We start from the raw sequence: 53,574 nt of genomic DNA on the forward strand, positions 1-53,574 counted from the left end.
CAGCTTGGAAGGCTGAGGTAAAGTGTACAATGTACACCCGTACGGCACGATATGCACCAAATCTGAGTACACCAATTACACATTGTCACACTCTGTGCCGTGCTATAACCCCACTTTTTACCCCACCTGATATAGGACGTGACCCCACCCCCATGACAGTCACTATGGTTGGCCCCTACTTTGATGCGACACGCGGCCTGCACATCATCGAACTCACAGACGGCTACAAACCCAACGGGAAACCGAACCGCACGAAGGTCTCTTCCAGGTCGAAGAACGAGTGCATCCGCAAGAGTCAGGAACGTCTCAAGGAGATGGTTAATGGCGAATGGCGGCCAGGACGAAAGCCCACTGTCGCGCAGTGGATGGACGAGTGGCTTGAGGAGATTGCCCCTGAGAAGCGTAACCACCGGACGATGGCAAACTATCGGGGTTTCACTGCGAATCATATTGTCCCCAGCATTGGCGGGCGCAAGCTCAATGAGCTGACTCCTCGCGACATCCGAGGGATGCACACAGATATTAGGGAGAAGGGATTGTCTGGGCGAACAACCCAGCAGGTCCACGCCCTACTCTCCCGAGCCCTTAAGGATGCTGTCCGTGAGGGGATTATCGCCACTAATCCATGCGACCAGATGGACCGCCCCGTGGCGAAAATGCAGATCGCTAAATCATTGTCGGCGGTCGAAGCGAAAGCCGTGATTCAGCACGCGGCGAACAGTGACGATCCAATGGCCACCCGCTGGATCGCAGCACTTCTGACCGGCGCTCGCCAGGGCGAACTACTCGGGTTGACCTGGGATCGAGTGAACCTTATGGAGGGCACGATCCGCATCGACCGGCAGCTAGATGTCATGCCCTGCACTCATGGCTGCGGGCAGCGAAAGTACGACCGCTGGCCGTGTGGCCGCGTCGCAGCATCACACTGCCCTGACCTGATCATTGATTTCGATACCGGCCCGGATGACATTGTGCAGATCCAGCAGAACCGGGTGTGGCGATCCCCGAAAACCAGAGACAGCGTTCGAATCATCCCGATCCCGCACGCCCTGAAAGTCGCGTTGGTGTTTCACCACCGGGAAACATGGGTGGAAAACCCGGCAGGTCTAGTGTGGACAAACCCAGACGGCTCCCCCGTTGGCCGGCGCAGCGACACAAACCGGTGGAAGCAGCTCCTCAAAGATGCCGGTGTGGGGCACGTGAAACTCCACGGGGCACGTCACACGATGGTGTCCCTGATGCTGGACATGGGAGTTGACCCAGAGATCATTAGGCAGATCGTGGGGCACTCCACGATCACATCCACCCGTGGCTATATGCACGTCGATCAGGCTACGAAGCGGGCCGCTTTGGACACACTGTCACGGGAACTGGAATAGCGTTGTTCGCACGTCGCCACCTTGTTCGAAAACGATAAGGGCGGTGCGGGGTTTCGATGGGGGCACTCCTGGCCATTCCATCCAATCCCGCACCGCCTGTTTTCCATCCTCCATATCGAGGGATGGGTGGGGTTCAATGCTGCCCGATTGGGGGCTAATTACCAGATCAATCAGTTTTTTCTCCACGGGCACGGGCCTCTCGTATGGCTCTTACGAGCGCGGTTACTATCCAAACGTCATCATTGCTCAGGTCTGAGACATCGATAATACCCTGGCGTTCGATAATCGCAAGTGTGTTCGAATCGTATCCCGCCGCCGTGAGGACATCTTTCACATCCGCCCCAGACACGACCGCGATCTTTGCGAGGGTGCTTGCGGGGACTGCCCATGACACCTTTTCGCCGTCCTTGTATCGGGTGCCACTTTCGGCGTTGATCACTGTGGATCTGGATACTCCGGCTGTTTTGGCTACGTCGGCCTGCCGCATGCCGTTACGCTCGCGGGCTTCAACTAGTAGCTGTCCGGCTTTCCACTGAGGTTCCTTTTTCGTCATGATGTCGATGGTACCTTGCACAATTTGCACTTACCCAACCAGCTTGTCTTGTGCACTTTTGGTGTGTAACGTTGTACTTGCCGAACCGAAAGGATTACTAGTGACGAAGCCGCAACCTGCTTTGCCTGAGACTGCTGTTCCGAAGATCCTGTACGACCGGGAATCGGCGGCTTATGCCTTGTCGATTGGTACGACTGCGCTTGATGAGGAGCGGCGAGCTGGCAGGCTTGCTGCGGTGCGTTTTCGCCGCTCTGGTATCCGGTTTCGGCATGATGATTTAGTCAGGTGGGCCGAGACGCTACCTGAGGATTAAATAACGAATCCCCTGCACATTCCGCCAAGAATTTGCGTGCAGGGGCCGGCAATGGAGGGCACCCCAAGGGGTGCTGAAAGGAACAACCAAATGCAAGATATGAGTGTATCACCCGTGTTGGTGCCGGGTACACCTGAACATTTGCGGACGATGACTGCATCGAAGATTCCGGTGATTTTCGGCCTTTCAGATTGGGAGTCCCCTGCCCAGTTGTGGCTCCGTATGCGGGGTGATATTCCGCCGCAGGATGTCAATGATGCGATGCTCCGTGGCCACAATCAGGAACAGTCCATCTTGGAATGGTTCTTTGAGCGGATGCGCCCGGAGTTTGAATGGGTGTCCGGGGAAACCACTATCACCCGCCCGGATCTCCCATGGGCGGCAGCGAACCCAGACAGCGTGGCGAAGATCGACGGGAAACACATCTTGGTTGAAGCCAAGTCCGTGGCGCGCCCGAAACAGAAAGTCAAAGACGGAGAAATTGTCTCTGACCCCAACGACCCTCGCCTTTGGGGAAAGCCGGGAACGGATAACATCCCTTGGGTTTACACCGCCCAGGTTCAGTGGCAGCTTCACATGACGCAATATTTCGGAGGCCTCATGGCCCGCGAAGCGCGACTGGTGAAGCATGGACCATGGGTAGATCAGTGGGACGAATATGTCATCCACTACAACCCTGAGTTTGCAAAGATGCTTGAGCGGAAAGCTCACCAGTTCTGGCTATCCCTTGCGGATGGTGATGCATGCCCCGAGCCGTCTGCCACCCTCGGGGAAGCCGCCGCGTTCGCCAAGCTCCACCCGGAGATTGAACGCGAGTTGGAGTGGCAGGTCAGCCTTGATCGTGCGATTGCGTTCCATGATGCCCGTAACCGCGAGAACCAGGCGAAACTCGACGTGGAGCAGGCTAAGGCCATGATTCTCCGTGACATGGGGAATGCGCGTGTTGCGAAGGTGGGGGAACTTCTTGTTGCCCGCCGTCAGCCCACTAAGAAGGGTGTGTCGCTTTATCCTCCGCAGGGTGATTTGACCGCCGCAGACATCCACCAGGCAGCACAGAAAGACCAGGAGACAGCAGCATGAACACCAACCACAAAACGGAAACGACCATCAAGCTCCCTATGGGAGGTGGAGATTTCCGGCCATCCATCAGGGTTGTCTCTGACCTGACTTCCCCCACTGATGGAAGAGAAGTCGAGATGACCGTGAGCAGTGGTCACTTGGGAATTTATGGTGGAGGGCCATCAACTGTGAGCCTGAAAGCATCCGAAGCGCAGGATCTCCTCGAAGCGCTCTCCTATCACCTCAATGCTATTTCCCGCACTGAATTCTAGGATCACTCACCAGTAACTAGCGGCCACCGCCAAGGCCGATTGAGAGGAACAACCAATGTCTACCGAAATCGCACGCACCCAGGACTCACTCACTGAGATGGTCAACTGGTCACAGAACATGGCCATGGGTGACATGCTGCCGAAGCAGTACCGGGGCAAGCCCGCCAACCTGATGTTCGCCGCCGAATACGCGGACAGTCTGGGGATCAGCCGAATCCACGCCTTGACCTCCATCCACGTTATCGAGGGCAAGCCGTCCGCATCATCAGACCTTATGGCCGCGATGGTACGCAAAGCGGGGCATAAGCTCCGTGTCTGGGATGACGGCGACACCGCGCACGCCCACCTGATCCGCCATGACGATCCCGACTTCACCTTTGAAGCCACATTCAGCATGGCAGACGCGAAGGCTGCGAAGTTGGAGAACAAGGACAACTGGAAGAAGTACGGCCCGTCAATGCGACTCGCCCGCGCCATCTCCAAGGTGGTTCGCATGGGCGCACAGGATGTCATGGCCGGCAATATCTACACCCCTGAGGAACTGGGGGCCGATGTGGATGCGGAGGGGAATCCGCTGCCGCAGAAGATGACAGCCACTCGGCAGGATCAGCCCGCCCCGCCAGTGCCCAGCGTGCCGCAGCAGCCACAGGACCAGGCAAGCCGACTCATGGCCCACATCCAGCAGCAGCCACAGCAGGTCGCACAGCCCGCCCCGCAGGAGTCCCAGCAAGGGGACGCTGATCTTCGTGGCGACTTTGAAGCAGCCAAGGAAACCGGCGATATGGATCTGGCTCTCGCACTCATGAACCAGGCAATCACAGAAGGCCACCAGGAACTCGCCCAGGAAATCAACCAGTGGGGCATGGACATGCAGCAGCTCGCACAGCAGCAGACCAACACCACACAGCCTGAACCCCAGCCCTCCCCCGCCATGAGCCCAGACACCGTGCAGGAAGTCCTCAACGCGGAGATCGTCTCCTAACCCACCCGCCAACCACCCCGAGGGGCCACCATCACACCACTGGTGGCCCCTCTACTTTCCGCACCAAAAAGGGAAACCGTCATGGGAAGTCAACGTTGGGCGGGCACAGATCCCGTCACAGGAAAACGCAACTACTCCAGCCGATCCGCAGCGAGGAAAGCCATCCGCCAGATCGGCGGCACCCGGATGACCGCATACAGGAATCCAAACAACCCCACCTATTGGCACATCGGACATCTGCCTAGGGCAGTCCGCCAGGGTGTCACCACCCGCCACGAACACTACGAAAGGAACCAATCATGAGCTTTGAAGCAGTCGGCTGGGCACTCCGAAAAGCCCCCGCCAAAGGGAACGCAGCAATCATCCTCATCGCCCTCGCAGAGCGCGCAGGCGGCGAATACCCCGCGTTCGAAGCATCCTTCCCATCACACGCGACATTAGCCAAAGAAGCCCAGGTTTCCGTCGCCACCGTTAAACGGGTTCTGAGCGACCTTGAAAAGCGAGATGTCATTCGCCGTGGAAATCAGGGCATCCCCGAAGTTCTGGGATTCCGTAAAGATCGCCGCCCTGTTGTGTGGAACCTCAATGAGAAAGCTGTCCGAAAAGACCCAAATGAGGGTGATGAAGCCCCCACAAATGAACGACAGCTCAAAATGAGCGACCGCTCAAATAGCGATGAACGACAGCTCAAATATGAAGCCACGGTAGCTCACAGCTATGAGCTACAAACCTCCCTTGAACCTCCCTTGAACCTCCCATTGGAGAGAGGGGATTCCCCCGATGGATCTCACACACCTGATTCAAGGAAGAAGTCTGCACTTCCACTTCCCCAGGATTGGATGCCGTCTCAGGAAGTGATTCAGGCGATGGCAGAAGAGTGCCCGATGGTGGATCAGTCTTCTGAGCTTCTTTCCTTCCGGGATCACTGGTGGAGCAAGGATGAACGTCGCGCTAGTTGGGATGCCACTTATCGGAACTGGATTCGCCGCGCCGCCAAATGGTCCGCCCCCCGCAACGGGTCTCCGCAGTCTTCTTCTGTCCCTGCTGGTTTCAAGAAGGCGAATGCTTCGGAGCGCCGGATGTTGGAAACTCTCATGCTCCTCGAAAATCCTGACCCCAGGATCGTTGAAGCGCATCGAACGGGACTGGTGCCCATGAACTTCGGTTCCGCCCCGCAGGCGGGCGTACAGGCCCAGTTTCAGCCCACCCCACAGTCGATGATCGAAATGGAGATCCGCTAAATGATGACCCGAGAAGAAGTAACTCTCTTCCTTGCCCAGATCCAGGCTGTGGATAACCGCACCATCACTGCGGAGACGGTCACCGCTTGGCATGATGCCGCGACCCGCCAGAAGTGGACGATGGATTATGCGGTGGAGGGGATGCGCCGTCACTTCTCCGAGTCCACGGATTGGCTGATGCCAGGGCACATCACCCAGAGGATTCGCACGATTCGTCGTGATCAACAACCACCACTCAAGGCGTTGCCGGCTGCCCCGGAGTCTGCGTCGGATCGGGCGATGCGGGACAAGGTGATGGCTAGGTACCGGAATCGTGAAGTGCACACCAGTTAGACCTACCACCTGTGGTTTCGTGTCAATTGTGTACTTGCAGTTGACATTCTTATGGTGGTTCTGCCATACTTATTCCAGACCGCAAGGGGCCACCGCCAAGGCCTAGCGATTGAAAGGAACATGATGAATCTTCAAGAGAAGATCACCCAGATTGCCCGCAATATCTCCCCCGATTGGGATGGGAAGATCGCCAGCCGGAAGTCCGGTGATTGGGGGAAAGTTCACAGTGTGGACATCTACTCCTACCGCGATGGTGTGAAGTTTCTGATCACCCTTGCGGCGCAGGACAGTTACGAGGATCACGGTGTGAGCGTGAATGTGTACCGCACCGGCAACGATGGTTTGACTGGTCTGATGATGGCTTCGCATATTGCCCCTGATCTGGTTCCGGGGATCATTGCCCAGGTCATCGAGCATGACGTGAACGCTCTGACCCTCGCAGCCTGATCGGCTGGTTGGGGGCCGCGCATCCTGATACACGCGGCAGGACGGGCCTGATACAACCCGAATAGTCTGAATGGTTTCTCCCCGGTTCGATTCCGGGGGCAGGCGTTGGCCGACACAGCCCTAATCGTGAAGAACCTTATGTTGTTTGACAATCAAATCAGCCGCCCGGTGAAGATATGGCGAGCGCGATGACCATCGTGCCATGACCCAGACCCCCTATTGCAGGGGAGGGAAACGTGCCGGGATAGAACAAGGCGAACAAAGCCGCACTAGCTCACTGGTAGAGCATCCGTCTCATACGCGGAGGGCACCCGGATCGATACCGGGGTGCGGCACTGTGCATAGCCACATGCACTCGTATGAAAAGGAAATCTCATGACAAGTTTCACTCCGCACGCAGGGCGGCCAAACCTGCAACAACCAGGCACATCCACTGGGGTGTGGCCGCAACAATACCGTCTCCGCTGCCATGCGGATCTGCAACAACAATAGGTAGCCCGGACGGTCACAGCAGGGGTTCGACTCCCCTGCCGGGCACAACTTCCGCAATGGAAGTGACATGACAATATCCCCGCGCCAACGGGGACCATCTGAAAGGAACACCAATGCTTGACGCACTTATCTCCCTCATCGTCCACGGCGACTACATCTCCCAGTGGAACGCCTACGGGATTGCCGAGGATCACTGGTTCATCGACATGGTTCTCACCGCAACCGGACGATAGGACAACCACAATGAACAGCAACAACATCCAACAACAAGCAGCAGAGGTCCTAAATCAGGGTGTCTACCTCGATGACCACTGGGTGATCCGCCCGAACAGCAACGAAGCCGAAGCCGTGCTTGGCACTCTTGCCGCCGCCGGACTACTCGCCCCGGACCTGCCCCGTGACAACGTTCCCCCATTCGGCAGTGGGGAATGGTCCGCAGGATTCGAATACGTGATCCACAGCAACAAGGACATTTCGGAAATGGGGAACGCTCACTCCTATGCATGGGCACCTGGCCGTATCGGATTCAGCGCCCCTCGAATCATGGACACCGATCAGGCGGAGGGGCTAGCCCTCGCGATTCTCGCCGCAGTCAAAGCAGACCGCCGATACCACGCCAACCAGGAGAAGAATCAACAATGACTATCACCCCAACCCGTGATTTTGAGACCATCCAGCAGCAGGTCGGTGAAATCACCGGCAAGATCCCCGGGGCCTGGTGGGTCGGCACGGAAAAGACCTTGCCCATGCGCGACCAGTACCAAGAAAAGTGGTTCGTCCAGAAGGAAGCAATAAAAGCCCTGGCAATCGAGCTGGATTGTGACCCCACCAAAGTTTGGATGAACGGTGGATGGGGGGCCTTCTGGTACGCCGGCTTCACCCCGAACGACCTAGACAATCCCGACAAGGCTTTGCGCCGAAAGTCAGGACACCCATCAGCTGAGTGTTTCGTCCCGAATCGGCGCACCAAGGCAGGGAAAGCCCTTGAACTCAGGATGGAAGAGATCAATAAGTCACCGGAAGCACCGCACCTGCACCGTGACTTCACCGGATACCGGGGAACGATCATCCGCCCTGCCGGCGACGGCAGTATGTGGCACAGCGAACTGGTCTGCACGACGAAGGAAGGGTTCTACCCGTTCTTGTCGGTCTCTGAAAACCCGGACGATAACCCGTATGCGGAGAATTTCGAGGTTGACCCTGAGCTGTGGGAGCGGATCCCCGCGTCCTGGCTCGCACGAATCATCGAGGAGAGCAAGTGAGTGACTGGTATTTAGTCAGCGTTCCTAGTTGTGATGACGTGACGAAAGTTCTCATGAGATTCACCACCGAAGAGCTGACTACAGCTAAGCGCATCGCGGAGGAAATCACCGCCAATGGTGGCGGATGCCGCCCGACGATGAAAGTCATGGCCGTGGAACCATCCCCGGACCAGGCAAGCGAGTGGGATTACGACTTTGAAGACCCGGACACCGGAGTCAAATACAACACCAAGGAGAACATCTAATGGCTTACACGACCATCACCGGCAACATCGGCAAGGCACCCGAACTCAAGCAAACCAACGACGGCAAGGCCCGCACCTTTTTCAGTGTCGCATGGTCTGAGCGCTACAAGGACAAGACCGGCGAATACATCGACGGCCCGACCGTCTGGGTTTCAGTCACCGCGTTTGGCAAGAAGGCCGAGAACATTGTCAACAGTCTCGGCAAGGGCCAGCAGGTCAATGTGACTGGCAACCTGATTCCGAAGATCTGGGCAAAGGACACCGGTGAGGAGATCTCGTTCGACATGATTGCGGATGAGGTTGGTCCGTCACTGAACTTCCAGGTGGCTCAGGTGTCTAAGCCGGGTCAGCAGTCTCAGCCGCAGCAGGGTGGTTTCGGCCAGCAGCCGCAGGGCCAGCAGGGGGGCTATAACCCGCAGCAGGCAGCGCAGCAGCAGGGCGGCTTCGGCAACCAGCAGCAGGGCTTCGGCCAGCCCGCCCCACAGCAGGGGTTTGGTCAGCAGCCGCAGATGGGCTTCGGAAACCAGCCCACCGGATTCGGGCAGATGTGAAAAGGGAAACCATGAGCCACAACGATCCCGAAGATGGAATTGAAGTCCTGCCGTTCCTAGACGAATTCGGAGATGTTCTCGCTCCACTCGTAGACGAAAACGGCAAGATGCACACCCCAAAGCTTGCCGACATTGTATGGGAAGCCTTTAACGGACCCATCCCGGATGGTCAGCATGTCACTCATATTGACGGGGACAAGAATAATAACCGGCTAATAAACCTGAAACTTACTGACACTAAGTAATCAGGAAACAGTTTCATAGGGGGTGCGCATCTTACACGCACACACATTCTTTGCCCGACCGCCAACGGGCATCCATTTGAAAGGGACAACCAATGTTTCAGCAACAACAACAGGGCCACCACACATGGCCCCTCACCACATACTGCGACGACTGCGGACAAACAACCACAATCCTCCCGCAAGACACTTGGGCACTCTGCAAAGACTGCCACACAACTGAATCCAAGCAGGTGACAGCATGAGCACCCTGTTTGACCTACAACTAAAAGCTTGCGACCTCAAACCCGGCATCAAGGTCAAAGCACCCGAACACCGTGGCGCGGTCCGCACCATCAGCCGAGTGCAGACACTCGGCAGCATGACCATCATCGAATACGCCGAAACCATGGGCGGTCGCACCTACGACCACAACGACATGGTGGAGGTTGTGTCATGACCGCCGATCAGGATCTGCACCACTCCATGGATGAGACGATCATCGCGGAGTTTCAACAACCCCTGACCCCCGGCCAGTGTGCGTATGTGGGGTGCGAAGAGTCCCGAAATGATGACTCTCGCCTATTCATGTGTGGGCACCATCAAGACATGGCAGACGGAATCAAGCACAACCGGCGGCCATACCGATGCCATGAATGCCAGCAATATATCGGCAGTGAATCCGCCACAGGGCTATGCCTTCCATGCGGTGCGCGGTACGCATCTAAGCAAAAGAGTCCGGTGTTTGTATGACTGACATTGCGGAAACCATCGGCGTATACACCCCAACCATGGAGACGGACACCCCGTGGCGTGACCTCGGGGCAGCCCTCATCGCAGCACTGGGCATCTACACCATCATCGTCTTTGCAGGGGTCTCGCTATGAGCATGAAACTCACCACCCCAGACATCATGCGACTATTCGCCACACCCCTGGAAGACCATGAGTGCGCCCGGATCGGCTGCGAACAACCACGAGACGATAACTCCGAACTCTCGATGTGCCGAGACCACCAGGCGAAAGCAGCCAAGACGAAAGCCCGCCGCCCCACCCGCTGCTACAACTGCCAAGGCTACATCTCGCTCTACAACAAAACGGGCGTGTGCCAGAAATGCGGAAACTTCACCAAAGGTAACGTCCAGAAACTCGCATACGTCTAAAAGCCGCACGCCAATGCGGCCCAAGGAGGAACAACCAATGCTCAGCGAAGATAATCTCATCAAAGAATTCGCACACCAGTGCGAACACATAATTGCCGTGGAAATCACCGAACCCGGCGGCAACTGGACCATCACATGGATGGAACACACAGAAGTCACCACCGGGCATGCCAATGATCGTTGGGGCATGATCACCCGTGAAGTCATGCAGGACATTAATGATTGGGCGGACGGGGAAACCCTCGACAACCTCCGCAAAAAGCTCACATCATTGCAGGATCGCGGGGCGTGGGATGTCATCATCGACATCCCCGAAGACATGGCCCACCACGCAATCGGAGTGATGGCATGACCGCGCCCCAACAAAGCATGAACATCTCAGATGCTATCGCCAAGTGGCTAGACCATGCCGAGCTTGTTCGAGGATGGTCGCCTGCAACAGTCCGGGGCTATGGCTCAGACATGGGCAGACTGTCGGCAACCATCTCCGACGTGGAGCAGTTCACCCTGAACCATGTGCGTGGCGCTCTCGCTGAGGCTCAGCATCTCGCGCCCGCAACCCGCGCCCGGATGGTCAGTGCCGCGCAGTCGTTCGCGCAGCATGCCCGAGATCAGGGCTGGTCTGATGGCGGGGACATGCACCGGCTGATGCTGCCGAAACTCCCGAAGAAAGTGGCTGAGCATTTCTCCGAGAAGGAGACCGCCCAGCTTTTCGACAGTCTCAAGAAGACCGCCATCCCGGATGAGATCGCGGTCCGAGATTGGGCACTTTTCGAACTGGTCTATGGTGCCGGGTTGCGGGTGGCTGAGGCGTGCTCGATGGACCTAGATGACGTGGACGCGGTGACTATGAAGATCAAGGTCACCGGGAAGGGAAACAAGCAGCGGGTGCTACCGATTGGCCCGAATCAACTGTTTCCCTTGGTGATGATGATGGGCCTGCGTAACCCCGCCGTCCCAGATGAGACGGCCTTGTTCCTTGGGGCGAAGGGCGAGCGGATGGGTGCTCGCGCTGCCGGTCGCGCCCTGGCTGAGGCATGCGATAAGGCTGGGCTGAGGGCACTTAGCCCGCATGCGCTTCGGCATTCGTGCGCAACCCACATGGTCGATGGCGGCGCAGACATCACAGTGGTGAGGGAATTTTTGGGTCATGAGTCCCTCGCGACCACTGAGCAGTATGTGCATGTCGCGATGAAGAAAATGGTGTCCATCTACCAATCAGCCCACCCCAGGGCAGTGATGAGTGATGTCAAGAACGCGGCGTAACCCCGGCTGGGTGACCTCGGGTGCGGTGTCGGATTTCCTGCCCGCCGAGATCGAGGTGGAAGAACATGAAGATGAGTATTGGGACGGCACGCTAGAGCACCTGCACACTATGGGGAAGATCGCAGCCTCACGGGCCTTCTATCAGGGGACCTCGGAGCCTGACCGCAGGGACACCGCCACATCAGCAATCAGCATGGCCCTGGCCGAGAACCCTGACACCACCGTGTGGGAGTTGCTCCGATTGGGGCAGACCGCGATCAGTAGGGAGCACCAGGACCGTCTTGGGCAGAACGGTGCCCGAAAGTCTAGTGGTGGCACCGGGGCGCGTTTCGCCGCCTACTGGGAACCCCATAGGCCAGCGTTCGCAAACTTCGGGCTGGACCGGATTGCCGTACACCAGGTGTTCGACGCGCTAGGCGACCGGCATCAGGAAGACCTCCTCGGGGCAGCGTCATTTGAGTCCCTCACGGAGCATGCCGAAGCAGTCGGCAGAACTCTCGCCACCATGTCCGCCAGGGTGAAAGAAGCCCGCCAAGCAGCCCTCGCGGCGTGGTTCGACTGGGAAACCCCACCACCAGTCTCCCGCCGATCACGACGGCATGAGCAAGTGAAGGAATGCCCACAAGGACATGCCCAGAACATTCACCGGAAGTGGAAAAGCAACGGGGCGCAAGGACGGAAAGCCTACTGCTCCCAGTGCCACCGAGAAAGGAACCGAAAAACAGCATGACACAACAAGAGTCAGTAGATCAGATCAACGAAATGATGAAGGACCACAAGGCCACCAGCAAGCTCATCAAAGAGGAGCGCAAGATCATCGCTACGGAGGCTGAGAGCTTCGGGCAGCAGATCCTTGATGCACGCCGGGAGCTGGGGATACCCGACCCGGATGGTAAAGAGTGGGGTCAGAGGATGGTGCAGTTCCAGATCGGACTGCGTGCCCTGGCTATGGGGATGCAGGAGCCGGATTTCACTATCGACGGAGTCCCCGACAGTCTCCGCTTGTGGTTAACCAATCCCATGACAGATACTCCCGCCAGCAATGAAGACCTCGGAATGTATATCGAGATGCTCGCGGAGCATGAAATGAAGGCGGCGGCATGACTGCACCATCGAAGATTGAATGGCTGACAGCAGATGAAGTAATCGCCCGGTGGGGAATCCACCGCAGCACCCTCACCGGATGGTCACACAAAAGGAAAGTCAACCGCCAACGAGACGGCAAAAGATACATCTACCGTGCTGATGAAATCGCCAAAGCATACTACGCATCACGCCCCACCCCAGGGCGGGAAGCAATCCTAGAAGAAGTGGAATTCTTCCTCGGATTCGGCAGCTCACTCAGCACGGTGGTGGAACACCTGGCGAACTCCTACCGGGTGCGGCCCGAAACGATCCGGGATCATCTCAAGGAGTGACAAAACCATGGCAGACCTGCCGCATGATGAGGTAGCCGAGCAATCAGTCCTCGGGGCGATGATCCTCAAAACATCGGCAATCATTGACGCAGTAAACATCGTCAAGACGGGTGACTTCTACGCCCCGAAACACCAAGCAATCTTCCAAGCCATCATGGACATGTTTAGTGATGGCACGGAGATTGATGCGGTACTCCTCGCAACCCGGCTCACCAAAACCGGCGACATCGGCATGGTCGGCGGGGCCGGGTACCTGCTAGACCTCATCAGCATGGTGCCCACCGCGTCGAACGCGGCACGCTACGCAGAGATCGTCGTGGAAAAAGCCACCCTCCGCAAAGCCCTCGAAGCCGGAGTGCGCATCCAACAAGCAGCCACCTCGCACGACATGGGCGCAGCAGAGGTTGTCGAAATGGCGCAATCAGCCACAAGCAGCCTCACCCGCACCGAACAATCAGACATGGAATCCATCACGGATCTCCTCGGGCCGACGCTCAATGAAATAGATGACATCGCATCAGGGGAAGACGGGGCAGGAATCCCCACCGGGTTTCATGACCTCGATGAATACACCAACGGGCTAAAGGGCGGTCAGATGATTATCGTGGCCGCCCGCCCCGGTGTGGGAAAGTCCACCATTGCGCTGGACTTTATGCGGAATGCAAGCGTCAAGCACGGAAAAACATCCGTGGTGTTCTCGTTGGAAATGTCCAAATCAGAGATCGTGAAACGCCTACTCTCCGCAGAAACCAGCATCAAACTAGGCGACATCTCATCCGGGAAACTCCGAGACGAAGACTGGGCAAAACTCGGGGCCAAAGCCAAACAACTAGAGTCCGCACCCATCTTCATTGATGACTCATCCAACCTCACAATGATCACCATCAGGGCAAAAGCACGGCAACTCAAACAACGATCCGGGCTAGACATGATCGTGGTGGACTACCTACAGCTCATGTCATCCGGGCAGCGTGTCGAATCCCGACAACAAGAAGTGTCTGACTTCTCACGACAACTCAAGTTGATGGCGAAAGAACTAGACGTGCCCGTGATTGCCATCAGCCAGCTCAACCGAGGGCCAGAATCTCGGGAGGATAAGCGCCCCCAACTGGCCGACCTTCGCGAGTCAGGCAGCTTGGAGCAGGATGCCGACATAGTCATGCTTATACACCGGCCAGACAGTCAAGACCGGGACCATCCCCGTGCCGGCGAAGCTGACATCATCCTGGCGAAGCACCGTGGCGGGCCCATCGGGGATGTGAAGATCGCCCACCAGCTGCACTATTCGAGGTTCGCAAACATGGCACGCTAGGCGTAACAGTGTACTTTCAAAGTACACAACCGCAGGTGATAGAGTGTAACCCGATGGTAAAAGCACCCTGCCGCCACACTGACTGGCATATAAACCCCACACCTGAAACAACCCCTCAGGCGATCTCAATGTGCCACGGCTGCCCCATCATCAAGCAATGCGCAGCCGATGCCCTCACCGCCGGAACATCATTAGACGGCTCATGGGTATGGCCCGCATCCGGTGTCATCCAAGCCGGGGTGGTCTGCGAAGGTGACGAACTCACCGGAGTGGCCCTCTCCCTCATTGCGGGCATTCCGATCCCTGAATATCGGGACATGAAACCCCGATACCAGCCACCCGAGACATGTGCCGGGTGTGCCGAGCCGATGGCAAGAAGAAGCCGGGACGGTTCCCCCATCCCCGATGGGGTTGTGATTCACACCGCGAGGGGCCTATGCACCCTCTGCTACAAGAGACACCAAGTAGGTGGTGAAGAATGGCAAACCGAAACAAACAAAAAGGCGACCGAGCCGAACGTAGCGTAAGGGACCATGTCCAAAAGGCGTGGCCCGAATCTTTCAGAACCCGCGCAGGTTTTAATGACGATCTCGGAGATGTGATCGCTGAAACACCCGCCGGGCGAATCGTCCTCCAAGTCAAAGACGTTGCCACACCCGTATGGAAAACATGGTGGGCACAACTCGCATCACAAGTCACCAACTGCCGCCGGGAGTCCGCCAAGCAAGTCCTTGGTGGGGCCATTGTTCACAAGGCACGAGGCCAAGGAAACCCCGGCGACTGGCGAGTGGTCATGACCCTCGACCAGATGATTGATCTCGTTCAAACACTCACAGAAAAGGAACAACCATAATGTTAACCCCGAAGCAATTTAAGCAACGTGTTCAACTTGCTTTCGCAAACTCATGGGCACTCTGCGCCGGATACATCATTGTCGGCACCGCCATCAGCGTGGTTGGGAAGCGCGCAGATCGACGCGAGCAGGCGGAACTCATTGCCGAAGCCCTCGCACCACACTTTGAAAACACCAATCAGGATATCCACCCCGTGTACGCCGGTGAAGAGCTGGACCCCTATGTTGGCAACGATGACCACGGGGAAGCCACTGACCCCTTGAAAGACATGGTGGCCTTCACCGACACGAATGGAACCGACTGGTTCAAGAACGCTGCCGGCAAGTGGGTGAACCTCGATGCTTAGCGCGATTGTGTACACCCGGCCCGGATGCTCGAAGTGCCGCGTCACTGCGAGGAAGCTCGAATCTGGTGGCGTTGCTGTGGAACAGCGGCAGATTGATGACCATGATGATGTTCGGTCACTCATGGAATCCGAAGGACGCAGGGCGCTCCCCTACGTCGAAGTCTGGCGAGAAGGCGAAGACGAACCCGCATACCGGTGGAGTGATCTCCGTGTAGGAGACATCCAGAACGCCATTGAAATGGTGAGCGCCAAATGATTCAGCGTATCCGTGAATGGATCTACAACATTGCCATTGACGCGGCCCTCGACATGGAGGGCGCTCCCGTCAAATTCACCACCATTGACCGTGGCTACGCCCCCACCCGCGCCACCGACGGATCATCCGCATGGGACCTCCGCGCCAACTATGACGTGATCCTCGACCCCGGGCAGCGGCACGCAGTGCGAACCGGAGTTGCCGTGGAACTCCCCCAGGACACGCACGCCACACTCCTATCCCGCAGCGGATGGGGCAAGAAGTACGGCATCACCCTCGCAAACAGTGTCGGGCTGATTGACACGGACTATCGCGGGGAAATCATCGCAGTCCTCATCAACCACGGCGACACCCCGATCAACATCGAACGCGGCGACCGAATCGCACAACTCCTCATACAGCGCTCCCTCGAAGTCTCATTCACCGAAGTAGACGCACTCACCACCACAGACCGTGGCACCGGAGGATTCGGCCACACCGGCACCAAATAGCCACCGCCAAGGCTACGAAAGGAACAACACCTTGCAACCCGTGCAAGACATGCCAGACAACACCTGGATCAAACCCCGCATCGCCGCCGCCGCCTACAACATCCCCCCCACCACATGGAACAAATGGCGCGAACGCGGACACATCCGCCGCCGAGGAGTATCCAGCGCATCAGAATGGCACCTCGGAGACTTCCGAACACAAGTCAAACGCTACCGAGATAAACAAAACTTTCTCATGCGCCCCGACCGGCCAACACGATCACCACGCATCGAAGCGGCCATCCTCCGAAAGTTCTCCGCACCACTCTCCCCCGGTGAATGCGCCCACATGGGATGCGAAACACCCCGAGACCCGGACTCGCACATGTACATGTGCCCCGAGCACCACAGTCGGGCAATCCGCCCAGTGCCCAGCATCCCCGCACGATGCTGGGGATGCCAGTACCCCGTAGCGGAAGATAACGCTTTGCACCGTCGTGGACTCTGCGATATGTGCTCGCAACGAATCCCATCAGGGGTGGCGGCATGAGCTGGATTGATCAACCCCTGTTCGAGTTCGAAGACATCGGCATCCACCCCGCCGAAGCTGCCTACTATGCGAGTATCGCGGCGCAGCACACCTGGCACACCGCTGCCGAGGAAGCCATGAAACACCTCGCCAAGAGTGGTGATGTGTTCAGTGCAGACGATCTGCGTGAACTCCTCGACGGGGCAGGTGAACCACCCACCCCCAACGCCTACGGCGGATTATTCATCTCCTGGTCCCGCCAAGGACTCATCCAACGAGTCGGCGGCGGCACATCACGCGGTGCCAAGCGCAACGGAGGACACCGCCACACCTGGCAAGGCACACGGCACCAACAATCAGAAGGAACCACATGCAACACGCAGTAACCCCCGCCAAATACCAAGACGGCGACATCGTAGATTCCATCAACTGGAACGAAATCCCCGACCAGATGGACATCGACATCTGGAACCGCCTCATCTCCAACTTCTGGGTGCCCGAAAAAGTACCCGTATCCAACGACATGCCAGGATGGGCGCAGATGAGCGAAGCTGAACAGACCGCCACCATGCGCGTGTTCACAGGGCTGACCATGCTTGACACCATGCAGGGCACAGTCGGGGCAGTCGGCATGATCAAAGACTCACTCACACCCCATGAAGAAGCCGTCTACACCAACATCGCCTTCATGGAAGCTTTCGCAGCTGGAACGGAACTCCTCACCCAAGACGGATGGAAGACCATCGAAACCGTCACTGACGGCGACCTTGTAGCGCAATTCGATCCCGACACCAACACCACATCATTTTCACGCCCAAGAATTGTCCCCCCACACTTCTCAGACGAAGTATACGAAATTGTCAGCAACAACGGGAACGCCCGACAGATCGTTTCAGGCGGCCATCGCGTTTACCTTGAAGAAAAGATCAAGAAGAACAACGCCTGCCAGGAATGGGCACCAGCCGTCTACGAAGCCCGGGACCTCGTAAACGTCAACCTCAACAGTCAGCACCGCCGATTCCGCTCCGCAGCCCCCGCCGCCGAAGGTGACGGCATGAGTGACATCGACCGAATGCTGGTCTGCATCAACGCCGACGGCAGCTTCTCAGGAGAGCGATACACCGGGGAAAAGGTTGGCACCATCCCCGCTCGATTTGGATTCTCAAAGCCCCGGAAGATCGAGAGGTTCCTAAACCTCGCCAATTCCATCGGGTGGAGAGTCCGCGAAACCACCATGCAAGGCAGTCAGAGATCTTTCTACCTTGACGTGCCGCTCGATTACATTCAGGATGGCCGAACCAAGCGGATGGACAATTGGTGGAACCTCACCTATAAGTCATCCACCTGGTGCCGTGACTTCGTTCGCGAGATCGGCGTGTGGGATGGGCACACCCTCAAGGGTGACAATGGAGTCACGTTCTACACCACCAGCCACGAAGATAGTGACTTCGTTGTCGCCGCCACTGCCCTCGCTGGATATCGGAGTCGCACAACCGTGCGCCACGATGACCGTTCAGAGACGTTCATGGATTCCTACGTCACCAACATCACATGGAACAAAGACACCGTTAACGCCCAGTCAATGAGCGTGACTCAAGTAGAACCACAGATGGTGTACTGCGTCCAGGTTCCCACGACATTTCTCGTCACCCGAAATGGTGAGTCCCCCGTCATTTCCGGTAACTGCGTCCACGCGAAGTCCTATTCCAACATTTTCATGACCCTCGCATCCACAGATCAGATCAACGAGGCATTCCGATGGTCGCGGGAAAATGAACACATCCAGTACAAGGCCCGACGAATCATGGAGTTCTACCGGGGGGACGATCCCCTTCGCCACAAGATCGCTTCCGTGGCCCTAGAATCCTTCCTTTTCTACAGTGGATTTTACCTCGCTTTAAGGTTTGCTTCACATTCCAAGCTGACCAACACCGCTGACATCATCCGCCTGATCATCCGAGACGAAGCGGTCCACGGATACTACATCGGCTACAAGTACCAGCGCGGCATCGAAAACCTCCCCCAGGAGGAGCGAGACCAGCTCCACGAAGACACCGTGGACCTCCTCATGGATCTCTACGAGAACGAAGCCCAGTACACCGAACATGTATACGACGATATTGGGTGGACCGAGGATGTGAAAGCATTCCTCCGCTACAACGCAAACAAGGCGCTCATGAACCTCGGCTATGAAGGCTTGTTCCCCGTCGATGACTGCCGTTTCAACAATGGTGTGATGACTAGTCTCGACCCGTCTTCAAATGAGAATCACGATTTCTTTTCCGGGTCTGGCAGCTCCTATGTTATCGGCACTGCCGAAGCTACCGAGGATGGTGATTGGGCGTGGTGAGGATGCGTGGCACTTGGCGGCGAATGACCACCCCGCTAGGCAGAATTGATAAAGCATTCCTGGTTGGATTTGCCGTACTCCTCGTGGCATCCATCGTGATGTGGACTGTTGACACCACATGGGCGAATGCTTGGGAGATTGTCGTAAGCACGGCCACTCTCGTGGTTATCTGGCGATGGTTCTGGTTAGAAGGCGAAAGGGAGATGTCCCGAGTGTTCACAAATATGGGCACCAGCATTACCCACGATCTCCACACCTACGGGGAAGTTTTAGTCACCAAGCGTGGCAACCGGTACGAAATCACCCCGTTGACCACATCGCGGGACACCTAAAACCCCCATAGCGGGCAGGGCAAAAGCACAATCGTTGGACATGCAAAGTGCAACCATGCTAGATTGTGAGTACACAAGCAGGGATTCACCGCCAAGAATCCCTGTGTAGTGAAAGGAACAATCACATGAGTCAACAACCCTGCCCGCACATTGCGGGGCCATGACTTTACGAGTGGGGCGCGCACACTCAGATAACGCGCACACCAATCCGCCAATTGGACCCGAAGGAACAACCAATGCAACAACAATCGAATCACATCCCGACTGCTACGCCGCCCGCGTCGATGCGATTCAAACTCTGCTTTGCCGGCATCCTCCTCGCTTTGATTGCTGTGGTGGCGCTGTGACCCACATCGACGGCACCAGCACCCCATGGGACTGCTGCCAAGCCTGGGAATGCGTCTGCGGACTACCCGACGAAGCCTTCGACATCAGCCCCATCAACCACAAGGAGAACCGGAAATGAGCACCGACCCGAAGATGCACAAGGTTCATGAATGGGCCAAGAGAACAATCACCAGAGACATTTTCGCCACCGGCAACGAACTTGCAGCAGCCCGCTACATCATGGACCTCCCCGCGCACATCATCGACGCAGACAAAGTACGGGAGGTGATCGACGAGCTATGGCGCGAAGCGAATCGCCGGAACAACCTTCTGCCCAATATCGCCAGCAATATTGACCACAACATAGGTTTCGTGGACGCCCTGCACTGGGGCGCGGCAAGGCTGGAAGCCCTCCTGCCTGCCCCTAGGCCGCGCACCTTGGCAGACATGACCCCCGAAGAGCGGGCCGAGACCCAGTGGATGCAGGCGGATCATGTTGAGCACGGCAGGGTCATCATCACCCATCCCGGCAGCACGTACATTTACTACATGAAGCCGAGTGGGCTTTCTGGTGGTGTTTCATCTTCCGGAAGCGACCGCATCACCCCGTTGCCTGATTTGCCCCGCATGGTGTGGCCCGCACCGGAGTCTGACGTGTCGATTATTGCCCCGAAAATCGACACATCCACCGAACATGACGATCCAGTAAACATGTCGAAAGACCCGCTCCCCGGTGAAGCGTGGCTGATTGAGGTGCTCGGCGAACAGTACCGAGCGGTGCGCAACTTCTCCGAAGCAGGCTGCGAATGGTCAGCCGACAACGATGACTGTGGCTTCTTGTTTGACGCCGCTGAAGTTACCCTCATTCGTCGCCTGGTGCCCGAGCAGCCGAAACGAGTGCTCACCACCGAAGAGGACTACCGGGAAGCAGCAATCGAGACCGTGTCTCACTGGGGAAACACGGTGATCGAGAAGAAGGGGCCTGAAAGCTGGTTCTCAACCTCCGGCATCTACAACGAAACCAGTGCATACCTGGCAAACCTTGGGGAAGCCACCGTCATCTGGGAGCCAGAAGCATGAGCCACCCGCAGATCATCCGCACCATCACGGAACTGGAAGCACTCGATCCCGACACGCTAATCACCAGCTCCGAGGCATCCTTCTCCGGCCCGGCGGTCATGCAGCGGGCCGACTGGGTCAACGATTACCAGATTGACCCCACCGGGATTTTCCCCCTCGCAGTTATCGCCACCGGGGATGCCGTCAGGGAAGCCCGGAAAGCACTGGAGGAAGCATGAAGATATTCCGAGGGGTATTCGATCCCGCGCAAGAGCACATCGACATGCAGGTAAACAAGCTCACTGGCAGTGAGATCGAGATGTACGAAAAGCACAGCACAATCGATGGGCCACATGAGCTTCTGCAAGACGTGGACCGAGAGACGCTGGAAGGCCGCTATGCGTACATCTGGAATCGGGAATTAGAGCAGCGGGTCATGAAACTGGCTTGGCGGTCCCAGAACGTCGAAGAGGTCCGTGAGGCATATATGCAGGGAAAGTCAGCTGCCGCCGGTGCCATGCGAGTACTGGACCAAGTTCTCTACCTCCATGACCAGGGGAGAAAGAGTGTGAAGCTCTCGGACCTCATTGATGCGTTCAACACAACGGAGGAGGAAGCATGACCGCAGGACGATGGAGAGTAGAGCAACTAACGGAAGATACGTGGGGTAATAAGATGTTCACCCCAGAGTGGATTGTGCGGTCCCCTTCTGGTGACAGCGCCAAGATCTTCCCCACCCTCCCTGAGGCTCACACCTTTGCGATGAGACAGTCCCGCACAATCACCGTGGAACTGCCGAAGGTGGAAGACGTGGCCTTTATCGAGGGGAAGTACGGCACCCTCATAAGCCGACACCCCAGCGGGAATGTCTGGCTGGACAGTGACTACGTCCAATTCAATATTCTCCCGGAGGAGCTGGAACCCATCGCCCGCACGCTCCTCGCCATGCACTACCGAAAGGCACAACAATGAGCCGCACCACCGAGCAGTGGGAAGCACTCCTGGAAGGCGCTACCGAAGGCCCATGGAAGTGGGACAGCCACCGTGTCCCCACCCTGTACGGAACCATCCCCAGCTCTACTGGCGATTATGAGTTCCAGGTGGATGTTCTCGACGCGGATCATGACGGCGGGTGTGGGTGCCGACAGGCCTGCGAATTGGAACTCCATGTGAGTGACGCGGACAAGGCACTGCTCGCCGCCGCCCCGGAATCAGTGGCCGAGGTGGTCAGGCTGCGGAGGGAGCTGGAAGAAGTCCGGCACGACATGCAACTGCTTGCTGAACAAAGTAACAGTGACCCCGCATCGAATGCGTATGCGGAAGCGGAGAACCGACTCACCACCATTCTCAACCCGAAGGACAAAAAATGACCGAGAAGCTAATCACCGCCGAACAAGCGCAGGAGCGACTGTCCGAACTGGAGGCCATGAGTGACTGGACGGGTGAGGATCGTATCGCCGCTGAATATGCCCAAACCGTGGTTTCTCAGGGTGTCGTGATTAATGCTTTCCGCCTGACGATTGAGCAGCAGGCCGAGCAGATCCAGCGGTTGCAGCAGGTCGCCGTTGAAGCCGAGGTCATCTTCTGGGAAGCGACCGGGCATGACCTGACACAACAGCTCGAACGCAGGGGCGCAAAGCTCGAAAGAAACGACCTGGAGGACATGAAGCCATGAGTGATCGTAAGGCTATTTGGAAGTACACATTCCAGGTCAGCGACGTTGTGACCCTGCAGATGCCCGGCCCCGTGAAGTTTCTGAGCATGGTGGAATCCGAAGAGTACGGGCACCTCACCCTGTGGGCAGAGGTCTACCCCGACAGTCCCATGGAAGACCAGGTTTTGCGGGTGTTCGGAACGGGGCATGGCTTGCCGCATATCCCGATGGACTACATCGGCAGCACCAGGGCAGGCGCTCTGGTATGGCACGTCTACCACGACTACACCAAGAGGAGCCTACGATGACTAGCTCAATGACCCCGGAGGAAGCGCAGCAATGGGCAGACATGGCAGACGATGTGCCCGGATACCACGACCAGCCAGCATCACGGGCCTACCGCACCATCGCCGGGATGAAGGCGGAATGGGGCGTGGAAGTTGAAGATTATGGACTCATCATTCATGGCCTGAAATGGCACAAGAGCCTTGAGCATGCGCGAGAAAGCTGCCATGAGATAAACGAAAGAGCCACCAGAGATGACGGGAAGCCCGTAGCCCGCCTGGTTCGTCGGCACGTCACCGGAGTGATCACAGATGCCACATGAAGCGATGATCGGAATCCTCGCCGGCGGAGGAATCGGAGTCACCCTGACCGGACTTTTCGTAGCGATTGCAGTCAGTCTTGAGCGAAGGCCCACAAGATGGTTGGCATTCCTCTCCGTCTGCATGCTCATCATCGGGCCCTCCATGATCGGAGCCGCAATCGGATGGGGGAACCATGAGTGAGCAGCGTATGAGCTTGTCCCGTGCCCGTGAGCTGGTCCATCCGGGTGCGTTGCATGATCAGTGGGAACCCTACGAAGCCGCCCGCACAATTGCGGCGACAGGAGATGTTCTCGACAAGATCAAAGCTGAGCGAGAGTCACTAGAAGATGACTGCGCGATGATGCGCAACTGCGAAGACCTCGAAGAAGGAATCATGGACGGACTTGAACAAGCAGCACGCATGCTCGCAGAGGTGCTAGGAGAAGAACCATGACTGAGTGGGAGTCGGCCGGGGTCAGCGGGGCATGCATCATGCTACTCATCGCCTACCTCACGATTATCGGATAGCGAAGCCCCTACCCTTTTGGGTGGGGGTTTTCTTGTTTCTGCCAACCCCAATGGGGTGCACACTACTTGGCATGATGACTCCTATTGCACAGTTGAAGTTTTATCCCGGGAACGCTAGGCGGGGTGATGTTGACCTCATCGCAGAATCCCTGAAAGTGAATGGTCAGTACAAGCCAATCGTGGCGGCCAACGGTGGCAAAGCCCCGGAGATGGCCGGTGTGGTAATCGCGGGCAATCACACACTCATGGCTGCGCAGCGTCTTGGGTGGGCTGAGATTGATGTGCATTGGGTGGATGTGGACCCCGATGAAGCCCGCCGCATCGTGTTGGTGGACAACCGGTCTAATGATGCTTCTACGTATGACACGGAGGAATTGCTCAAGCTACTCACGGATTGGCCGGATTTGGATGGTACTGGTTTCACCCGCGATGAAGTGGATGCTTTGTTGGATGCCATGGATTCCATTGGGGAAGAACCGGAGCCGGAACCGGAGCCTGTGACATCTTTCGGACTGCTCATCGAACTCGAATCCAAAGCAGATATGACCCGACTCAAAACCGAACTAATCGGACGCGGATACACAGTCGGAGAAGCCTAGGTAATCCCATATAGGACAGTCCCAAATATCCTGCCAACTGCATAAATTCATACGCTGACACCCTGAAAGTTCGCAACCCAGGAGGTTAGTAAATGGCATGGGGAAACGGCCCAATCGGCAGGGGCGAAGAAGTCGAATACCGGGAGAAGATGCAAAAAGCATTGAAGCTCCGCAAAAGTGGAATGACATACCCGGAGATCGCCAAGCACCTCGGATACGCGGATCATTCGGGGGCGCGAGACCTGGTGAAGAAGGGTCTAGAGGAGCTGACTCGGGAGCCTGCCGAAGAGTTGCGTGATCTGGAACTGTCTCGTCTCGATGATGTGATTCGTGGCCTTTACCCAAAGGTCATGCGGGGGGATCACAATGCCAGTAACTCAGTGATGCGGGCAGTTGATCTGCGCTCAAGGCTCAATGGTCTCTTTGATGTTCAGGTGGATAATGGGCAGGCCGATGCGGTGAAGATCCTGGGTGACTTCCTCGCAAAGACCATCGAGTCCGCCGGTGATGGCATTGACGAAAGCGACTAGGGGCGGATTCTCCCCCACCCAACGGGTTGCACTGGCATCCTCTGATAGGCGTGTCACCTTGTGGGATGGGGCTGTTCGTTCGGGGAAAACCTTTGCGTGGATCTTCCTCATGCTGGGGAAAGTTGCCGACCATCACGGTGTTGGCGGCATCATCATCGTGGGAAAGAACCGCGACTCGATCTATCGGAATGTGTTTGAGCCGATTGAGCAGAATGATGAGTTCACGCTTCTCCGATCCCATGTGCATTATCGGCAGGGCGCTGCGCATGCCACGATCTTCGGGAAGCGTGTTCACGTTATCGGGGCGAATGATGCTGGGTCTGAATCAAGAATCAGAGGAATGACCCTCGCAATCGGATTCGTGGATGAGCTGACAGTTGTGCATGTGCAGTTCTTCAAGCAGCTGTTAGCCCGCCTGTCTGTGGATGGTGCACAGCTGTTCGCCACGACAAACCCTGATACGCCGGGTCATTGGCTGATGAAGGATTACCTGTCAAAGATCCCCGGGTCACGCCATTTTAAGAAGTCAACCCCGGAGCCGGAGCAGCTACCGGATTGGCTGTACAAGCATTTCACGATGGAGGATAACCCGTCACTCTCAGAGGAGTACAAGGCCAGCCTTCGCCGCGAGTACACGGGCGTGTGGCACCGCCGTTTCATTCTTGGTGAGTGGGTGGCGGCTGATGGTGCGATCTATGAGTTCTTTGACACGAATGTGCACACTATCGAACCATCCGAGTTGCCGCAGATGGATCGCATCCTGTCACTCGGGATTGACTATGGAACGACGCACCCCACCGCCGGAATGCTACTCGGATTAGGCCGACCACTGGACGAGAACGGGAAACCAGGGCCAGAGAAACTGTATGTCATTGACGAATGGGCACCAAACTTCCGAGACGGCGGCAACATCAGCCTCACGGATAAGCAACTCTCCGATGACCTGAAACGATGGCTCGCAGGGCAACCCGAACCTGAATACATCTACGTTGACCCAGCAGCCAAATCATTCCGACTACAACTCTATGACGATAACTTCCACGGACTCGCACCAGCAAAGAATGATGTCCTCGATGGTATCCGTTCCGTGGCTTCCCTACTCGCCAACGGGGATCTACTCATATCATCCACATGCGAACGTTTGATCGAAGAAATCCCCGGATACCGGTGGGATGACAAAGCGTCCGAGCGTGGTGAGGAGAAACCCATCAAGACCGATGATGACTACTGCTTCACTGCGGAAACAATCATCAACACTGATCGCGGCGATAAACCCATCTCAGAAGTAACAATAGGGGAAAATGTGCTGACCCGAGACGGGTACCGAAAGGTCTTGGACTCAGCCATGACTAGCCACAGCGCTAAGATTAAAGTAGTCGAATTTAGCGATGGAACCATCCTAAGAGGAACCGGTAATCACCCCGTATTCCTCGAAGGTAAGGGGTGGACTCCACTTGGAGAACTTCAGCCAGGAGATGAGATTAAGAAATGGTCGTTGAAACAGTCACCTTCAACGGGGTTAAATTCCGACGTTACCCAGAAGCAAAGCAGCAAGCCCACCGCCGGTATTACCGGGCTGGAATCGCAGACTCACAGCGAGGTATCCAAGCTCTCCACCAGGAAGTTTGGAAGCACTACAATGGGGGTGCCGCCATCCCGGACGGGTATCACGTCCACCATAAAGACCATGACTTCAACAATAACTCCCCCGGCAATCTTGAACTTGTTGAACGTCTCGCCCATTTGCGACAGCACTTTGCAGAAAGAAAGTCCGACCCTGAGTTTCGCAAGAAAGCTAGTGAGAACTTACGGAAGGTCAGTGCAGCTGCTGCCGAATGGCATGGATCTCCCGAGGGGCTTGAATGGCATTCTAAGCATGGGAAAGAATCTTGGGAGAAACGGGAATACCGAGACCTCACATGTGAACAGTGTGGGGGCAATTTTGAAACTAAATCACGGCATGGAAGTGAACGATTCTGTTCAAACAAGTGCAAGTCTGCATGGCGACGAGATTCAGGGGTTGACGATGTTGACCGGGAGTGTGCCTTCTGCAGAACAGAGTTTCGAGTCAACAAGTACAGCAAGGCCCGATGCTGTGGACGTAAGTGTGGTGCGAATCTCCGAAGCAGGGAACGCGCCGGTCTATAACTTGACCGTTGATGACAATCATGAATATCTCGCCAACGGGATTCCCGTGCACAATTGTGACGCACTCCGCTACGCCGTTTTCTCCACTAGGCATACGTGGTCAAGATACCTAAGGAATTGATATGAGCACATGGCCGCCTAAGCCTTATGATCGGGCGTTTGCTCAGATCGCGGAGTCTCATGCGTGGTGGGCCGGCAACGTCAACCAACTATCGTCACGCTATGGGTATCCTGCTCCGCACCCTAATCAGATGCGTGGCGGGATTGTTGGGGCGGTTGCCCGCATGTGGATGGGCAAGCCTACTGGTGTTGGTGAGTCCTCCGACAAGTTGCATGTCCCGTTGCCTGCGGACCTTTGCCACCTGTCGGCCACCAGTCTGTTTGATACGCCGCCGACTGTTGGCCTATCCGCTGATGAGGATAACCCCGAAGCGATGGCGCGGATTGATGCGTTGGTGAACACTCAGAAGTTCGCCGCTAATCTGCTGGTTGCTGCGGAACTATGCGCTGCGCAGGGTGGCGTGTACGGGCGGGTTGTGTTCAACACCACTGTGAAGCCTGAACCGTGGATTGATTGGGTGCAAGCAAACCAAGCGATCCCCGAATGGCACTATGGTGAACTCTTCGGCGTGAAGTTCTGGCGCATCCTGCCCTCCGAGGATGACAAGACCGTGTGGCGGCACATGGAGCACTACACCCCCGGATGGATTGAACACACTCTCTGGGAGGGAAAGGCTGATGACCTTGGGCGGAAGGTTGACCTTGAAGCCCACACGTTGACTGCCCCGCTGGCATCCGAGGTGCAGGATGGTGGTTTCATCCCCACCGGCGGCACGATGCTGGCAGCCGCATATATTCCGAATGCGAAGCCCAATGTGGAGTTCATCAACGAGGGTGAACTGTCTCATTTGGGGAAGTCGGATCTCGCCCCCGAGTTGTTCCCCTTGTTCGATAAGCTGAACATGGCTTATAGCAGTCTGATGCGGGATGTTCGCCTTGGACGCGCCCGCATCATCGCCAGCGAACAACTGTTGGATGATCGCGGTGCCGGTAAGGGCCAATCCTTTGACATGGACCGTGAGATCTTCACCAAAGTTGCCGGCGGACCGAACGGTGAAAGCCTCATCGAGGCGAAGCAATTCGAGATCCGGGTGGATGATCACCTGAAAGTTGTGGAGGATCTGACAATTAAGATCCTTCGCCGCGCTGGATACTCCGCCATGTCCTTGGGTATGGATACTGCTGGGGTTGCCCAAACCGCCACGGAAATCAAAACCAAGTCACGCGCCACCAGGTCAACCACTAAGGCGAAGGGGCGTTATTGGGCTGATGGTATCTCCCATTTGACGGCTGCACTGTTGGAGATTGACCGCGACTTGGGCAACACCAAGGCAGTGTTGGAGCACCTGCCGACTGTGGAACTCTCAGACCCCGTGGAGGAGACTGAACTTGACGCGGCGATGACCATCCAAGCACTTGACGCGGCGACTGCTATCAGCACGGACACGAAGGTACGGATGCTTCACCCCGAGTGGGAATCCACGAAACAGGATGCCGAGATTGATCGCATCCTCAAGGAAAAGGGTGTGGACTTCGACCCGTTCGGCATCCCGGATGTTGACCCGCTGGCACCCACCGTTGATCCTGTTGCCCCTCCCAAGGGTGAAGGGCTAAGCCCGGATGATCTGTCTAAGACCACCACTGCGATTGGTAATGCCCGCCGTGCTGGTGTCACGGATGATTCCATCAAGGCCATGTCCGGACTATCAGATCTTGAGTTCATTGATGGTGCACGTCCGATCACGATGAAGTACAAGGATGAAGAGTAACTTTCATTCGGGGTGGGCCGGATGGTTAGGATGCTGTGATGCTTGATCCTTATGAGGCGGAGTTCGCCGCCGATCCTGTTGTGGCCTTGTACAGGCAGGCTGAGATGTTCCTTTTGGGGAAGATCGCAGAGTCAGCACGCCGATTGTCGGATGCCCCGAATTGGATGCAAGCACAGTTGATGGAGGTGCAGCGACTCAGGCGTTACGCGGAGTCCGCAGCGGGAATGGTCGCATCACGGCTGCCCGATCTGGTGGCGGGTTCCGTGGAGAATGCCCACACCATGGGCGTGGTGCAGGGCCTGGCAGAGGTCGAGGGGTTGACGGCGACTACTGCGGTGACGGCTGCTTCCACGATTGAACACAGTGCGGTGGTGGCATTGTCTGCCCAGGTGTCTGCGGACTTGTCGAAGCTTGATCGCGGGATACTCAGGGGTACGGATGATGCGTGGCGGAAGATTATCCAGAACGTCACCAGCCGGACTGTGACGGGTTCGCAGGATGTGCAGTCAGCATGGCGAGCCGCCACGAAAGACATGGCAGCCGAAGGGTTGACCGCGTTCACGGATAAGGCCGGGCGTAATTGGAAGTTGGATACTTATGCGGAGATGGCGACTCGGCAGGCCACGAATGAAGCACTCATGGCGGGTCACACCAGTGTGATGGTGGAGAACGGGTTGGATCTTATCCGGGTGTCATCGCATGCGAATCCCGCTCCGATGTGTGTGCCGTATGAGGGGAAGATACTTAGCATCTCAGGGGCGCATTCCGGCACAGTGGTGATGCCCAGTGGTGTGGGTGAGGGGGATGCGATTGTGCATGTCACAGCGAGTCTGGATGAAGCCAAAGCCAATGGCCTGCGTCACATAAATTGCAGGCACGTGTGGTCTGCGTATGTTCCCGGCACTGGACTCCCCGACATTAAGCACGACCCGGACAATGAGGGCTATAAGGCAACCCAGCAGCAGCGCTACTTGGAGCGGAAAGTACGTGAGTGGAAGCGTGTGGAAGCCGCAGCCTTGGATGATGCTATGGCGCGTGATGCTAGGCAGCGTGTTCGTGGCTACCAGGCACGTATTCGTGATGTGGTTGCGGAGCATGATTTACCGCGTCGCCGTCACAGGGAGCAGTTGCGCTAACCTTTCAACCCAGTCGAACAGGTGTGCTATAGTAGTTCATAGCTGCCAAGGAGTTATTTCCTTTCGCCTTGGCGGCGTGGCCCCGATTGACTGTTACCGGGTAAGACAGTTGTTTCCCCCAGTGTGGCGAGTTTCCGCCCCTGGGGGATTCTTCATGCCATGGGTGTTTTTACCTTTCAAGCGACTCGAACACGTGTGCTAATATGGGGTCCATAATCTTCCATCGTCTAACGGCAGGACACCAGTTTTTGGTACTGGCTATCGAGGTTCGAATCCTTGTGGAAGAGCTGATCTCTACCCCATGCGGGTACGGGTCAAAATCTGAACGGTGTGGCTACTGGCAGCCGTTCAGGCAGTCGGAGTTGGTGTAATGGCAACACAATGGTCTCCAAAGCCATTGACGGGAGTTCGATTCTCCCACTCCGGGCTGAGGGTTGCATGATTCTCACAACCGCTCATGCAACCGTAGGCGGGTATAGCTCAGTTGGTTAGAGCGCCACCCTTCCAAGGTGGATGCCGCGAGTTCGAATCTCGCTACCCGCTCTATGATCCGGGCGTTCGACCCAGGTCACATGGCCCGCCAACCGCGAAAAGGAACAACCAATGAGCGAGACCCCGAACATCCACGAACCCACCTCCACGAAGATTCACCTCAGCCGCAAGCCCACCATCAACGGCCAACGCGTCGCAGTAGGGGTTGGGCCGATTGCCATTGTCCCGATTGGTTCCCGCGTCGCCGTGACCCTCACTCTCCACGCTTCGGCGTTGGACATTGATTGGACGGAGTTGCCGGACAGTGTTGAGATCATCGCCCCTGAGGATGTTCTCGCCCGACGTGCTGCCGCCATCGAATCTCACGATGCGGCTTCCTATCGGCATGAGACCGTGCTGACGGATAACACCACAGGCCCCGAGGGTGATCGTTTCGATGAGGAATACACGCGGGATGAATGGATCTCGGATGAAATCTTCTTAGCAGTGCGGTCTCTAGACGGTAGCCGCGACCTGCGTAACGAGTCCTGGGAAGTCATCAGCAACGCTATCCGCGACCACCTCAAGGCCGAGGAAATCATCCCGGAGGGCAAGTAACCATGACTGTGGAGCAGTACAAGCTGCTGGTGCAGACCCTCGCGCAAACCGCCACCCGTGAAAAAGTGTTCCCCTCGGACATTGTGATAGCGGAAAAGATGGGCATCGACATCATTCCGTACCTGATCAATCTGGGGTTCGGTGCTGATCGCCATGAGGTCATGGACGCTGCGGGAGATGCCATGATCGGCCACGTCACGTTCATCACCAGTGTTAACGCCGCAATACGAGACATGGTGTAGCCATGACCGAGGATCCTAATCTGACTGAGGTGCGGCGCATCACCATCACCCAGGCCATAGACCCTGATGGGGAACTCCTCATCGGTTGGGAAATCTCCGAGGGCGCGACCTTCCTGGAAGTGGTGGGCCTGTTGGAGGCTATCAAGCTGTCGATGAATGAACGGTTCCGCAACGGCGAATGGGAAGACAAATAATCATGTGCCAACCCGAATACCCGCGCCCCTTCGCCCAGGCTGACCAAGTGAATGGCTATGAGCCGAGGTATACGGGTCGCCCAGCCCAAGGGATCGAGCCGAAGCATATCGCCTGCTGTAGCCACAACCCTTGCCCGGATCGGCCCCGCTGGTTCATTGGCCGTTTTGAGAAGCGAACATGGCTCTGCCCGCAGTGCAGCATGGCGTGGCGCACCTACTGGACGAACGCTGCCGACTCAGGGTTCTGGGCATGGGAAGAGTTGGGAAGGTTCGGAGAGAGAAACCATGGCTGACATGCTGCTGCGGGGGCCGAACAAAACGTGGGCCAACTGCACCTGCAAATACTGCATCCGGGGCAGCCGAAGGATGCTGCGCCGCGCCAACCGGGCCAAAGACAAACGCGCATGGCAACGAGACCATCAGGAGGGCGACCGTGGCTGATGGTGATGTGCATGTGATGCCGGTGACGGATCTCATCGAACACGAATACGAAGACTGCCCATGTTTGCCTGAGGTGGAGCCAGTTCCCCGAGAAGACGGGTCAATCGGATGGATGATCACCCACCACAGTCTCGACGGCAGAGAACTCCAAGAACGCGGGGAGACGATACCCAATGAACGCTAAGCATCCTGGTCCGTGGCATATTTGGTTTGCCTGGCACCCGGTGAAAACCATGTGGGAAGGCCGGAAATGGCTCACCTTCGTTTACCGGCGGAGATGCCACAATCGTCAGGGCTGGGACTACCGCTACACACCCCTATAGAATGGACACCATGAGCAGCACAGGGCATTTCGACGCGCAGGAATCAAAGGACCTTGCACACCAAGTCTTTGGCATGCCAGCCCCCAATATGAAGGAGCTGGTGGATAAGCTCCACCAAAGCTTCCCAGACGAAGTTGCACCGCCTAAGCGTGACCAAGAGGAATATAGCGGTGAGCACGTCCACTGGGCGCACAGCAATGATGAACCCTTCCCGAAGATGACCCTAGGCGAATGGAAAGAAGCAAATGAGTAGCCACTACGTTGTCACAGCCGGCGAATACGACGAGTACCGTATTGAATCTGTCTACGACAACCTGGAAGATGCAATCCGCAGCGCATGGATCCACGACCCCACCGTATTCTTCACCTGCCATGACGAACTACCAGACATTGGCGTGTACGCCCCAGAGTATGTTGAGACTGACTTCCCTGATCGCCGCATCGTGTACCGCGCATACCTGGACGAAAATAGAATGTTCACGGATAAGATTCAGTACACGGAGGTTACAGCCTTCACCAACCCGATAGCCGCCAGGGCCGGAGCCGGGAACTATGGGAGACATGTCATCATTGGAACGGATAAAGGCGAAGTGCAAAAGTGGGCAGAAGAGAAACTGCTGCCAAAGAAAGCAGCCCGATGAAGACTGAATGGGAGTGGCACGACGGCATCCCGTGGCCCCGGCGTGTTAGCGAACCTGGTGACTGGGGATACGTCCCCAACCATGAATCACCCAAGGGCAGCATGCTGAGCAGTGAGCATCAGAACACCGTGGATGAATTAGCAGCCCGCGAGCTAAGCCGAACCACCGCCATGACCCTAGACGGTGCGCGAGGCTACATCCATTGGATGAAACAGCTCAGTGAGAGATTCATCCCCAACGTGCAAACCCATGGCGACTACGTGGTAATGAAACATGTGGACGAATGCGGTCGCCCAACTGGTCGATTCAAAATCGAGAACGCCTGAACAATGCCCCGCACCTAATCAGGTTGCGGGGCTTTCCCATTCCCTAATTAACGCCCGGCACCCAAATCTCCCCACCCCACACATCAGTGAGGATAACCTCCAACTCCTCATCGCTGGGGAAATACGCGGGACAGAACTCACGGGCAGTCACCGGGGGAATCATAATCGTGGCCTGTCTCCCGTTTGACTTGGCGTGATACTCCCCCATCTCCTCATGAAGCTTCCCGGGGTCAGTGTCCAGCATCGTGCAGAGTTTTCTTCCGTATTCCAGAATCTCCATGTTGGTCATTCCGTCTACCCCGACAGCTTCCATGTTGTTTTTGACCTGAGTGGTAGCTAATTCCTCCTCAGATGTTGGTGGACCGGAGTATGGCTGCATCGCTACCCGGCCATCCTGTTCCGGGGTTTCGTCTTCACTGAATGCTTCCTGGACTGATTCGAGGCGTTCGATTTCCTCATCAGTAAATTCCGGCTCCGAAGCACACGCTGCGAGTGCGAGTGCGCTGGCAATTAGGGCAATGATTCCTTTACGTTTCATAAGCCACAGCATAATGCAGCCACCAAACCCCACCCGGTTTTAACTCGCCAACCGAACACCTGTTCTACCCTCACCACTGACCCCAACACCGGGGCGCATTCGTTTGAGGGAGACAGCGTTGTCCGAACCGCAGGAGACCAACGGCCAGGAGCCACAGGTCACCACCGAACCCGCAGCCGCAGTTGACCAGTCCACTGCTGTTACCGCATCTGCCGAGCAGGTTGCCACCCCGGAGGTAGGCGACCAGCAGTCCGAGACCTTTGACCGCGAGTACGTCGAAAAACTCCGCAGTGAGAACGCCGCCGCCCGCATCAAGGCCAAGGAACACGCAGACGCAGTAACCGCAGCCAAAGCCGACAGTGACGCTCTAGTTCAGCAAATCGGCAAAGCATTCGGCTTCATCAAGGATGAGGACACCGAACAAGCCGACGCGAACAAGATTGTGGAACAGCTGACCAGCGAGCGCGACTCGCTGCAAACCCGGCTGCGAAACCAATCCGAGAAGATCGCACTGACCGACGCGGCGAAGGCTCACGGAGCGGACCTCGACATCCTTCTCCCCTACCTCAAGGGCAAGGGACTCCTTGCCGATCTCGACCCCAATGCCGATGACTACGCAGACCAGGTGTCTCAAGTGGTGCAGGCAGAGGTTACGTCCACTCCGAAGCTCGCAGCGCAGGCCGCTGAACGACGTTCCGGCGTAGACCCCACCAACACCAACACCGAGCAATCAGGAGCGCCGATCACCATCGGGGATCTCGAAAAGATGACCTCCGAGGAAATCGTGGCAGCCGATAAGGCCGGCAAGCTCGCTCACCTCTACAAGTAGGAGACACCACCATGTCATTCGCATCCTTTATCCCCAAGCTCTGGGAAGCCAAGCTCGATGTCCCGTTCCAAAAGGCACTGGTCTACGGCCAGCCGGGCATCGCCAACCGCGACTTTGAGGGCGAGATCTCCCAAAAGGGCGATACCGTCACCATCAACACCATCGCCACCGGCGAAGTGAAGGATTACGACCCGGCGGTTGCAATCACTTCGGACAAGCTGTCCACCACCGGAACCACCCTGACCATCGACTCCCAGAAGTATTACGCCTTTGATGTTGACGACATCGACAAGGTGCAGGCAGCTGGCGAGTTCCAGTCCACCGCCCTCGCGGACTACGCCTACAAGATGGCGGATGCTGTCGATCAGTACAACGCCACGAAGCTTAAGGCCGGGGCGAAGCACAAGCTCCCGAATGCTGTCGTATTCGACGGCTCCGACTACCATGTCCCCGTTGCTGGTCAGGTCACCGCATGGGATCTGCTGCGTAATCTGCGCGCCAAGTTTGATGCCGCACATATCCCCGAGGGTGCTCGATGGGCAGTTGTGGGCGGCGATTTCGCTTCTGCCCTGCTCGCAGATAAGCGCGTCACCGACGCTGCCCATGCTGGGGATAACACCATTCTCCTGAATGGTCAGGTCACCGCTAAGCCGGTCCTCGGATTCAACATCACTGTTTCCCCGAATGCCCCGGTGGTTGCGGGCCGGGAGACCATCATCGCAGGCGTTGCGGGTGGCTATTCCTTCGCTAACCAGCTCACCAAGTCTGAGGCATACCGCTCTCACGCGTCCTTTGCTGACACCTTCCGTTCCCTGAACGTTTGGGGTGGTGATGTGACTCGCCCGGATCGCATCTTCACTCAGGAGACCAGCATCGCGGCTGGTTCCCTTCCGGGTGCTGGCGAGACCGTTCCGGCTGGCTAGTTCGTAGATCCATGTTGATTGTGCCCCTGCCCTTTCTTGGGGTGGGGGCCTTTCCTATTAGAAAGACATTGTGATGCGAGTATTCGCTGATGAAAACAAGCTAGCCGAGTACATGCGGGACCTTCCGGAGGATGCTGCACAGTGGCTCATTCGCGCCAGCGCCCTGGTATCCAAGGCCACTCGATCTGCGCTCTATGACACTGATCCAGCGGGCATGCCCACCGATCCCGAGGTGATCGAAGCGATGGCCGTCGCAACATGCTTGCAAGTCGCGGAGTGGCAAGGCGCAGGATTGAACCCAGTTGCGGGTGTCGCTGGGCAGGAGCAGAAAGTAGCGTCATCTTCCCTTGACGGCGCATCCGTGACCCTCACTCAAGTGTCGGAGGGTTTAGTCACTGTGACGCTCACTGAACTGTGTGACCTGTCGCAAACCGTGCTGGATGATGCGGGACTTTCGGGGTGGCAACCATGGGCACGATAAACATGGGTGATCTTCTCGGCATGTGGTTCACCCACCCTATTGAGATCCGCCGCGCCGGTGGCCACAACGCGGTTGAACCCGGCTACGGGGAAGTTATCGAGGACACCCCGGACCTACCAGCACTTGAGATCACTCACGCCCGGATCGTGGACAAAGTACACGTCATCTCCGATGAACTGGTATCCACCGCCCGTGTGCATGTTCCCGCTGAGACGCTACGTGTCCCCATTGAATCGTTGGTGACTCTCCCCCCGGCTTTCGATGACCGCGAACTCCGGGTAATCGCCACTGAACGGCATTCCGGTGGCGGACTCCCTGTCCCTGACTACTACACAATCCACCTGGGGTGATTATCCATGGGCGTGAAGCTCACATTCAACGACAACTTTGGTGACCGGATCAAACGCGGCGCGAACCTCGGAGCGAGAGACGGCGCAGCACAAGTACTCGGCACATCCAACGACAAAGCCCCCTTGGAGACCGGTGTGTTGCGGGCATCCGGGAAAGTCAGCACCGATGGCAAGGGCACCGCTGCGGTGTCATACAACACCCCCTACGCAGCGAAACAGCATGAGGAAGTCGGCTACCACCACACCGATGGTGAGGCGAAGTACCTGGAAAATGCGATGCGTGATGAAGCGGAGAACGTGAAACGGATCATCGCTGAGCGGGTTCGGAGGATGATGTGACCCACACTTCCGGGATGATCCTAGCCCCGCTTGGGGAGCATTTGGCAGCGGTCGCGGGCTGCTCATGGTCCACAAACGCTAACTACCGATCCACTGATCCGTGGCCGATCTTCGTGGGCCGCATTCCCCCATCAGATCAGATCAAGAATGCCATTGCGATCAACATCTACCGAGATGACAGATCACGCGACAACGCCAGCCCGGATGTGTTTGTGCAAATCCGCATCCGGGGCACCGTCAACCCATTCGTAGCAGCGGAAAAGGCCGAACAACTCTTCCAGTTGCTGCACGATAAGACACATTTCCATCTCGCCAACCGAACACGTGTTCTACTGTGCCAACGAGTGGTAACTGTCGCTCAAGATCCGGACGAAAACGGTCGTTCGCATTCGGTGGACAGCTACCAATTCACCCTGAATCCTAGCTAGGAGAATTACATGGTTGCCGCAAAGCCCGGTCCCAACAGTCTGACTTCCACTCTGGCGCGTGACAACGCCCTCCAAGTCCGTGTCATTGGCGCTGTCCCCGGCGAGTGGACCTATGTCCGCGGCTGCACCCAGATCGCCCCGGTGTTTACCGGTGAGATGCAGGATGACTCCGACCTCGATGGCGAGGGTTTCGCGTCGAACATTGCGACTGGCCTGACCTACACCATTTCGGCTGCTGGCCTGCGCAAGGGCGAAGGCGAAGGCGAGTCATTCGCTGCTGATCCGGGCCAGGAGATCATCCGCCTGGCGGGTACTCAGACCGGTTACGCGAACGTTATCGAGGGCCGCACCTGGCGAACCGATAGCACTGGCGAGGCCTACGAAGCCAACTTCTCTGTGGAGTTCGCTACCGAAGCGGGCGACCGTGTCGCCCTGGACTCCTGGACCGCAACCCTCACCTCTCGTGGTAAGCCGCAGCGCATCGAGATCCCGGCAACCGATGTTGGCGAGTCCGTGCCGTTCGGTGAGACCATCCCGGCTGGCTGAACTCAACCGCTGCCAGATTACTGGCCTGAGTACTGAAATTGTGGCCCCGATCCCCACTGTCGGGGCGGGGCCACACCCATATCTTCAACCAATTTAAAAGGATGAATTTCTGTGCGTGACCTGCGCGAGTTCCACGACCCACACCTGCACCTCCCCATTGCCGGCAAAACCTACACCGTGAAGTCCCCCAACGCCGAGTTTGGGCTACGGATCAAGAGTCACGTCATCAACGGCGGCACTCAGCTGGAAGAGATGCAGATCATCGCAGAACTCATCGGCGCTGACTACGACGCAGAAACCGACACCATGAGCGGTGGCCTGTGGGATGAGATGAACCAGGATGGGGTGGCGCTGAAAGAAATCATCCACGTCGGCAACACCGCAGTCTCCCACTTCGGCGTGTCCCCGGAATTCGGTGAAATCTGGTGGGAAACCAAGCTGGGAAAAGAACACCTCCCGCTGGTCCCGGAAGCGGCGGCGCAGTGGGCGAAGGAACGGGTCACCCAGAAGGTGAAGGAAATGTTTCCGGACATGCCGGAGAAGACCACCTCCTAGACGGCCCCTACGGCAAGTATGACCCCCGGCCTGGTGCTTACGGTCCCGATGACTTAGGTGGCGGACCCTACATCGAAGAGCTGGGAATCCGTGAGTGGTACGACAATCCCCGCGCCCAATCCCTCAGCCCCGCGCAGTCGCATGTGTCGTGGGCGGACATCCTCAACGCCTGGCCCGACATCGAAGCCGACCTGCACGACACCTTCGGGATTGATGTGGAATCCGGGATTCTCCACCAACGCACCTGGCGGTGGCTGAACCTCCGCATCCTCGACCTCATTAACCAGCCCAGCCGTTTGCGCCGCGCACTGAATCTCACGCACGAAACCACCAAGTAGGAGAACCCATGTCTGATCTTGACCTCGGCACACTGTCAGCCAAAATTGAGGTAGATACCCGTGGCGTATCCGCCGCGCTGGGCGGCGTAAAGCGTGACCTCACCGATGTCAAAAAGGACATGGAGAAGGTCGATAAGCAGAAGATCGCCCCCAAGGCTGACACGTCCGAGATCGAGAAGACCGGGAAGTCCGCCGAGGATGCAGGCAAGAAGCTAGACGATGTTGGCAAGAAGACCGTCAAGCCAAAGTCCGACACCGGTGATCTGGACAAGGCGAAGTCCTCTGCCGAGCAACTGGACACCAAGCTTGGCGAGGTAGACGGCAAGCAGGTCCGCCCTGATGTGGACAAAGCCCCGATTGAGGAAGCTACTGAATCCACCAATGGGCTGATTGATTCCCTTGGCAAGGTGTCCTCCAACGTCATCAAATGGAGTGGGCTGGCGGCGGGTGGCGCGGTTATTGGTGGTGTCGGCACCGCCATCGCTAAGGGTTTCTCACGCCTGGATAATATTGATCAGGCCACCGCGAAGCTGGATGCTTTGGGCAACTCTGGTTCCGATATTCGCGTCATCATGGACAACGCCCTCGCATCAGTGTCCGGCACCGCGTTTGGTATCGGTGAAGCCGCAGGCACCGCCGCAACAATGGTCGCATCCGGCATCGCCCCCGGCGAACAACTCCAAGGCGTACTCCAAGGTGTCGCTGACTCCGCTGCCATCGGCGGGGCCACCATGGAAGAAATGGGCCTGATCTGGGGCAAAGCAGCCGCCAAGGGCAAGATCGACGGTGAGATTGTCGCCCAACTCCTTGAGCGTCAACTCCCGATCTATGAGATTCTGTCCCAGAAGACCGGGGAGTCCGCAGCTGACATCTCGAAGATGGTGTCTGACGGCAAGATTGATTTCGAGACCTTCTCCGAGGCGATGAATGATTACGTCGGTGGCGGTGCAGTCCGCATGGGTGAGACTGTCGGCGGCGCGATGGATAACTTCGGGGCTGCCCTTGGGCGTGGCGGTGCCGCGATCCTTGAGTCTGGGTTCGAGTCCCTGCCGACTGTCCTGTCTGCTGGCACATCTGCCGTAGACGATCTGACCGCCCGCGTGTCCCCTTTGGCGGCGGAGTGGGGCGGGAAACTCGCACCCCACCTTGAGAAGTTCGCCAACGACTTGGGGCCAAACGTAGCAGCTGGCCTGGGCATGATCTCCGATGGTGCCGGAATCCTCGCACCCCTGGTGGGCAACGTGGCAGATGCCGCAACCTCCATCCCGTGGCAGGTCTGGGCCGGTGGCATCACCGCCGTGGTATCCCAGCAGCGAGGATGGACCACCGCACTCTCAGACGGAACCGGCAAACTCAAGGAAAACCTGTCCACCCTGGGTGGCGGATTCATGAGTGCCATGTCCAAGGCCAAGGGGGCATACGCCGATGGTCGCGTAGGACTTGATAGTGTCGCCGCCGGTCACCGGCTGGCAGCAGGCGCGGCGCAACAGAACGCGGTTGGCTCTCGGGACGCTTTCACAACGATTGACTACATGGGGCAGCAAGCCAGCCGAAGCTTCATGGCATCCACCGCCACGATGGGAGCATCGGCAAAGGGCCTCGCATCCGGTGGCATCAGTGTCCTCGGATCAGCCATGGGCGGAGTATCCCGAGCAGCAGGCGGAATGGTCACCGCACTAGGTGGCCCATGGGGGCTGGCAATCATGGGTGCCACCACCCTGATCGGCTACCTCGCTACTGAGCATTTCAAGGCGAAGAAGGCCGAAGAGGAGCATGCCGCGCAGCAGCGTGACCTCATGGGGTCGCTGGATGGGACCACTGGCAGTATCACCGCGCAGACGAAGGCGATGCAGGAGAAGACCGCCACCGAGAACGGTTGGATCGATACTGCCAACCAAATCGGCGTGTCCTCCCAGATTGTCACTGATTCTATGAATGGAAATCAGGATGCCATGGGTAGGGTCACCGCTGCGGTGGAAGCCCACTCCACGAAGGCTGTCGAGGGGACAGAACTTTGGGCTAAGTGGGGTGACACCCTCGGGAGTGTGGGCATCACCGCATCCGACATGGCGGGCCGATTCAATGGCAGCGCTGAGGCCACTGATCGTGTCACCAAGGGTATGCAGGAGCTGAACCGGCAAGACCCGGATACTCTAGCTGGCTGGACCCAGGATGCCGCATCGGCACGAGATGAACTGCAAGAACTCACCGGGGGAATGTGGGAACTTGCGGATGGTGTGACTTCTAGCGCCAAGGCCACGGAGGAAGCGCAGGAGCAGTTTAAGTCCAACCAGATTGCGAACCTGGGGGCTGAGGCTGAGCGCACTGCGGGGGCTTTGGAGCTGGTGGGCGACACGATCACCTCGATGCCGGATGAGAAGACCATCATCGTGGATTCTCTCGCACCGAATGTGGCGGAGGATGTTCGGGCACTGGGTGGTGAGATCAACCGGCTAGAGGACGGCACAGTGGAGATCCACTTCCCTGATGGATTGTCGCTGGTGCAGATGGTGCAGTCCATCGGCGCTGAGATGAAGATGCTGGAAGACGGCAGCATCAGCATTGATGACAACACCGAAGAGGTCAAGACCCGGATGCTGGATCTGGGATTGGCTGTCCGGGATGAAATCACCGGCGAGGTGAAGCTCAAGGACAACTATGCCGAAGTCATGGGCAAGCAGGTCGAACTCGGGGCGGCTGTCCACGATGAACTGACCGGCAATGTTTGGGTAAATGACAACGTAGGTGAAGTGCTCGCAGGGCTGGATGCCCTCGATGTAGCGGCGCGTGAGATCCCGGCGGGTGAAGTTCGGATCACTGCGGACACCCCGGAAGCTCGCGCCGAGATCGAAGCCCTTGGCGGTGAAGTGGTCACCCTGCCTGGCGGGCATATTGCGATCACGAACACCACTGATGAGAACCTGGCGCAGCTGCAAGAAGTGGGCATCACCACGACGAATCTTCCGCCGGGTTGGATCGAGATCACCGACACCAGCGATGAGAACATGAAGCGCCTGGGCACTCTCGGGGTCACGACCACGACACTGCCTGACGGCAAGGTGGTCATCACCGATAACGCTACAGAGACTTCTAGCCGGATTAAGCGGATCTTGTCTCCTGAACTGATTAATACGGTGTCGGAGCACACGGTGAATATCGTGCGCAACATCAAGGACATCTTCACCAGCGGAAATAGCGAAGGCAACGTTTATTCCGAGGTCAAGGCATTCGCTGATGGTGGTGTGGATCGTGCGGTGGAGCGTCGCCGCCGCAGCACCCATGAGCCTGCCCACACTGCACACATCGCACCAGCAGGCAGCTACCGGGTGTTTGCCGAGTCGGAAACCGGTGGTGAGGCATATATCCCGTTGGCCCCGTCGAAGCGTGACCGGTCTGAGAAGATCCTCGCCAACGTGGCATCCCGATTCGGTTACACCCTCAACGGTGAAGACGGAGAAGTTAGGGCCTTCGCCAACGGCGGTGTCACTGACAGCATCATCGGCCTGGTGGGCCGCCACTTCCCCGAGTTGAAAGTCACCTCCGTTGACCGCCCCGGGGAAAACAATCACCACGGGTGGGGCGAGGCTGTCGATTTCTCCAACGGCACCGACACCACCAAGGAAATGCAGGCACTCTCCACGTGGTTCTACACCCTCTACAAGAGCCAACTTGCCGAGCTGATCCACTACCCGCTCAATGGGTGGAAGAACATCAAGAACGGCCAGGATTTCGAATTCGGCCCTGCACTCAATGCCCAGCACCGCAACCATGTTCACGTCGCCGCCCGGAAGCCGTTGCGTGATCCTCTGCCGATAGATTTGGAGGGCATCCCTGATTTCGCATCCCTCGAAACCACTGGCACCGCTGGCACTGCCATGTCGGTCCGCACCCCGGAAACCGCATCAGAACTACTGCGCAGCACCGATGGCGAATACGAATATGACCCCGAAGCCGAGGAGCGTGAACTGCATGGCGGGTCCGGCACACTCATCCGAGACGGGTCTTTCCTTGAACTGATGGCCGCGATCTACTCCAAGCAGACCGGCACCCCCATGGACGATGACATCGTGTCCTGGGGTCAGGTCATCGGCTTGCACTCCAAGATCGCGGAAAAGACCGCTGAGCAGCGAGCCAAGGACGCGGAGAAGAACCGCAAGGACACCGAGAAGAAGTTGGAGTCCCTGGATAAGACTCGCGACAAGCTTTCCGATAAGAAGCTGGATCTCCCCGAGGCGGAGGAGGATCTGCGGATCAAGCGGATGAAGCGGGACGAAACCTACAACAAGAAGGACAAGGACGGGAAGCTTACTGCCACCGAAACGCAGAAGGCTAGTGCGGATCAGACCGTGGAAAAGGCTGAACGCAAGGTGGCTGAGCTTAAGGCTGAGATCGCGGAGATGGAAGCCGAGGTGGAGGAACTGTCCCTCTATGAGGGGCTACTCTCTCCGACCACCGGGATTGGTGGCACCTCGGGGAATAAGAATGCTGATGCGATTATTCGTGAGGGTAAGCGCCGGGGCATCTCCAACCGGGGTATCCAGATTGCGTTGGCTACGGCTCTGGTGGAGTCGGAGATGAAGATGTACGCGAACCATGCGGACCCGGCCAGCTTGAGTTTCCCGCATGATGCTGTCGGCTCTGACCACGATTCTGTGGGCTTGTTTCAGCAGCGGGCCAACGGGGCATGGGGCACGACCGCTGACCGTATGGACCCGGCGAAGTCTGCGGGAATGTTTTACGACAAGCTGGATGACGCTGATTATAACAGCGGCGATCCGGGGGCGCACGCACAAAGAGTGCAGGTCAGCGCGTTTCCGGGACGTTACAACACCCGCATGTCCGAAGCCGCCGACCTTCTGGGCAAATACAGTTCCAACGCGAACGTTTCGATCACCCCAATGGCTGATGGTGGCATCCTCACTGGCCTGAACCGCCAAGCACAGATCCAAGACGGCTCATCTGCCGTCCTATGGGCCGAAGCTGGGGAAGAAGCCTACATCCCCCTGTCCAGTGGCAAGCAGGCACGGTCCCGCGATATTTGGCTGGAAACCGGAAAGCGACTCGGCATTGATGTGCTGTCACTCATGAACCTACTTGGCAGTGGAATTGCTGGCCTGCCTGAGGGTGACCTCTCGGGGTTCAACACCGGCGGTTCACTCTCGGCTGAGCGGCTGGGAATCAACATGGATGCCGCGAAATACCGGGGCCGGTCCGCCGTGGACGGGGCTGTGCAGAATGCGGTGGGCGCACAGTTCTATGGGCCGGTGTCGATCAACGATCCACAACAGTGGACCAAGAATCAACTCATGGACGCGGAGAAACTACTAGGCCAGGCAATGAAGGGAATGCGATAATGCGGAAAGACATCTTCCGGTTCTTCCTCATCGGGGCAGACAAACAAACACGAATCCCATTCGGATCACCGGGGTGCCCGGTCCGACTCGCAGCCACCCCAACCGGACTCCAAGGTGCGCCTTTCACCCATGATTGGCAGCAGGTTGTTGGGCGTGATGGCGGGATCTACCGTGGCACCACCGATGAGCGGGGCGTGATCAGTCTTCGGGTCTGGGTGGCCGATCCGACTAGTAGCCATGCGGCGCGTCGTGCTCACGCAAAATGGCGCGAAGCATTGGGGCGGGGTAAAGACACCTGCCGACTCTACGTAGTGTCCGAGGAGTCCGGGTACTGGTGGATCGACGCACGCCTAGACAGCGTGTCCGAAGCACAGCATTGGGGAACCCCAGGCCGCGTGGGGGAGGTTGGGGAGACCGTAAATTTCACCACCGACCGATCCTTCTGGGAGCGTTTCGAGGAGATCCGCAACTACAACCGCGATAACTGCCATCTCGCCAGTCTGCACAACTTGGGGGATCAGGCGGCGTGGCTGCGGTGGTCCGTCACCGGTGGTCATGGTGGCGTGACGATTGGCACCCCTGGTGATGAGGTCACCCTCCCAGCACGCACCAGTTTGGAGCCGGGGTTTGTGATCGACACAGATGCATCATGGCCCACTATCCAGTCCACCACCGGCGAAGACCTCCAATCACAGTTGCCGGAAGCCTACTGGGATAAGCCGTTGCCGCCACGCCCGGTGACGGGGCATGCTCCCACACCGTTGATCATCCGGCCTGTGAATCCATCCCCGGATTTTAAAATTGAGGTCGCTTACCACCCGAGAACGGAAGCAGCATGGTAATCCATGATCCCCAGTCCATGAATCCGCTGAATCTGCGGGTGTGGAACAACGAGTACACGGACTACCGGCGACTCCCCGGATACACATCTTTGGAACTCCATCAGACGATGGGTATCCAGCCCGCCACGGGGGTACTGACGATGCCGGGGGATCACCCGATGGCGCAGCGGCTCATGCAGGCATCTGACTTTGAGACCGTGCCGGTCACCGCTGAACATAATGGCTGGTTTTGGACGGGGAAAGTCGATGACTATGTGAATGAGGGCACCCCGGATAACCCGGTGTTGACCTGCACACTTGTCGATGACAAGGACCAGCTCAAGCATTTGCGCGGTTTCCCGAGCACTCGGATGCCGTTGGAAGTTCAGGGCAAAGCAGACACCAAAGACGGGCCAGTCTGCACCGTCGTGTCCGATTTCATCGCGGAAAACATGGCCCGCGCCGAACTCGACGGCTACATCATCCTCCCACCAAAGGATGACAAGTCACCCCAGGTGACAGTCCAATCCAAAATGACCAGCCTCACAGACCTACTCACTGATGTGGTGCAGCAATATGACATTGTGTGCGAAGTGCGGATGTGGTGGCCGGGCCAGCCGTTCCCCGAGGGAAAGATGATCCCCATGGTGGGCGGCACCTCAGTTGAACGGTTCCACCAGATCACCAAAGCCCACTTGGATGAAGCATTCAACCCAGATGGTCCACCGATTGAGGAACCCACTAAGCCGGGCCTGCTGGTGCATATCCGTGAAGCACGGGACCGTTCCTACATCCGCTGGTCTTCCGATCAGGCCGGTGTGCAACATTTCCGCATGTCCGGCAAAGCCCCCGGCGGAGTCACCCAAATCGCCGGTGGCAAGTCGGATGACTGGATCAATGAAGGCCTAGACATTGGCATTGACCTGGCAGTTCAGGGAATCCTCACCGGACTGGGGTCTTCTGTCGGCCCTATTGGGGCTATCGGCGGGGCCATCGTCGGGGACTGGCTAGCAGACGAAGCGCAAGACACGTTGTTTGCGTACCAGTCCCGGACGGACACTCGCAGAAAGGTTGCGATGGGCCCGTTCCACCGGCGTGAAGGATTCACCAGCTCATCCGCCGGGGCATTCACCTTTGACACCAATGCGATTGTGATGCGGGCGCTCAAAGAAGCGAGTGGTGGCAGGGCTGTGGAAATGACCGTGACAGACGGCATCGCCAACGTCCTCGGAAATGACTGGGCCGACCCTACATCCGGGCGCATCAAGCATGGCTACCGGCCCGGTGACCGCAACCGATTCCGAGATCACCTCGCAGACCGCGAAATCGTGGACATCATCAGCGGCGTGAAAGTCACCGACGCGGTAGGCCAGCGGGTTGCGATTGAACCGATCATCGGGGCCACCCACAACGTGGTCAGCCCTTACGCGGAGATCGTGGGGAAAATGGGCCGCTTGTTCTCCATCACCGAAGCGATCAACATGTCCGGCGGATAATCCTGCCAACCCGTTTTTATTTTACGGTGACCCCTGAACAACGCGCCTCAAGTGTGATAGTGGGCGCGACACAAAAAGGGGTGGCAGACACATGGCTAGACAATGGCCTATGACACGGGAGAGTTACACGCTCACCAGCGGCTTCGGCCCACGATGGGGGTCTCATCACTCGGGCCTGGATTTCGGCGCGGCGGACGGCACCCCGTTCTACGCATGCGCCGGAGGAACCGTGACCCACATCGGGGCCGCATCCGGCTACGGCCAGTGGATCGTCCTCGACCACCCCACCAGTGAAGGCGGCGGGGCCAGCGAGTACGGCCACATGTGGAACGCCTTTGCCACCGGCCTTTCTGTAGGCGACTGGGTAGATGCCGGGCAACTGCTTGGCTACGTCGGTAGTAACGGCCAGTCCACCGGCCCACACCTGCACCTCACCGTCTGGCAATACGGCTACGGCGGCACCCGCATCGACCCCGAAGACTGGCTACAAGATGCGCCCCACCCTGGCGAAACATCCACACCCGCGACTTTCACCGGACCGATCTTTGGCGTGGATATTTCCAACTGGCAAAACGGTATCCTCGCGGAACTCATCGGAGCCGAGGGTTTCCGATTCTGCATCATCAAGGCCACCGAGGGCACATGGCGTGACCCGATCCTGCATTCCCACCTTGCGGATGTTCGGAAGAACAGCTCCATGCACGTCGGTGCCTACGTTTACGTTCGCCACGACGTGACCCCCCAGGCGCACGCCGACACCCTGCACGATCACCTAGGGGACACCAGCGTTCCGATTGCCATGGACATTGAGAACGGGTCTGGCAGTAGCGTCGCCCATTTCAAGAATATTCGGGAGGCCATCGAGGCCAAGGGCTACCGAGTCATTCTGACTTACCTGCCGAACTGGTACTGGAAACAGATCGGCAAGCCCAACCTGACTGGCCTGCCCCCACTGTGGACCAGTCGCTACCCCGACATGAACAGCGGAGTGGCAAGCGTCATCTACTCCCGAGCCGGAGATAAAGGCTGGGACGGATACGGCGGTCTAGACGTAGCTGTTTGGCAGTTCACCAGCACCGCCATGGTTGCCGGCCAACTCATTGACGCTAACGCATTCCGGGGCAGCGTAGGCGAACTACACGAACTTTTCACCGGCGAATCACACGAAGATGGAGAACTCACTGTGTCTCAGGCAGACCGCATTATTCAGGAACTCAAGGACTACATCGACGTTCGGGTGACCGGGCCGATTGGCTCCGATGTGAAGGACATCCGCCAGCAGCTCACCGGCGGGCGCAACGCTGGCGAGTATCCGGGGTGGCCGCAGAACGGGAAGAACGCGGAGGGCAATGACCTCTCCACCAATGATGCGGTGGCCGCTACCCGCCAGGACATCGCGGAACTACGCAACGTCATCGAATCCAAGGAGAAGAAGTAATGATCGGAAACACCGAGATCGAGAACCGCTTTGGCTTCCATAAGGCCACCATCGAGGGTGATAACGCGACTCTCCCGAAGCACCGTGATGTGCGTATCGAGTTCCGTGAGTTCGCGGAATTCCTAGACAACATCCTGCCTGATGGCCGCGCCAAGTCAGTCGCGTTCACCGAGTTGGAAAACGCCTCTATGTGGGCACACAAGGCCATCGCCGAGACCGCACCTGCCGTGCATGAGGAGAAGAAGTAATGGCTAAGCATATTTCGGTTGCTGACCTGCTGGACAACCCTATCGCTGACGCGGTGCAGGAAGCAGGCGTTGCAGCCATCCATGATCAGGGTTGGTTTGCCCGCCGGAAGAACAGTCTCACCGCCGCCGCACAAGTTGTCCTGCAAATCCTCAACCTGCTGATCTTCACCATGGGTGACGTGCACTGGGGAATCACCCTGGGTGTCGCCATCGTGATCGGTGTTGCCGAGGTGATTGTGCATGCGTCTAGCCGTGGCCCCGTCACTCCGTCTGGTATCGCCGCGATCCAGCTTAAGGCCGCACAGATCAGCCGCACCCCGGCACCGGTGGTTGGTTCTTCCCTGCCAGTCTTCACCGGCCCGACTTCGGCAGGACGATAGGTATGGGTGCCCGGTTGTGGCTCAGGCGTGGCGACTGGGCGCCAGGACTCCAACCAGATTTGTCGATGGTGGCGATGTGGGCGTTTTGCATCGAAGCACTCATCCGAGGAATCGACTACTTCACCGGCGACCGCACAGACGTAACCCAATCCCTCACCGTCGTTGAAGCCGCCCTACCCATCCAAGCATGGGGAGCACTCCTCATCACCGGGTCTGTGACCTTTCTCTTCGGGATTGTCCGCCGCCGACACGGCCCCATCATCACCGGCTCAGTCCTCCTCATGGCCGTCTACGGGGCACTCGCAGCAGGAATGGCAATCGCCATGGTAGGACGCGGCTGGCCATGGGACGGATACCGAACCCCGTTGATGTTCGTTGTCATCGCAATCCTGTTCGGACTTTATGCTTTCTCCACCTATCTCAAACGGTCCGCATGGATTGCCGAGCAGCGCATGAGTGGTGAGGGCTAATGGCAGAACTCACCACCATCATCCCCGAAGGGTGGGGCGGCTCCCTCATCCTCATCATCCTCGCACTGACCCTCGGCCCATGGGCGGTCTTCTCCAAGGATCATTCCGATAAGTGGTGGGCACTCGGGAGGGTCACCCGGTGGATTCGTAACCGGAAGATCCGCGAAATCGAAGACAACTCCAAGTTGGCGGATGCCACCATCCAAGGCCACCGCGATGACCGCGCCAGATGGATGCAACAAATGGAAGACATGCGAGACGAGATGGAGGGCGACCGCAGCCGATTCCGTGACGAGATCAAACAAATCACCGCCGAAGCCTCAGAGTTCTGGGAATTTATCACGTTCATAGCTGCGAAACGCCGGGAGCTGGACCTGATGGCGATCCGGCATGGATGGGACCCGCCGCCGGAGAAGTGGCCCTCGTTCGATGAATGGAAACAGGAACGCCGCAAATAGCAGATCCCCACACCATGACGGTGCGGGGATCTTTGCATCTGCTGAACAACGCACTCATCAGGGTTCAATGCGGTTATTGGGCAGAATCCTGCCAACCGCCGTCGGTGATTCAATACACGAAAACACCACCCCCCCTGAAACCCTGAGGTTGATGAATGGCTGACACGTACGATTCGCTGGTCAAGAACGTCCGACTGCGTTGGATCGATACTGAAGACGCGCTTGCCACTCAGCGCGCCATCATCGAGATCACCCCAGAGGCTGCCTATCTCGAACTCCCTCGGGGATTGCGCGGGGAAAAAGGCGAAAAGGGCGACCCAGCTAGCCCCATTGAGTGGCGATACATGATCACCGACCCCTCGCAACTGCCCACTGACCTGACCCAGTATGACCAGGGCGCAGCGTTCCCCGACACGGTAAGTAAGTCCTTGTTCGTGTGGGACGGCGCGGATTTTTTCGAAATTCCTTCGTTCATCGGTTTGCGTGGTGAGCGGGGTGCTACGCCGGAGATCCAGATCGGCAGTGTCACGATGGGCGGCACGGCCCTGGTGTCGGTGAATCAGGCATCGTCCACTGAGGATCGTGTCGTTTTGGACATGCAGTTGCCGCAGGGGCCGCGTGGGCCGCAGGGTGAGGTGGGTCCGCCGGGTGATTCTTCTGAGCTGGTCAACGCCCCGGATTATGATAATACGCAGCCGCCGCGTGTGGGTGACGCTGTGACATGGAATGGGACGCATTGGGCACCCCGGACGGTGATGTCGCCGGTGGGGCCATGGGTGATGGGGCCGCAGAACTTCACCCCTCATAATGTGGGTGTTATTGAGTCCGGTGGTGTGTCTGAGCGCCTGCTGGGAACCCTGACTATTCCGCCGTTGCCGTTCGAGTATCACCCCGTGTGCCTTGGCGGTCACCTCAGGTTCGACTTCCCTATGGGTGTGAAATTCGATGTGGATGTCCGACTCGGGGACGCATCCACCGGCCCGCGCATTGGTGCTGGCTGGGGGCAGGTTTACCAGGACATTGAGAATGACGTGACCATCGTTGTGCCTTGGGTTAATGGTGCTGTCACCCCGGAACTCCCGTCGATGACCGTGCCGGCGAACACCACGGTGCAGATTCATGTGGTGGCGCGTAAGTCGAAGGGCGGGATTGGTGGTTGGGAGTTCACCACCGAGGATGCGTCTATTAGCTTCATGGCTATGCCGGTGGTGACTCTGTGACCACCCCAGACCCGGTAGACCCGGTGCCAGAGTTTCCGCCGGAGGTTCCACTGCGGAATGGTCGCCCGTGGGGAATCCGCGCAGACCTCTATAAGGGGTTGAACGATAATCTGATCTCCCAGACCTCTGCTACTGATCTGATTGATTTCCACATGGGTGAAGCATGGGGCGCAGTAGGCGAAGCTCAGGAGTGGACGCGGCAGGCTAGTGCACATTCTGAGCAGTCGTTTATTCATTCACAGGCCAGCTATGGGCATTCGGAGGCGAGTCTCGCCGCGTCGGCTTTGTCACACGCCTCATCGGAAATCTCCCAAGGCCACTCTGTCACGGCTGGTGAGCACTCGACAGCAGCGTCGGGCCACTCCACCACGGCTGCGGGGCATTCGTCTACCGCTTGGGATCATTCGCAGGTGGCTGCTGGGCATGCCTCTACCGCTGATGCGGCATCGGCAGCGGCTGACCTCGCATCTACGGCGGCTGCGGGGTTTTCCACGGAGTCTCATGCCGCTTCGGAGATCTCCCGGGGGCATAGTACTACGGCTAGTCAGCATTCGCAGGCGGCGGCTGGGCATTCCGACACCGCCGGGCAGTACTCGGCATCGGCTAAGACGTTTTCAGAGACCGCTGGGCAGCATTCCACGGTGGCTGCGGGGCATAGCACCACGGCAGAGGGGCACTCCACGGTGGCTGCTGGGCATAGTGCCACGGCGGGCCAGCACTCCACTGTCGCGGCGGGGCACGCTTCGGATGCTGATGCAGCATCGGCAGCGGCGGATCTCGCATCTACGGCGGCATCCGGATTCTCCACTACCGCGTGGGACTGGTCCGAATCTGCTCGCGGATTCTCGGTGGAAGCTAGTGGCTACACGGCAGCGGCATCAGGCTTTTCGGACACTGCCGCCGGTCACACGGCGGATGCTTCGGGATTTTCCACGGCTGCAAATAATGCGTCGTTGGCATCAAAGGGATTTTCAGAGGATGCCGAGGAATGGCGCAGGCTAGCAGAGGAAGCCCGGCGATTGGCTGAGGTGGCCCGTGGGGCTGCCGAGACGGAACGCCGGGACGCGGAACTGGCGCGTGACCGGGCGGAGACCGCGAGGTCCGGAGCCGAGACAGATCGACAGCTAGCCGAAGAAGCCCGAGATCAGGCTGAAACCTCACGGGCCACTGCCGAGCGTGCACGCCGCGCAGCAATGGGCGGCTACGCGGCTGCGGAAGCAGCTAGGGCGATGGCTGAGCAGTCCCGCGCATTGGCCGAGGGTGAACGGCAACTAGCCGAGGGCGAACGAGCCTTGGCAGAGACCGCAAGGTCCGGGGCGGAGACAGCCCGGTCCGGGGCGGAAACTGCCCGCGACTCTGCGGAGACCTCTAGATCCAATGCGGAGGGAGAGCGCTCTCTCGCAGAGACAGCCAGGTCAGAAGCCGAGGGGTTCCGGGATGACGCGGAGAGTAAGCGGTCTGATGCGGAAACCTCTCGTGCCGCCGCTGAGCGGGCGCGTCGTGCCGCAATGGGTGGCTACGCAGCAGCCGAAGCGGCCCGCGCCATGGCCGAGCAATCACGTGCCGCTGCGGAGGGTGAACGACAACTAGCAGAATCAGAACGCTCTCTCGCGGAGACCGCACGCTCGCAGGCCGAGGGGTTTCGTGATGAAGCTGAGGACAAACGCGCTCTCGCGGAAACCGAAAGGTCTAACGCGGAGAAAGCCCGCGAAGAGGCCGAAGCCGCCCGTATGGAAGCTGACATCTCACGCACCGAAGCTTCTACTTCCGCTGTTGCCGCAGCACAGGCAGCGGTGGATGCTGTTGAGGAATCCCTCAAGTCCGCGAACCAGACTCGCACTGGGCAGGTCGCAGCGTCAAACAGTGATGACTACATCACGGTCACTGCCAGTCAGGGTAACCTTACTGTGTCTGCTAGGCCGGGGTGGATCGGGAAACTCACAATTTCAGCGCAACGGAAAACGGGTCTCCTGACTGGCACTGATGGCAACTATTTCATGGAGTGGCAGGATAAGACGGTATCGTCTTCCGCTAGGTCATGGACCCTTTCCGGCAATGGTACAACCGGTCACTATTTGTCAGCACTGGTGCAGTACACGATCACCCCGGGCATTCCCCGGAATTCTTACACCACCAGGAATCAGAACACTAACCCGATCCCCACCCCTGGGCAGAGCAATTGGGTCACGCTGCATACGCACACCGTGCAGAGTAAAGCCCGCGCAGCTCACCACATCTCCCTGGAAGTCGGCTGGGATGCAGCGAACTTCCACCACGCTTACGGCATCCGGATACTGCGCAAGCGGGGAACCACCACCACTGAGCTAAGGATTGTCGGACCGCACACCGGTGTTGGCCCCATCTCGTTTCTGGGTGATGGATACCGGAAGCAGTGGATCGGACAGTTCGAAACCTCCCTTCAATCTGGTGATCAGATCCTGTTCGAAGCCCGGGCTGATAGTCACCTGACGGGTGCGCGGGGGATCAGGGACATGCTGTCGCGGGTGAACTGGGTGGATGAGCCGTGATCTCGCCAACAACCCTGATGCCCCATTATGTTCATGACGATTGGAGTCAGCCGTGGAATCTTGCCTAGTAACACAAACGATCTACGCATACCTCACGGATGCGGATGATGTGGACCGCGACCCAGATAAGCATGCGGCACAGGGAAACATCCGACTAGAACCAATCATCCCCAAAGGGGAAACCCTGAACGTAGGCGGGGAGACCATTGCGTTGGCCCCGCATGATGCCCGCATCCAAAACGGCCAAATCATGCACCGAGGACAAGTGGGTTTGCGCATCCCCCACCATGAGGGTGTCCGCTGGAAAGCAACCTACACCGCAATGCAAGCCAACGGCTGGTCATTCACCATGAAACCCAAAGAGTTCACCACCACCCCCGGCGGCACCACCAACCTAGGAGCAACACCATGATCAGAACAAACACCCCCATCGCGGCGGTGGTCGCATGACCACGCCGTCACCATTCTCTTTAGCCGTGGTCCCCATTGCAGGATCGACCTCTCCTCAGGTTCCTGTAAACCAGCAAAACGGCATG

The 53,574-nt window shown here is 57.9% G+C and carries 70 protein-coding genes, 3 tRNA genes and 3 pseudogenes; 73 read left to right on the top strand and 3 right to left on the bottom strand.

Translation table 11 applies throughout. From position 1 onward, the window contains the following. Positions 1-152: 152 nt before the first annotated feature. The gene (locus ACTU46_RS14710; protein ID WP_443383193.1) at positions 153-1,379 is read left to right on the top strand and encodes a tyrosine-type recombinase/integrase; all 1,227 of its coding nucleotides are present in this window, start codon (positions 153-155) and stop codon (positions 1,377-1,379) included. A gap of 166 nt (positions 1,380-1,545) precedes the next feature. Here the strand turns inward: ACTU46_RS14710 and ACTU46_RS14715 are convergent, their stop codons facing one another. After that, the gene (locus ACTU46_RS14715) at positions 1,546-1,932 is read right to left on the bottom strand and encodes a helix-turn-helix domain-containing protein (RefSeq protein ID WP_443383196.1); all 387 of its coding nucleotides are present in this window, start codon (positions 1,930-1,932) and stop codon (positions 1,546-1,548) included. A gap of 100 nt (positions 1,933-2,032) precedes the next feature. Between ACTU46_RS14715 and ACTU46_RS14720 the strand changes: the two genes are divergently transcribed. From ACTU46_RS14720 to ACTU46_RS14980, 53 genes and pseudogenes are all read left to right on the top strand, one after another. After that, on the top strand, positions 2,033-2,245 hold the full coding sequence (locus ACTU46_RS14720; protein ID WP_443383199.1) for a hypothetical protein: 213 nt from the start codon (positions 2,033-2,035) through the stop codon (positions 2,243-2,245). A gap of 90 nt (positions 2,246-2,335) precedes the next feature. Next, positions 2,336-3,325, top strand: coding sequence for a YqaJ viral recombinase family protein (locus ACTU46_RS14725; RefSeq protein ID WP_443383202.1), 990 nt, complete (start codon positions 2,336-2,338; stop codon positions 3,323-3,325). Continuing rightward, positions 3,322-3,576, top strand: a complete 255-nt coding sequence (locus ACTU46_RS14730) for a hypothetical protein (RefSeq protein ID WP_443383205.1) — start codon at positions 3,322-3,324, stop codon at positions 3,574-3,576. Before ACTU46_RS14725 ends, ACTU46_RS14730 begins: the two co-directional genes overlap by 4 nt. Positions 3,577-3,631: 55 nt before the next feature. Continuing rightward, entirely contained in the window at positions 3,632-4,558 is a 927-nt protein-coding gene (locus tag ACTU46_RS14735; RefSeq protein WP_443383208.1) for a hypothetical protein, read from the top strand. Between the two features lie 299 nt (positions 4,559-4,857). Then, positions 4,858-5,799: a hypothetical protein gene (locus tag ACTU46_RS14740; protein WP_443383211.1), complete on the top strand. Its 942-nt coding sequence runs from the start codon at positions 4,858-4,860 to the stop codon at positions 5,797-5,799. Then, on the top strand, positions 5,800-6,132 hold the full coding sequence (locus tag ACTU46_RS14745; RefSeq protein ID WP_443383214.1) for a hypothetical protein: 333 nt from the start codon (positions 5,800-5,802) through the stop codon (positions 6,130-6,132). A 120-nt stretch (positions 6,133-6,252) separates the two neighbouring features. Continuing rightward, on the top strand, positions 6,253-6,579 hold the full coding sequence (locus tag ACTU46_RS14750) for a hypothetical protein (protein WP_443383217.1): 327 nt from the start codon (positions 6,253-6,255) through the stop codon (positions 6,577-6,579). A gap of 263 nt (positions 6,580-6,842) precedes the next feature. Next, a tRNA-Met gene (locus ACTU46_RS14755) sits at positions 6,843-6,914 on the top strand. Between the two features lie 400 nt (positions 6,915-7,314). Then, the gene (locus ACTU46_RS14760; protein ID WP_443383219.1) at positions 7,315-7,713 is read left to right on the top strand and encodes a hypothetical protein; all 399 of its coding nucleotides are present in this window, start codon (positions 7,315-7,317) and stop codon (positions 7,711-7,713) included. Beyond that, positions 7,710-8,333, top strand: coding sequence for a hypothetical protein (locus tag ACTU46_RS14765; protein WP_443383221.1), 624 nt, complete (start codon positions 7,710-7,712; stop codon positions 8,331-8,333). The genes ACTU46_RS14760 and ACTU46_RS14765 overlap by 4 nt, the downstream gene beginning before the upstream one ends. A gap of 53 nt (positions 8,334-8,386) precedes the next feature. Further along, on the top strand, positions 8,387-8,578 hold the full coding sequence (locus ACTU46_RS14770; RefSeq protein WP_443383224.1) for a hypothetical protein: 192 nt from the start codon (positions 8,387-8,389) through the stop codon (positions 8,576-8,578). Then, positions 8,578-9,129 carry a single-stranded DNA-binding protein gene (locus ACTU46_RS14775; RefSeq protein WP_443383227.1) on the top strand — a complete coding sequence of 184 codons (552 nt, stop codon included), beginning with the start codon at positions 8,578-8,580 and terminating at the stop codon, positions 9,127-9,129. The genes ACTU46_RS14770 and ACTU46_RS14775 overlap by 1 nt, the downstream gene beginning before the upstream one ends. Before the next feature lie 11 nt (positions 9,130-9,140). Further along, a complete protein-coding gene (locus ACTU46_RS14780; RefSeq protein ID WP_443383229.1) occupies positions 9,141-9,374 on the top strand; it encodes an HNH endonuclease signature motif containing protein in 234 nt (77 codons plus the stop codon). 238 nt (positions 9,375-9,612) lie between these two features. After that, the gene (locus ACTU46_RS14785; RefSeq protein WP_443383232.1) at positions 9,613-9,810 is read left to right on the top strand and encodes a hypothetical protein; all 198 of its coding nucleotides are present in this window, start codon (positions 9,613-9,615) and stop codon (positions 9,808-9,810) included. Between the two features lie 289 nt (positions 9,811-10,099). Further along, on the top strand, positions 10,100-10,237 hold the full coding sequence (locus tag ACTU46_RS14790; protein WP_443383234.1) for a hypothetical protein: 138 nt from the start codon (positions 10,100-10,102) through the stop codon (positions 10,235-10,237). Next, positions 10,234-10,512 (top strand): hypothetical protein, encoded by a 279-nt coding sequence (locus tag ACTU46_RS14795; RefSeq protein WP_443383236.1) that lies wholly within the window; start codon positions 10,234-10,236, stop codon positions 10,510-10,512. Before ACTU46_RS14790 ends, ACTU46_RS14795 begins: the two co-directional genes overlap by 4 nt. Before the next feature lie 37 nt (positions 10,513-10,549). Continuing rightward, positions 10,550-10,864 carry a hypothetical protein gene (locus ACTU46_RS14800; protein ID WP_443383239.1) on the top strand — a complete coding sequence of 105 codons (315 nt, stop codon included), beginning with the start codon at positions 10,550-10,552 and terminating at the stop codon, positions 10,862-10,864. Between the two features lie 17 nt (positions 10,865-10,881). Beyond that, a complete protein-coding gene (locus ACTU46_RS14805) occupies positions 10,882-11,778 on the top strand; it encodes a tyrosine-type recombinase/integrase (protein WP_443383241.1) in 897 nt (298 codons plus the stop codon). Then, positions 11,756-12,508: a hypothetical protein gene (locus tag ACTU46_RS14810; protein WP_443383244.1), complete on the top strand. Its 753-nt coding sequence runs from the start codon at positions 11,756-11,758 to the stop codon at positions 12,506-12,508. The genes ACTU46_RS14805 and ACTU46_RS14810 overlap by 23 nt, the downstream gene beginning before the upstream one ends. Further along, positions 12,505-12,882 (top strand): hypothetical protein, encoded by a 378-nt coding sequence (locus ACTU46_RS14815; protein WP_443383246.1) that lies wholly within the window; start codon positions 12,505-12,507, stop codon positions 12,880-12,882. Before ACTU46_RS14810 ends, ACTU46_RS14815 begins: the two co-directional genes overlap by 4 nt. Next, positions 12,879-13,196 carry a hypothetical protein gene (locus tag ACTU46_RS14820; protein ID WP_443383249.1) on the top strand — a complete coding sequence of 106 codons (318 nt, stop codon included), beginning with the start codon at positions 12,879-12,881 and terminating at the stop codon, positions 13,194-13,196. Before ACTU46_RS14815 ends, ACTU46_RS14820 begins: the two co-directional genes overlap by 4 nt. A 7-nt stretch (positions 13,197-13,203) precedes the next feature. Further along, on the top strand, positions 13,204-14,508 hold the full coding sequence (gene dnaB, locus ACTU46_RS14825) for a replicative DNA helicase (protein WP_443383252.1): 1,305 nt from the start codon (positions 13,204-13,206) through the stop codon (positions 14,506-14,508). Between the two features lie 478 nt (positions 14,509-14,986). Next, positions 14,987-15,361, top strand: a complete 375-nt coding sequence (locus tag ACTU46_RS14830) for a hypothetical protein (RefSeq protein WP_443383255.1) — start codon at positions 14,987-14,989, stop codon at positions 15,359-15,361. Next, complete coding sequence (locus ACTU46_RS14835; RefSeq protein ID WP_443383258.1) at positions 15,361-15,708, top strand: hypothetical protein; 348 nt, start codon at positions 15,361-15,363, stop codon at positions 15,706-15,708. Before ACTU46_RS14830 ends, ACTU46_RS14835 begins: the two co-directional genes overlap by 1 nt. Beyond that, positions 15,701-15,964, top strand: a complete 264-nt coding sequence (locus ACTU46_RS14840) for a glutaredoxin domain-containing protein (RefSeq protein ID WP_443383261.1) — start codon at positions 15,701-15,703, stop codon at positions 15,962-15,964. The genes ACTU46_RS14835 and ACTU46_RS14840 overlap by 8 nt, the downstream gene beginning before the upstream one ends. Then, entirely contained in the window at positions 15,961-16,455 is a 495-nt protein-coding gene (dut, locus tag ACTU46_RS14845) for a dUTP diphosphatase (RefSeq protein ID WP_443383264.1), read from the top strand. The genes ACTU46_RS14840 and dut overlap by 4 nt, the downstream gene beginning before the upstream one ends. Before the next feature lie 525 nt (positions 16,456-16,980). Next, a complete protein-coding gene (locus ACTU46_RS14850) occupies positions 16,981-17,349 on the top strand; it encodes a hypothetical protein (RefSeq protein WP_443383267.1) in 369 nt (122 codons plus the stop codon). After that, positions 17,334-17,669 (top strand): annotated as a pseudogene (locus tag ACTU46_RS14855) (ribonucleotide-diphosphate reductase subunit beta); the annotation flags it as partial. The gene ACTU46_RS14850 and the pseudogene ACTU46_RS14855, both read left to right, overlap by 16 nt. Positions 17,670-18,650: 981 nt before the next feature. Beyond that, a pseudogene (locus ACTU46_RS14860) lies at positions 18,651-19,313 on the top strand (ribonucleotide-diphosphate reductase subunit beta); the annotation flags it as partial. Positions 19,314-20,107: 794 nt separating this feature from the next. Further along, a complete protein-coding gene (locus ACTU46_RS14865) occupies positions 20,108-21,052 on the top strand; it encodes a hypothetical protein (protein ID WP_443383270.1) in 945 nt (314 codons plus the stop codon). Continuing rightward, positions 21,049-21,270: a hypothetical protein gene (locus ACTU46_RS14870; RefSeq protein ID WP_443383273.1), complete on the top strand. Its 222-nt coding sequence runs from the start codon at positions 21,049-21,051 to the stop codon at positions 21,268-21,270. The genes ACTU46_RS14865 and ACTU46_RS14870 overlap by 4 nt, the downstream gene beginning before the upstream one ends. Then, complete coding sequence (locus ACTU46_RS14875; RefSeq protein ID WP_443383276.1) at positions 21,267-21,653, top strand: hypothetical protein; 387 nt, start codon at positions 21,267-21,269, stop codon at positions 21,651-21,653. Before ACTU46_RS14870 ends, ACTU46_RS14875 begins: the two co-directional genes overlap by 4 nt. 140 nt (positions 21,654-21,793) lie before the next feature. After that, positions 21,794-22,003 (top strand): hypothetical protein, encoded by a 210-nt coding sequence (locus ACTU46_RS14880; RefSeq protein ID WP_443383278.1) that lies wholly within the window; start codon positions 21,794-21,796, stop codon positions 22,001-22,003. After that, positions 22,000-22,401, top strand: coding sequence for a hypothetical protein (locus ACTU46_RS14885; RefSeq protein ID WP_443383281.1), 402 nt, complete (start codon positions 22,000-22,002; stop codon positions 22,399-22,401). Before ACTU46_RS14880 ends, ACTU46_RS14885 begins: the two co-directional genes overlap by 4 nt. After that, positions 22,398-22,706 carry a hypothetical protein gene (locus tag ACTU46_RS14890; RefSeq protein ID WP_443383284.1) on the top strand — a complete coding sequence of 103 codons (309 nt, stop codon included), beginning with the start codon at positions 22,398-22,400 and terminating at the stop codon, positions 22,704-22,706. The genes ACTU46_RS14885 and ACTU46_RS14890 overlap by 4 nt, the downstream gene beginning before the upstream one ends. Then, positions 22,703-22,993: a DUF7352 domain-containing protein gene (locus ACTU46_RS14895; RefSeq protein WP_443383285.1), complete on the top strand. Its 291-nt coding sequence runs from the start codon at positions 22,703-22,705 to the stop codon at positions 22,991-22,993. Before ACTU46_RS14890 ends, ACTU46_RS14895 begins: the two co-directional genes overlap by 4 nt. Then, a complete protein-coding gene (locus tag ACTU46_RS14900) occupies positions 22,990-23,292 on the top strand; it encodes a hypothetical protein (RefSeq protein ID WP_443383287.1) in 303 nt (100 codons plus the stop codon). Before ACTU46_RS14895 ends, ACTU46_RS14900 begins: the two co-directional genes overlap by 4 nt. 173 nt (positions 23,293-23,465) lie before the next feature. Then, positions 23,466-23,726, top strand: coding sequence for a hypothetical protein (locus ACTU46_RS14905; protein WP_443383289.1), 261 nt, complete (start codon positions 23,466-23,468; stop codon positions 23,724-23,726). 145 nt (positions 23,727-23,871) lie between these two features. Further along, on the top strand, positions 23,872-24,399 hold the full coding sequence (locus ACTU46_RS14910; protein ID WP_443383291.1) for a hypothetical protein: 528 nt from the start codon (positions 23,872-23,874) through the stop codon (positions 24,397-24,399). A gap of 182 nt (positions 24,400-24,581) precedes the next feature. After that, complete coding sequence (locus tag ACTU46_RS14915) at positions 24,582-24,929, top strand: hypothetical protein (RefSeq protein ID WP_443383293.1); 348 nt, start codon at positions 24,582-24,584, stop codon at positions 24,927-24,929. Beyond that, positions 24,907-26,148, top strand: a pseudogene (locus ACTU46_RS14920) (PBSX family phage terminase large subunit); the annotation flags it as partial. The gene ACTU46_RS14915 and the pseudogene ACTU46_RS14920, both read left to right, overlap by 23 nt. Positions 26,149-26,417: 269 nt before the next feature. Beyond that, positions 26,418-27,077, top strand: coding sequence for an HNH endonuclease signature motif containing protein (locus ACTU46_RS14925; protein WP_443383363.1), 660 nt, complete (start codon positions 26,418-26,420; stop codon positions 27,075-27,077). Continuing rightward, on the top strand, positions 27,040-27,198 hold the full coding sequence (locus ACTU46_RS14930) for a hypothetical protein (protein ID WP_443383365.1): 159 nt from the start codon (positions 27,040-27,042) through the stop codon (positions 27,196-27,198). Before ACTU46_RS14925 ends, ACTU46_RS14930 begins: the two co-directional genes overlap by 38 nt. Before the next feature lies 1 nt (position 27,199). Further along, complete coding sequence (locus tag ACTU46_RS14935; RefSeq protein ID WP_443383295.1) at positions 27,200-28,906, top strand: phage portal protein; 1,707 nt, start codon at positions 27,200-27,202, stop codon at positions 28,904-28,906. A gap of 38 nt (positions 28,907-28,944) precedes the next feature. Continuing rightward, the gene (locus tag ACTU46_RS14940; RefSeq protein WP_443383297.1) at positions 28,945-30,042 is read left to right on the top strand and encodes a phage minor capsid protein; all 1,098 of its coding nucleotides are present in this window, start codon (positions 28,945-28,947) and stop codon (positions 30,040-30,042) included. A 356-nt stretch (positions 30,043-30,398) separates the two neighbouring features. Next, a tRNA-Trp gene (locus ACTU46_RS14945) sits at positions 30,399-30,469 on the top strand. A gap of 42 nt (positions 30,470-30,511) precedes the next feature. Further along, positions 30,512-30,585 (top strand) — tRNA-Gly (locus ACTU46_RS14950). 60 nt (positions 30,586-30,645) lie between these two features. Then, entirely contained in the window at positions 30,646-31,131 is a 486-nt protein-coding gene (locus ACTU46_RS14955; RefSeq protein WP_443383299.1) for a hypothetical protein, read from the top strand. 2 nt (positions 31,132-31,133) lie between these two features. Next, positions 31,134-31,373 carry a hypothetical protein gene (locus ACTU46_RS14960; RefSeq protein WP_443383301.1) on the top strand — a complete coding sequence of 80 codons (240 nt, stop codon included), beginning with the start codon at positions 31,134-31,136 and terminating at the stop codon, positions 31,371-31,373. A gap of 2 nt (positions 31,374-31,375) precedes the next feature. After that, entirely contained in the window at positions 31,376-31,567 is a 192-nt protein-coding gene (locus ACTU46_RS14965; RefSeq protein ID WP_443383303.1) for a hypothetical protein, read from the top strand. A gap of 774 nt (positions 31,568-32,341) precedes the next feature. Beyond that, on the top strand, positions 32,342-32,584 hold the full coding sequence (locus ACTU46_RS14970) for a hypothetical protein (RefSeq protein WP_443383305.1): 243 nt from the start codon (positions 32,342-32,344) through the stop codon (positions 32,582-32,584). Continuing rightward, on the top strand, positions 32,577-32,972 hold the full coding sequence (locus tag ACTU46_RS14975; RefSeq protein ID WP_443383306.1) for a hypothetical protein: 396 nt from the start codon (positions 32,577-32,579) through the stop codon (positions 32,970-32,972). The genes ACTU46_RS14970 and ACTU46_RS14975 overlap by 8 nt, the downstream gene beginning before the upstream one ends. Beyond that, complete coding sequence (locus ACTU46_RS14980) at positions 32,969-33,298, top strand: hypothetical protein (protein WP_443383308.1); 330 nt, start codon at positions 32,969-32,971, stop codon at positions 33,296-33,298. Before ACTU46_RS14975 ends, ACTU46_RS14980 begins: the two co-directional genes overlap by 4 nt. 43 nt (positions 33,299-33,341) lie before the next feature. Here ACTU46_RS14980 and ACTU46_RS14985 read toward each other — a convergent pair whose 3' ends face one another. Further along, complete coding sequence (locus ACTU46_RS14985) at positions 33,342-33,836, bottom strand: hypothetical protein (RefSeq protein WP_443383311.1); 495 nt, start codon at positions 33,834-33,836, stop codon at positions 33,342-33,344. A gap of 118 nt (positions 33,837-33,954) precedes the next feature. Here ACTU46_RS14985 and ACTU46_RS14990 point away from each other — a divergent pair, with 118 nt between their 5' ends. From ACTU46_RS14990 to ACTU46_RS15025, 8 genes are all read left to right on the top strand, one after another. Continuing rightward, the gene (locus ACTU46_RS14990) at positions 33,955-34,665 is read left to right on the top strand and encodes a hypothetical protein (protein ID WP_443383312.1); all 711 of its coding nucleotides are present in this window, start codon (positions 33,955-33,957) and stop codon (positions 34,663-34,665) included. 11 nt (positions 34,666-34,676) lie between these two features. Continuing rightward, positions 34,677-35,588, top strand: coding sequence for a hypothetical protein (locus ACTU46_RS14995; protein ID WP_443383315.1), 912 nt, complete (start codon positions 34,677-34,679; stop codon positions 35,586-35,588). Between the two features lie 70 nt (positions 35,589-35,658). Then, positions 35,659-36,069, top strand: a complete 411-nt coding sequence (locus ACTU46_RS15000; protein WP_443383318.1) for a hypothetical protein — start codon at positions 35,659-35,661, stop codon at positions 36,067-36,069. Then, positions 36,057-36,419 (top strand): hypothetical protein, encoded by a 363-nt coding sequence (locus ACTU46_RS15005; protein ID WP_443383320.1) that lies wholly within the window; start codon positions 36,057-36,059, stop codon positions 36,417-36,419. The genes ACTU46_RS15000 and ACTU46_RS15005 overlap by 13 nt, the downstream gene beginning before the upstream one ends. Before the next feature lie 12 nt (positions 36,420-36,431). Beyond that, positions 36,432-36,758 carry a hypothetical protein gene (locus ACTU46_RS15010; RefSeq protein ID WP_443383323.1) on the top strand — a complete coding sequence of 109 codons (327 nt, stop codon included), beginning with the start codon at positions 36,432-36,434 and terminating at the stop codon, positions 36,756-36,758. Next, positions 36,755-37,186 (top strand): phage tail terminator protein, encoded by a 432-nt coding sequence (locus ACTU46_RS15015; RefSeq protein WP_443383326.1) that lies wholly within the window; start codon positions 36,755-36,757, stop codon positions 37,184-37,186. The genes ACTU46_RS15010 and ACTU46_RS15015 overlap by 4 nt, the downstream gene beginning before the upstream one ends. A gap of 9 nt (positions 37,187-37,195) precedes the next feature. Continuing rightward, a complete protein-coding gene (locus tag ACTU46_RS15020) occupies positions 37,196-37,732 on the top strand; it encodes a phage tail tube protein (RefSeq protein WP_443383328.1) in 537 nt (178 codons plus the stop codon). Positions 37,733-37,843: 111 nt separating this feature from the next. Next, positions 37,844-38,287 (top strand): DUF7426 family protein, encoded by a 444-nt coding sequence (locus ACTU46_RS15025; RefSeq protein WP_443383330.1) that lies wholly within the window; start codon positions 37,844-37,846, stop codon positions 38,285-38,287. A 53-nt stretch (positions 38,288-38,340) separates the two neighbouring features. Here the strand turns inward: ACTU46_RS15025 and ACTU46_RS15030 are convergent, their stop codons facing one another. Continuing rightward, a complete protein-coding gene (locus tag ACTU46_RS15030) occupies positions 38,341-38,610 on the bottom strand; it encodes a hypothetical protein (protein WP_443383333.1) in 270 nt (89 codons plus the stop codon). Between the two features lie 23 nt (positions 38,611-38,633). Here ACTU46_RS15030 and ACTU46_RS15035 point away from each other — a divergent pair, with 23 nt between their 5' ends. From ACTU46_RS15035 to ACTU46_RS15085, 11 genes are all read left to right on the top strand, one after another. Then, positions 38,634-43,979, top strand: a complete 5,346-nt coding sequence (locus ACTU46_RS15035; protein ID WP_443383336.1) for a tape measure protein — start codon at positions 38,634-38,636, stop codon at positions 43,977-43,979. Then, entirely contained in the window at positions 43,979-44,821 is an 843-nt protein-coding gene (locus ACTU46_RS15040) for a hypothetical protein (protein ID WP_443383339.1), read from the top strand. Before ACTU46_RS15035 ends, ACTU46_RS15040 begins: the two co-directional genes overlap by 1 nt. Before the next feature lie 17 nt (positions 44,822-44,838). Further along, positions 44,839-46,296: a Gp37-like protein gene (locus tag ACTU46_RS15045; protein ID WP_443383341.1), complete on the top strand. Its 1,458-nt coding sequence runs from the start codon at positions 44,839-44,841 to the stop codon at positions 46,294-46,296. A gap of 109 nt (positions 46,297-46,405) precedes the next feature. Next, positions 46,406-47,734, top strand: a complete 1,329-nt coding sequence (locus ACTU46_RS15050) for a peptidoglycan DD-metalloendopeptidase family protein (protein ID WP_443383343.1) — start codon at positions 46,406-46,408, stop codon at positions 47,732-47,734. Further along, on the top strand, positions 47,734-47,982 hold the full coding sequence (locus ACTU46_RS15055) for an Acb2/Tad1 domain-containing protein (protein WP_443383345.1): 249 nt from the start codon (positions 47,734-47,736) through the stop codon (positions 47,980-47,982). The genes ACTU46_RS15050 and ACTU46_RS15055 overlap by 1 nt, the downstream gene beginning before the upstream one ends. Beyond that, the gene (locus ACTU46_RS15060) at positions 47,982-48,362 is read left to right on the top strand and encodes a hypothetical protein (protein ID WP_443383346.1); all 381 of its coding nucleotides are present in this window, start codon (positions 47,982-47,984) and stop codon (positions 48,360-48,362) included. The genes ACTU46_RS15055 and ACTU46_RS15060 overlap by 1 nt, the downstream gene beginning before the upstream one ends. 65 nt (positions 48,363-48,427) lie before the next feature. Next, positions 48,428-48,832, top strand: coding sequence for a hypothetical protein (locus ACTU46_RS15065; RefSeq protein WP_443383368.1), 405 nt, complete (start codon positions 48,428-48,430; stop codon positions 48,830-48,832). Continuing rightward, on the top strand, positions 48,832-49,290 hold the full coding sequence (locus ACTU46_RS15070; protein ID WP_443383349.1) for a hypothetical protein: 459 nt from the start codon (positions 48,832-48,834) through the stop codon (positions 49,288-49,290). Before ACTU46_RS15065 ends, ACTU46_RS15070 begins: the two co-directional genes overlap by 1 nt. 155 nt (positions 49,291-49,445) lie before the next feature. Further along, positions 49,446-50,510, top strand: coding sequence for a phage tail protein (locus ACTU46_RS15075; protein WP_443383351.1), 1,065 nt, complete (start codon positions 49,446-49,448; stop codon positions 50,508-50,510). A 410-nt stretch (positions 50,511-50,920) separates the two neighbouring features. Next, entirely contained in the window at positions 50,921-53,038 is a 2,118-nt protein-coding gene (locus ACTU46_RS15080; RefSeq protein ID WP_443383353.1) for a hypothetical protein, read from the top strand. Between the two features lie 52 nt (positions 53,039-53,090). Next, positions 53,091-53,450, top strand: a complete 360-nt coding sequence (locus tag ACTU46_RS15085; protein ID WP_443383356.1) for a hypothetical protein — start codon at positions 53,091-53,093, stop codon at positions 53,448-53,450. The last annotated feature ends 124 nt before the right edge of the window (positions 53,451-53,574 follow it).

This window comes from Corynebacterium sp. A21, from assembly GCF_052266655.1.
In the GTDB taxonomy this organism is placed as follows: Bacteria; Actinomycetota; Actinomycetes; order Mycobacteriales; family Mycobacteriaceae; genus Corynebacterium.

What these genes read in the sequence shown, in the direction of transcription:
- ACTU46_RS14760 (WP_443383219.1), top strand. Translation starts at nt 7,315, where the DNA reads ATGAACAGCAACAACATCCAACAACAAGCAGCAGAGGTCCTAAATCAG.
- ACTU46_RS15005 (WP_443383320.1), top strand. Translation starts at nt 36,057, where the DNA reads ATGGGCACGATAAACATGGGTGATCTTCTCGGCATGTGGTTCACCCAC.
- ACTU46_RS14880 (WP_443383278.1), top strand. Translation starts at nt 21,794, where the DNA reads ATGAGACAGTCCCGCACAATCACCGTGGAACTGCCGAAGGTGGAAGAC.
- ACTU46_RS14735 (WP_443383208.1), top strand. Translation starts at nt 3,632, where the DNA reads ATGTCTACCGAAATCGCACGCACCCAGGACTCACTCACTGAGATGGTC.
- ACTU46_RS15070 (WP_443383349.1), top strand. Translation starts at nt 48,832, where the DNA reads ATGGCAGAACTCACCACCATCATCCCCGAAGGGTGGGGCGGCTCCCTC.
- ACTU46_RS15050 (WP_443383343.1), top strand. Translation starts at nt 46,406, where the DNA reads ATGACACGGGAGAGTTACACGCTCACCAGCGGCTTCGGCCCACGATGG.
- ACTU46_RS14960 (WP_443383301.1), top strand. Translation starts at nt 31,134, where the DNA reads ATGACTGTGGAGCAGTACAAGCTGCTGGTGCAGACCCTCGCGCAAACC.
- ACTU46_RS15035 (WP_443383336.1), top strand. Translation starts at nt 38,634, where the DNA reads ATGTCTGATCTTGACCTCGGCACACTGTCAGCCAAAATTGAGGTAGAT.
- ACTU46_RS14835 (WP_443383258.1), top strand. Translation starts at nt 15,361, where the DNA reads ATGTTAACCCCGAAGCAATTTAAGCAACGTGTTCAACTTGCTTTCGCA.
- ACTU46_RS14925 (WP_443383363.1), top strand. Translation starts at nt 26,418, where the DNA reads ATGGTCGTTGAAACAGTCACCTTCAACGGGGTTAAATTCCGACGTTAC.
- ACTU46_RS14795 (WP_443383236.1), top strand. Translation starts at nt 10,234, where the DNA reads ATGAGCATGAAACTCACCACCCCAGACATCATGCGACTATTCGCCACA.
- ACTU46_RS14890 (WP_443383284.1), top strand. Translation starts at nt 22,398, where the DNA reads ATGACCGAGAAGCTAATCACCGCCGAACAAGCGCAGGAGCGACTGTCC.
- ACTU46_RS14750 (WP_443383217.1), top strand. Translation starts at nt 6,253, where the DNA reads ATGATGAATCTTCAAGAGAAGATCACCCAGATTGCCCGCAATATCTCC.
- dnaB (WP_443383252.1), top strand. Translation starts at nt 13,204, where the DNA reads ATGGCAGACCTGCCGCATGATGAGGTAGCCGAGCAATCAGTCCTCGGG.
- ACTU46_RS14980 (WP_443383308.1), top strand. Translation starts at nt 32,969, where the DNA reads ATGAAGACTGAATGGGAGTGGCACGACGGCATCCCGTGGCCCCGGCGT.
- ACTU46_RS14870 (WP_443383273.1), top strand. Translation starts at nt 21,049, where the DNA reads ATGAGCCACCCGCAGATCATCCGCACCATCACGGAACTGGAAGCACTC.
- ACTU46_RS14745 (WP_443383214.1), top strand. Translation starts at nt 5,800, where the DNA reads ATGATGACCCGAGAAGAAGTAACTCTCTTCCTTGCCCAGATCCAGGCT.
- ACTU46_RS14800 (WP_443383239.1), top strand. Translation starts at nt 10,550, where the DNA reads ATGCTCAGCGAAGATAATCTCATCAAAGAATTCGCACACCAGTGCGAA.
- ACTU46_RS14715 (WP_443383196.1), bottom strand. Translation starts at nt 1,932, where the DNA reads ATGACGAAAAAGGAACCTCAGTGGAAAGCCGGACAGCTACTAGTTGAA.
- ACTU46_RS14830 (WP_443383255.1), top strand. Translation starts at nt 14,987, where the DNA reads ATGGCAAACCGAAACAAACAAAAAGGCGACCGAGCCGAACGTAGCGTA.
- ACTU46_RS14935 (WP_443383295.1), top strand. Translation starts at nt 27,200, where the DNA reads ATGAGCACATGGCCGCCTAAGCCTTATGATCGGGCGTTTGCTCAGATC.
- dut (WP_443383264.1), top strand. Translation starts at nt 15,961, where the DNA reads ATGATTCAGCGTATCCGTGAATGGATCTACAACATTGCCATTGACGCG.
- ACTU46_RS14905 (WP_443383289.1), top strand. Translation starts at nt 23,466, where the DNA reads ATGAGTGAGCAGCGTATGAGCTTGTCCCGTGCCCGTGAGCTGGTCCAT.
- ACTU46_RS14965 (WP_443383303.1), top strand. Translation starts at nt 31,376, where the DNA reads ATGACCGAGGATCCTAATCTGACTGAGGTGCGGCGCATCACCATCACC.
- ACTU46_RS15060 (WP_443383346.1), top strand. Translation starts at nt 47,982, where the DNA reads ATGGCTAAGCATATTTCGGTTGCTGACCTGCTGGACAACCCTATCGCT.
- ACTU46_RS14865 (WP_443383270.1), top strand. Translation starts at nt 20,108, where the DNA reads ATGAGCACCGACCCGAAGATGCACAAGGTTCATGAATGGGCCAAGAGA.
- ACTU46_RS14900 (WP_443383287.1), top strand. Translation starts at nt 22,990, where the DNA reads ATGACTAGCTCAATGACCCCGGAGGAAGCGCAGCAATGGGCAGACATG.
- ACTU46_RS15055 (WP_443383345.1), top strand. Translation starts at nt 47,734, where the DNA reads ATGATCGGAAACACCGAGATCGAGAACCGCTTTGGCTTCCATAAGGCC.
- ACTU46_RS14850 (WP_443383267.1), top strand. Translation starts at nt 16,981, where the DNA reads ATGAGCTGGATTGATCAACCCCTGTTCGAGTTCGAAGACATCGGCATC.
- ACTU46_RS14725 (WP_443383202.1), top strand. Translation starts at nt 2,336, where the DNA reads ATGCAAGATATGAGTGTATCACCCGTGTTGGTGCCGGGTACACCTGAA.
- ACTU46_RS14815 (WP_443383246.1), top strand. Translation starts at nt 12,505, where the DNA reads ATGACACAACAAGAGTCAGTAGATCAGATCAACGAAATGATGAAGGAC.
- ACTU46_RS14740 (WP_443383211.1), top strand. Translation starts at nt 4,858, where the DNA reads ATGAGCTTTGAAGCAGTCGGCTGGGCACTCCGAAAAGCCCCCGCCAAA.
- ACTU46_RS14790 (WP_443383234.1), top strand. Translation starts at nt 10,100, where the DNA reads ATGACTGACATTGCGGAAACCATCGGCGTATACACCCCAACCATGGAG.
- ACTU46_RS14765 (WP_443383221.1), top strand. Translation starts at nt 7,710, where the DNA reads ATGACTATCACCCCAACCCGTGATTTTGAGACCATCCAGCAGCAGGTC.
- ACTU46_RS14775 (WP_443383227.1), top strand. Translation starts at nt 8,578, where the DNA reads ATGGCTTACACGACCATCACCGGCAACATCGGCAAGGCACCCGAACTC.
- ACTU46_RS14985 (WP_443383311.1), bottom strand. Translation starts at nt 33,836, where the DNA reads ATGAAACGTAAAGGAATCATTGCCCTAATTGCCAGCGCACTCGCACTC.
- ACTU46_RS14885 (WP_443383281.1), top strand. Translation starts at nt 22,000, where the DNA reads ATGAGCCGCACCACCGAGCAGTGGGAAGCACTCCTGGAAGGCGCTACC.
- ACTU46_RS14875 (WP_443383276.1), top strand. Translation starts at nt 21,267, where the DNA reads ATGAAGATATTCCGAGGGGTATTCGATCCCGCGCAAGAGCACATCGAC.
- ACTU46_RS14780 (WP_443383229.1), top strand. Translation starts at nt 9,141, where the DNA reads ATGAGCCACAACGATCCCGAAGATGGAATTGAAGTCCTGCCGTTCCTA.
- ACTU46_RS15065 (WP_443383368.1), top strand. Translation starts at nt 48,428, where the DNA reads ATGGTGGCGATGTGGGCGTTTTGCATCGAAGCACTCATCCGAGGAATC.
- ACTU46_RS14840 (WP_443383261.1), top strand. Translation starts at nt 15,701, where the DNA reads ATGCTTAGCGCGATTGTGTACACCCGGCCCGGATGCTCGAAGTGCCGC.
- ACTU46_RS14955 (WP_443383299.1), top strand. Translation starts at nt 30,646, where the DNA reads ATGAGCGAGACCCCGAACATCCACGAACCCACCTCCACGAAGATTCAC.
- ACTU46_RS14970 (WP_443383305.1), top strand. Translation starts at nt 32,342, where the DNA reads ATGAGCAGCACAGGGCATTTCGACGCGCAGGAATCAAAGGACCTTGCA.
- ACTU46_RS15040 (WP_443383339.1), top strand. Translation starts at nt 43,979, where the DNA reads ATGCGGAAAGACATCTTCCGGTTCTTCCTCATCGGGGCAGACAAACAA.
- ACTU46_RS14710 (WP_443383193.1), top strand. Translation starts at nt 153, where the DNA reads ATGACAGTCACTATGGTTGGCCCCTACTTTGATGCGACACGCGGCCTG.
- ACTU46_RS14770 (WP_443383224.1), top strand. Translation starts at nt 8,387, where the DNA reads ATGAGATTCACCACCGAAGAGCTGACTACAGCTAAGCGCATCGCGGAG.
- ACTU46_RS14975 (WP_443383306.1), top strand. Translation starts at nt 32,577, where the DNA reads ATGAGTAGCCACTACGTTGTCACAGCCGGCGAATACGACGAGTACCGT.
- ACTU46_RS14910 (WP_443383291.1), top strand. Translation starts at nt 23,872, where the DNA reads ATGATGACTCCTATTGCACAGTTGAAGTTTTATCCCGGGAACGCTAGG.
- ACTU46_RS14805 (WP_443383241.1), top strand. Translation starts at nt 10,882, where the DNA reads ATGAACATCTCAGATGCTATCGCCAAGTGGCTAGACCATGCCGAGCTT.
- ACTU46_RS15045 (WP_443383341.1), top strand. Translation starts at nt 44,839, where the DNA reads ATGAATCCGCTGAATCTGCGGGTGTGGAACAACGAGTACACGGACTAC.
- ACTU46_RS14785 (WP_443383232.1), top strand. Translation starts at nt 9,613, where the DNA reads ATGAGCACCCTGTTTGACCTACAACTAAAAGCTTGCGACCTCAAACCC.
- ACTU46_RS14895 (WP_443383285.1), top strand. Translation starts at nt 22,703, where the DNA reads ATGAGTGATCGTAAGGCTATTTGGAAGTACACATTCCAGGTCAGCGAC.
- ACTU46_RS15075 (WP_443383351.1), top strand. Translation starts at nt 49,446, where the DNA reads ATGGCTGACACGTACGATTCGCTGGTCAAGAACGTCCGACTGCGTTGG.
- ACTU46_RS14915 (WP_443383293.1), top strand. Translation starts at nt 24,582, where the DNA reads ATGACATACCCGGAGATCGCCAAGCACCTCGGATACGCGGATCATTCG.
- ACTU46_RS15020 (WP_443383328.1), top strand. Translation starts at nt 37,196, where the DNA reads ATGGTTGCCGCAAAGCCCGGTCCCAACAGTCTGACTTCCACTCTGGCG.
- ACTU46_RS14940 (WP_443383297.1), top strand. Translation starts at nt 28,945, where the DNA reads ATGCTTGATCCTTATGAGGCGGAGTTCGCCGCCGATCCTGTTGTGGCC.
- ACTU46_RS14820 (WP_443383249.1), top strand. Translation starts at nt 12,879, where the DNA reads ATGACTGCACCATCGAAGATTGAATGGCTGACAGCAGATGAAGTAATC.
- ACTU46_RS14995 (WP_443383315.1), top strand. Translation starts at nt 34,677, where the DNA reads ATGTCATTCGCATCCTTTATCCCCAAGCTCTGGGAAGCCAAGCTCGAT.
- ACTU46_RS14730 (WP_443383205.1), top strand. Translation starts at nt 3,322, where the DNA reads ATGAACACCAACCACAAAACGGAAACGACCATCAAGCTCCCTATGGGA.